The sequence below is a fragment of the Aurantimonas sp. NFXS3 genome (assembly GCF_049132005.1).
In the GTDB taxonomy this organism is placed as follows: Bacteria; Pseudomonadota; Alphaproteobacteria; order Rhizobiales; family Rhizobiaceae; genus Aurantimonas; species Aurantimonas coralicida.
Genome location: NZ_JAGDDZ010000006.1, coordinates 113,430 through 169,717, shown reverse-complemented (window position 1 = coordinate 169,717; position 56,288 = coordinate 113,430). Strand labels below are relative to the sequence as shown.

Here is a 56,288-nt window from a genome sequence, read left to right as displayed (position 1 = left end):
CCAGACGATCATTCTCGCAGACCGGCAGGTGACGAAAGCGGCCGGTGGTCATCATCTCCATGGCCTGGTTCACCGTGGTCGCCTCGGTGCAGGTGCTCACCTGCGATGTCATCACTTCGCCGATGCTCTGGGAGATGGCACCGACGCCCGCGGTGCCGAGGACGCGGACCACGTCGCGTTCCGACACGATGCCGGCGACGCCGCCATCCTCGTTGGTCAGGACGATCGCACCGATGCGCCGGTTCGCCAGCACCTGCATCGTCTCCTCCAGAGTCGCCTCCGGCTTGAGGGTGACGACGTCGCGTCCCTTGGCTTCCAGTATGTGCCGCACGTTCATGGCTGTTTCTCCCGCTGACATGCCCATTCGTGATGGTGTGCCACCACGACGCAGACGGCAAGAGGCGCCGGTTCAGCGACGCAGCGGCCGGGACAGCGGATCGAACAACCGGAACAGCAGGAAACCGAAGGCGAAGCCGCCCAGATGCGCCTCCCAGGCGACGGCGCCGCCGCCCATTTCGCCGCCGACGCCGCTTCCGATGAGGAGATTGGTGCCGAAGAACACGGCGATGAAGATCAGCACCGTCCGGTTGCTCAGCGATTCGCCGATCGACACCAGCGGCCCGTTCGACCGGCCCGGTGCCAGCGACACCCTTCCGCCGAAGGCGAAGCGGCAGGCGCCGCCCATCAACGCCGACACGATGCCGGACGCCCCGATCACCGGTACAATCAGCGTCGGGTTCAGGAGGTAGAAGGCGGCCGCCCCGGCAATGGCGCCGCAGGTGCAGAAGGCCAGGAACCACGTCACCCCCACGCGCCGGGCGACCGGCGTGCCGAACGCCAGCAGCCAGACCGCGTTGGCGCCGAAATGCGTCCAGTCGCCGTGCAGGAAGGCGTAGCTCAGCGGCGACCAGAGATCGGCGCCGGGCGTGCGAAAGCCGCAGACCGGGTCGACGTCGCCGTAGCAACCGGGAATGAAAGCGAGATCGAGAAGCGCCTGGGCCGTGGCGACCGGACCGAGCAGATAGACCCGCACGCCGTGAACGAGCGCGAAGATCGCGATCAGGACGAGGATGATCCCCGGCACGTTGAAGGCCGGCGGATGGGAACGGCGGATATGGATATCGGCACCGGGCTCGCCGTGGTCTTCTGGTCTCATTGCTGTCGCTCCCCGTCGTCCGGTGTCGTTGCCGGTCTGGTGCCGCGCATCGGTCATGTCCTGCCGGCCGCACAGGGCCGCCCGCAGATGGTGCCGCCTCGCCTTATGCCAGTGCCCGCACCGGCGTCCCAGAACAAAAAAACCGCCCTGCGCGGCGCAGGGCGGTTTGAAATGCGGTTGCCGTGACTGGAGGGCCAGGAACCCGGTCGTACTGCTGTGTCAAAATCGGACTGGATATGTCCTGAACGTTGCTAGGCCGGTTCGCCGGCATCGGCAAACCGTTTCGTGCCGGACAGTTAATGGGGTGCAAATCCTCACGGTCGGTCTTACCGCTTGTTAAGCTTCCCGCGATAAGGTGGGTCTGCAGCGGAACTCCCCGCCGACGCCCCGAGAAATGGTCGTAGCGATGTCAGCCACAGCCCAGGCGCCCCGTTCGGAACCAGCCGAACGCAGCAGCTTCAGCCGCGTGCGGATCGATCTGCTCGGCCGCTTCATGCGCGAGGACCGGACGGAATTCCCGTGCCGGGCCGAGAACATGTCGCCGGGCGACGTCTCGGTCACCGCTTCCGTGGTGCCGGTCGAGAACGAGCGGATCATCGTCTATATCGACCATATCGGCCGGCTCGAAGGTGCGGTCTCGCGCGTCTTCGAAGGCGGATTCGACCTCGCCTTCCAGTCGACGCCGCGCAAGCGGGAGAAGCTGGCGGCCCAGCTCACCTGGTTTGCCAACCGCCACGAATTGTCGCTGCCCGAAGACCGCCGCCACGAGCGGAACGCGCCGGAAAACCCCTTCGTCGACATGGTTCTGGACGATGGCCGCCGCTACCCGGCGCAGATCATCGATCTGTCGCTCTCCGGCGCCGCAGTGACCAGCAGCATTCGCCCGGCGGTCGGTTCGCGCATCACCCTCGGCACCACGACCGGACGGATCGTGCGTCACATCGAGGACGGATTTGCGGTCGAGTTCAGCGCCGAGCGCGCCAGGCACGCCCCCAACATCGTCTAGCCCGACACCGCCAGGCCCAACCTAGCTTGGCACGGGGCCGTAGCCCGTGCTGTCGTGACAGCTGCCCCATCGGCGGCTGACCACGCTGAGTGCGACCCCGCGTTTCGGCGCGTCCGCGTAAACACGTCGGGCTCCGGCGCCGCTCTGATCCATCCGCATCCCCGACAACGCGCCCTCTTAATGGAACGCACCGCGCTCTCGGCCATTGGGTGCATGACCGCGCTCACGCGGCCGTGAGGCAGCTGTCCCGGCGTCGGTCCGACCGCAGACCACAGATGCGACAGGAGACAGGATGGCCGGGTCCGCCACCACCCCTACCCCCCATTCGGACGACGAAGGGGCGGCACGTGCCGAACGTGTCTCGAAGGTCTCGCGCCTCCCCTGGCAAACCATCGCCATCGGCCTGCTGTCGGTCATCACCTTGATCCTGGTGGGCTGGGCGCTGCAGGCGATGAGCTCGGTCGTTGTGCCCTTCATCTTCTCGATCCTGATCGCCCTCGTCGTGGCGCCGGTGGACAGCATGGTCAAGCGGCGCATGCCCCGCAGGTTCGGCTGGCTCGGCCATGTGGCCGCGATGGGGCTGATCATCGTCATCCTGTTCGTCTTCCTCGGGGGCATCTGGCTGTCGGCGCAGCGGATCTCGGACGCCTTTCCGCAGGTCTCCCAGAAGATCGAGGAGCTGGCGCCGATGATCGCGTCCGGCTCGTCGGGGAATGCCGAGGGGGCGCAAGGCGCCTCGGCGGGCGGCGGCGAGAACGCCGCCGGCGCGACCGGATCGGACGGAACCTCCGGCTCGTCGGACGTCTATGCCAGCGTGACGGACCAGTTTCGCGGCGCCGGCGGCCAGCTCGGCAGCAGGATCGCCGAATATGCGTCGAGCTACGCCAGTTCGGTCCTGAGCTCCGCCGGTTCGGCGCTGGCGGCCATGGTGCTGATCTTCTTCTTCACCCTCCTGATGCTGATCGAAGCGCCCAACTGGCGCGCCAAGGTGTGTGCGGTCGTCGATCCCGACCAGCGCAGCGGCGTGTTCGAATCGCTGGACGTCATCGCGCGCCAGCTCCGCCGCTATCTCCTCATCCGCGTCGTGCTGGGACTGCTGACCGCCGGGCTCTACGCCGCATGGCTCTGGTTCTTCGGCGTCGAGCTTCTGCTGGTCTGGGCGATCCTGGCGTTCCTTTTGAACTTCGTGCCGACCCTCGGCTCGCTCGTCGCCGGCGCGCTGCCGGTCGTCCATGTCTATGTGCAGCAGGATTTCCGCACCGCGGTGATCGTCGGCATCGGCATTCTCGTGATCGAGCAGATCATGGGCAATTACGTCGACCCGCGGGTGCAGGGGAAGCAATTGTCGGTGTCGCCGCTGGTCATCCTGCTGGTTCTGCTGGTCTGGGGCTGGGTCTGGGGTGTCGCCGGGGCGCTTCTGGCGGTGCCGGTCACGATCGGCATCATCGTGACCTGCGCCCATCTTCCGCGCCTGCGCCCCGTCGCGCTGTTCCTCAGCGACGAAACCAGCATGGACGATCTCGACGACATCGTGAGCGCGAAATGAGACCGGGTCCCGGCTGACATATCCCTGTCAGCGAATGCTGGCATTTGTCCCCCGATGACACATATCAATTCGTGGCAGCGTGGTTCGTCTATGCTGCCTTCGACGTTTCGTGAAAAAGGACTTTCGCGATGAGCAGGCATCGACAGTTTCAGGACGTTTCCGCCAACCGCGCCGTGCCGGGCACCGACACCGTAACGGGCCGCAATCGCTGGCTCGACGGCTGGAAAGGCGAACCGATGCTGGCGGAGATGCTCGACGACCCGATCGTCCAGATCCTGATGTCGCACGACCGTGTCAGCCGCGAGGAGATCGAGACGATCGCGTCGCGCCACGCGGCGTAGGACCGCCGATCCGTCACGAATCCACGACGCAGAAGAGGTCGGCAGCAGACCCCTCCGACAGACCAAAGCCGTCGCCCTGATCCTCAGGACGACGGCTTTGCTTTAACTGGCAATGGCGGGCTTTCGCTGTCCGGACTGCCTGCTGCCGGTCCGAAGTCCGTCGCGCTATTCCGCTGGATCGTCCGAACGGATCCATGCGGTGACCAGCGGTTCGGAAACCTCGTCCACCAGGCTCGCCTCCAGACGCGGAAGGCTCGTCTCCATCTGCGCATAGTCGGCTGCGGCCGCGGCCAGCCAGTCGTGCTGGATCCGCAGGGCATCGTCCGGTCCCTTACATGCGGACAGAGCGCGCATCGCCCGGCCGTCGGCAAGACAGCGCCGGCCGGCGATCTCCAGCATCTCTGCCGACAGCCGCGCGGCCGCCTGCGCGGCATGCACGCCGACCATCATCGCGGTCTGCCAGCCCTGCATCTGCAGGAACATGAGCTCGGACGGCGTCAGCCAGGCCATCGTGTCGGGTGTCGTGTTCGGGACGGTCATCGCATCGCTCCATGCGGTCGAGGGGCCAGGACGCGGCAGGACCGCTCAGATCGGCCCGACCTTCACGACCTGATAGGTATGGGTCTCGGCGCCACGCCGGATCGAGACGTATTCCCCCGGCACGAAGCGTTCCTGATCGAAGTGAAAACCGATCTCGTCATCGGCCGGCCCGGCCTCGTAGTCGAAATACCAGGTGCCGCCGGGCTTGCGCCGCAGCCGCCCGATCCGGTCGGTCTCGCCGTCCTGGAAGTGGCGCACGCGGCAGGCTGCCTGATTCGGCTTCCATTCCGCCGGATCGATCCGGCTCTCGGTGTCGAGCGGCACCAGAAGGTCATAGCCGTAGCGGCTGTCGCCGCCGGGATGGTCCTTCTCGCGGGCAAGTTCCAGCCGGACGTGGCGGAACGAGGCGGGAAAGTCTTGCGGCGTGGTCGTCATCGGGGATCTCCTTCGATCCGTCCAGCCTAGCCGCGATCGCGGACCCGACATTGATCGGCGTCAAGCGCGGGACCGATCGGCATAGATCACCGCACCGCTTCAACGATCGGCGACCCGCCGGTCGGTGCCGAGGCTAATCCGGCAATATGTCACGCGCGTCTCGCCCCGGTCGGCTGCGCTCCATCCGTTGCGCCCGCACGTCGACGGCGCGGCGGGCAGCCTCCGCAACCGGCTCCGGTTCGCCGTCCCCATCGATCCGCTCCCAGTCGATGTCGCCGGGATCGCGGGCGAGTTGCTGCCTCACGACCGCGGTCGTGGCGTCGGAAGGATCGTTCCGGCGCGCCGCCACCCGGCGCAGCATCTCGGCCGGATCGACATCGAGCCATAGGCCCTGGAAATCGGCGCCCGCGTCGCGTGCGGTTGCGGCGATGCGGCTGCGGTCGGCGGCGCGCTCGAAGGTCGCGTCCGCGACGACGCCGTGACCCAGCCTCAGGATCCGCTTGGCCTCTGCCGCCTTGGCCGCATAGACCCGCTCGGTCATGGCCGCTGTATAGGCGTCGGCCTCCAGCCGGGTTTCGGCCGACACGCCGCTGAGGCGCTTGCGAATGCGATCGCTGGACAGCGTGCGCGCGCCCGGCGCCGGGCCGATGCGCGGCGCCAGAGCGGCGGCGACGGTCGACTTGCCGGAGCCGGACAGGCCGCCGACGGCGATCAGCCGGGCCGGCCTGGGTTCGAGAAGGTCGAGCGCCAGGGCGAAATAGCGCTGGGCCTCGGCGCGGATATCGCTGGCCTGCGGCCCGGCATCCGTAAGCTGGGCGGCCCCGACATGGGCCCTGACCGCAGCGCGAACCGCCATGAAGAAGGGCAGCGCCGGCAGACCGCCCTCGTCCGCGGTCACGTCGAGATAGCGGTTGAGAACGCGATTGGCGAACTCCTCCAGCCCGCGATGCCAGAGATCCATCAACAGGAACGCCAGATCGTACAGGGTGTCGGTGGTCCCCAGTGCCTCGTCGAATTCCAGGCAGTCGAACAGCACCGGTTCGTCGTCGACGGTGCAGATGTTGCGCAGATGCAGATCGCCGTGGCACCGGCGCACCCGGCCGGCCCTCGCGCGCTCGTCCAGAAGCGGCCCGAGCCGCGCCAGCGCCTGGCGAAACCGATGATTAAAGCTTGCGGTCTCCTCGGCGCCGAACAGATCGGTCGCGGCGAACGCTGCCTCGTTGATGTCGAGGACCGCTGCCATCCGCGTGGCGCCGTGCGGCGCGGGGTCGGGCGGGATCGTCTCGTGGAACGCCGCGATGGTCCGGGCGAGGCGATCCATCAGCGGACCGGTCAGCGTGCCTTCCATGGCGCGCCGGTCGAAAAGTCCGTCCGCGTCGAAGCGGCGCATATCGACGACCGCGTCGACGAGCTCGCCGCCGCCATCGAGGACGAGACCGCCGCCGGGCTCCCGCGTGATCCTGCAAACGGCGCAGTAGAGCTGCGGTGCCGTGCGTCGGTTGAGGTCCAGTTCGCGTTCGCAGGCTGCGAGTCGCAGGGCGGGCGTGGAAAAGTCCACATAGGGTCGCCTGACCGGACGCTTGAGCTTCACGGCCGTCTCACCACCCAGCAGCACGATGGAGATATGGGTGGTGACGGTCTCGATCCGTTCGGCCGGAACGCCGGCGAAGAGCTTAGAGCGGATGCATTCGAGAATCGCGTCGTCGGCTTCGTGCATGACGCCCCGCCTTTCCGGCAGCCGATCCGGCTGCGTGCGCCGTTGCCTCGCCCGGATCAGATCGCCCCGCATTGATCGGCGTCAAGGCGGGGCGGCCCGCGCGGTGGTGGGATGCCGCGACAGGTACACACCGGGAGACGACGATGACGCGATCGACATCCATGCGGGGACGGCTGGCACTGATGGCCATGGCGGTGGCGGGCCTTGCCCTGCTGCCATCCGCAGCCAAGGCACAGGACCTCGCACAGATCGCCAACGGCCAGCGTTTCCTCGAAACCAACTGCGCCCGTTGCCACGCCATCGCGCGGACCGGCACCAGCCCGCATCCGCAGGCACCGGCGTTCCGCACGCTCTCGCAGAGCTATCCCATCGCCAGCCTCGAGGAGGCGCTGGTGGAAGGCCTGTGGACCGGGCATCCCGACATGCCGGAGTTCATCTTCGGCCCCGGACAGGCCCGGGCGATCATCGCCTATATCGAGAGCATCCAGGACTAGCCATAAAACGGGCGGCGGCCGGCGCCCCCGGCAGCGCTCGCCTCAAGCGTCGGCGCTCCTGTCGAATTCGATGGTGACATGCGCGGTCTCGGAGAAGTCCTCCGTCCGGTCGGCGCGGAAACCGAGATCGCGGGCCATCTGCAACATGGTGACGTTCTCGCGCAGCACCTCGCCATAGACGCGGTGCAGGCCGCGCTTGCGGCCATAGGCGAGGATCTCCGACAGGAGCCGGTAGCCGAGCCCCCGCCCCTTCATGTCCGAGCGCACCAAAACGGCGAATTCGGCCGCCTCGTTCTCCGGGTCGGAGACGAGGCGTGCGACACCGTAGATCGGCCCCTGCCCGTAGGCACTGCCCGGCTCGACCGCGACCAGCGCCATCTCGCGGTGGTAGTCGATCTGCGAGAACCGTGCGGCGGTCTGGTGCGGCAGCGCCTTCATCGGGGCCATGAAGCGCAGCCGCAGATCCTCCTGCGTACAGCGCGCCACCATCTCGACCAGCGGTTCCTCGTCCTCCGGCCGGATGGGCCGCAGCACGAAGCGTTCGCCATTGCGCAGTTCGACGGCGCGTTCCAGCTCGCGCGGATAGGGCCGGATCGATGGCGCCACCCGCGCTGTGCCCGCCGCATGCAGCGAGATGCGGGCGTCGAGTGCCAGGACACCCTCGGCGTCGGCGAGCAGCGGATTGATGTCGAGTTCGGCGACATCCGGTAGATGCACCGCCAGTTCGGACAGGCGCACCAGAACATCGGCCAGGGCATCGAAGGCGACCGGCGCCACATCGCGATACCCTGCCAGCAGCTTGGAGATCCGCGTGGCGCGGATCATCTCACGCGCCAGGACGGAATTGAGCGGCGGCAGGCCGATGGCGCGATCGCCGATCACCTCCGCCGCCTTGCCGCCTCGGCCGAACAGGATCACCGGGCCGAAGGTCGGGTCCGGCGCGATGCCGGCGATCAGCTCGTAGGCGCCGTCGCGCACGATCATCGGCTGAACGGTGAAGCCGTCGATACGCGCACGCGGGGCGTATGCTCGCACCGCCACCAGCATCGCCTCGGCGCTCTCGCGCATCTCCTCAGCCGAGCCGATATTCAGACGCACCCCGCCGGCATCGGATTTGTGGGAGATCTCGGCCGAAACGATCTTCAGGACGGCTGGGGCCCCGACCGCCTCGAAACAGGCGACGGCGCCGTCCACATCGCTCGCCATGCGAGTGGTCACGGTCGGGATTCCGAAGGTCGCCAGCAGCCGCTTGGCTTCGTACTCGCTCAGGATCGTCCGGCCATCCTGGCGGACGGTCTCGATCAGCGCCTGCGCGCTCGCGATATCCTCGTGGCCGATGGCAACGCCGGCCGACGGCGTTTCGAGAAGAAGCTCCTGATTGCGTTTGTATTCGACAAGATGGGTGAAGGCGCGGATCGCCTTTTCGGGGCTGTCGAAGGTCGCAACCTTCTCGGCAGCGAAGAGGTCGCGCACCGGGGCCGCGGAGGTGCCGCCGAGCCAGTTGGTGAGTACGGGAAACCGCGGACGCCGCTTGGCGATCGCGGCGACCCGGCGGCCGGCCTCCATACCGTCGGCAACGGCGGTCGGGCAATTGATGACGAGGATCGCGTCGCTCTCGCGCTCCTTCATCAGGATGTCGAGCGCGGCGCCGTAGCGCTCGGGCGTGGCGTCGCCGATGATGTCCACCGGGTTGGCGCGCGACCAGGTCGACGGCAGCACGCCGTCGAGTGCGGCGATGCCGGCGTCGCTGAGTCTGGCCAGCCGCCCACCGTCGGATTCCAGCGCATCGACGGCCAGGACGCCGGCGCCGCCGCCATTGGTGAGGATGGTCAGCCGGTCGCCGGAGATGCGGACCCCGCTGGCCAGCGTCGCCGCGGCTTCGAACAATTCCTCGATCTCGCGCACCCGCAGGATGCCGGCGCGTCGGAACGCGGCGTCGTAGACGACGTCCGAACCGGCCAGTGCGCCGGTGTGGGATTGCGCGGCCCGCGCGCCCGCCGCGCTGCGCCCGGCCTTGATCACCAGCACCGGCATGGAGCGGGCCGCCAGCCGCGCCGCCGACAGGAATTTCTGCGCCTCGGTGACGTTCTCGACATAGAGCAGGATCGAGCGGGTCGTCCGGTCGGTCGCCAGATAGTCCAGCATGTCGCCGAAATCGACGTCGGACATGTCGCCGACGGACAGGAGATGGGAGAAGCCGATGCGGCGCTCGTCGGCCCAGTCGATGACTGAGGTCAGCATGGCACCGGACTGGCTGACCAGCGCGATGTCGCCGGCCCGCGGCATGAGATGGGCGAAGCTGGCGTTGATACCCGCGGCCGGCGAGATCAGGCCAAGGCAGTTCGGCCCGACGATCCGCATGAGATGGGGGCGCGCGGCGTCCAGCACCTGCTGGCGCAGGGTGGCGCCATCCACCGTCTCGCCGAGGCCGGCCGAAATGACGATGGCGGCGCAGCAACCGCGCTTGCCCAGCGCCGCGATGATGCCGGGCACCGTGCGCGCCGGCGTGGCGATCACGGCGAGGTCCGGCACCTCGGGCAGCGTCTCCACCGAGCGATGGCATTGCCGGCCGTGGATCTCGCGCGCATGCGGATTGACCAGCATGATACGGCCGGCAAAGCCGCCGGAGACCAGATTGTCGACCAGCACCGAGCCGACCGATCCCGGCTCGTTGCTGGCGCCGATCAGCGCGATCGAACGCGGCGCGAACAGCGCGTCGAAATTGCGGATGCTCATGCGGCGCCGGCCGTTCGCGCGCCTCGGGTCTGGGTCATGATCGTCCGTCCCTGTGCCGCCAAACTCGCGTCAACGGCGAGGAACATACCATGCCGGAGCCACCGCTTCTAAGGCTGGATGGCGACCTTCAGGACACCGTCGCGCTGATGCGAGAAGAGATCGTAGGCTTCCTCGATCTCGTCGAGCTTGTAACGATGGGTCACCAGGGGCGTCGTGTCGAGGCGCTGCGACGCGATGACATCCATCAGCCGGCGCATGCGCTCCTTGCCGCCCGGGCATAGGGTGGTGACGATCTTGTTGTCGCCGATGCCGGCGCTGAAGGCGTCGAGCGGGATGGTGAGATCGTTGGAATAGACGCCGAGCGAAGACAAGGTGCCACCCGGGCGCAGAACCCGCAGGGCGGCCTCGAAGGTCTCCTGCCGGCCAAGCGCCTCGATCGACACGTCGACGCCGCGGCCATCGGTCAGGCGCATGATCTCGGCGACAACATCTCCCTTGGTGAAGTCGACGACGTGGTCGGCGCCCATCTTGCGGGCGATCTCCATGCGCTCGGGCACGGAGTCTACCCCGATGATCGTGGTGGCGCCCATCAGCCGCGCGCCGGCCGTGGCGCAGAGGCCGATCGGTCCCTGGGCGAACACCGCGACGGTGTCGCCGATCCGCACGGTCCCGCTTTCGGCGCCGGAAAAACCCGTCGACATGATGTCGGGACACATCAGGACCTGCTCGTCGGTGAGCCCGTCCGGGATCGGCGCCAGATTGACCATGGCGTCGGGCACCAGCAGATATTCGGCCTGGGCCCCGTCGATGGTGTTGCCGAAGCGCCAGCCGCCCATCGGCTGGAAACCGTGCCTGGTGCCGGGACCATCCTGCGAATGGCAGCCGCACAGGCAGGCATTGCTGTAGCCACTGGGCGAGATCGCCCCGGCGATGACCCGCTGGCCCTCGCGGTAGCCCTGCACGGCGGAACCGAGCTTCTCGATCACCCCCACCGGCTCGTGGCCGATCGTCAGCCCGCGCTCGACCGGATATTCGCCCTTGAGGATATGCACGTCGGTGCCGCAGATCGTCGTCGTGGTGATCCGCACCAGCGCGTCGAGGGGGCCGACGTCGGGAATCGGCTTCTCATCCAGCACGATCCGGTTCGGTTCGACGAAGATCGCCGCTTTCATCATGGCCATCGGTCTCAACCTTGCATTCGTTACGGGAACTGCGTGTGTCGGACGAAACCGCCTGCCGGGCGGTCAGCCCATGGCGCGACCGGGGCCGGCCGCAGCCGGCGACGGGGTCACGATCCGGGCGGGCAGACCTGCCGCGTGGCGCGGCCGCTCGACCTTCAGCCTCACAGCCTGTCCGAGCCGCGTCACGCGCTCGGCGTCGGCGAAGGCCGAGCGCAGGGCATCCAGCCGACGGTGGAACCGGCCGTGGGGCGAATGGCAGAAACTGACCTGCCAGCCCTCGCCGCACGGCTCGATGCTGTATTCCAGATGACCGTAATGCATCGCGCGTCTCCGGAAGGATCGTCAGCGTGACAGGAGCAGCGGGACGTCGCAGCGGCTCAGGAGCTCGCGCGTCACGCCGCCCAGCAGCATCTCGCGCAGGCGGGAATGGCCATAGGCGCCGACGACGATCAGGTCTGCGGCGAGGCTCTCCGCCTCCTTCATCAGGGCATCGGCGGGATGGCGCCAGTTCGGCAGTTCGCGGGTCTCCACCGTCACGCCGTGGCGATCGAGATGGCGGGCCATGTCGGCCATCGGCTCCAGATGCCGCTGCTCGGTCGCGCCATCCTCGACGACACTCGCCAGAACGACGAGCTTGGCCTGCTTGAGGAAGGGCAGCGCCGCTGCCACCGCATGGGCGCATTCGGGCGAATCCCGCCAGCCGACGACGACCGTCTCCGGTGCGGCGAAGCTGCGCTTGGGCGCGGGCGGCACGACCAGCGCCGCCGCACGGGCATTGAAGAGGATCGCCTCGACCACCTGGCCGCTCAGGGCATGCTTGCCGCTCTGCTGGACCAGCACGAACAGATCCGTCGTGCCGGCAAGCCGTTCGGCAGCGGCCGACAGATGACCGAAGCTGCCGTCCGAGCGCCGCAGGCCATAGGGGACTGCGACACGATCCAGTCGCTGGCGCAGCTTCTGCTCGGCGGCATCGCCAGTGTCCTTGCCGACCTTGAAGAGCTCGGCCACCAGCATGTCGGAGCCCGGCCCCGCCGGCACGCCGGTGATGTGGATATGGTTGGCGAGCATGCATTCGAGATGGGCGCCGAATGCGCTGGCGATCGTTTCGGCATAGTCGATGGCGACTTCGTCCGACGGCGACCCGTCGAGATAGACCGCCAGGTCCGCGATGGGGGATTTGTGCATGGGATGACCCTTTGCCCGAGTTGCGATCGCGACGGCGTTCGACATGCCGTCAGAGTGCCGGCCGGACGCAGTCCCCGCCTTGATCGAGGTCAAGGCCCTGAACACGTCCGCGCCCGCTCGCAATTCGGCGCCTCATGCCTCTCGAAATCAAGCGGCATGACGCCAGGTCTGGCGGATGAAGATCGCCAGTTTCAACATCAACGGGGTCAATGGCCGCCTGCCCGTGCTGCTGCGCTGGCTCGCCGAGGCCGAACCCGACGCGGTCTGCCTGCAGGAGCTGAAGGCGCCGGACGAGAAGTTTCCGATCGACGCCATCCGCGAGGCCGGCTACGGCGCGATCTGGCATGGGCAGAAGAGCTGGAACGGCGTCGCGATCCTCGCCCGCGGCACCGACCCGCTCGAGACGCGGCGCGGCCTGCCCGGCGACGACGACGACCATCAGAGCCGCTATCTGGAAGCGGCGGTGAAAGGCGTTCTGATCGGCTGCCTGTATCTGCCCAACGGCAACCCGGCGCCGGGCCCGAAATTCGACTACAAGCTGCGCTGGCTGGAACGCTTCGCAGGCCATGCCGCCGAGCTCGTGGCGACCGGCGCACCGGTGGTGCTGGCCGGTGACTACAACGTCATCCCGACCGAGCTGGACGTCTACAAGCCGGAGCGCTGGGTGGACGACGCGCTGTTCCGGCCGGAGGTGCGCGAAGCGTTCCACCGCCTTCTCGACGCCGGCTGGACCGACGCGATCCGCAGCCTGCAGCCGGAGGCCACCATCTATACCTTCTGGGACTATCTGCGGAACGCCTGGGGCCGCGATGCCGGGCTGCGGCTGGACCATCTGCTGCTGAGCCCCAACCTCGCCCCACGATTGCTGGCCGCCGGCGTCGACCGCGATGTGCGCGGCTGGGAGAAGGCCAGCGACCACGCGCCGGTCTGGATCGAGATCACCGACGCGGAGGCGGGCACCAAACGGCGTGCAACGCGTTCTTCGAAACGCCGGCCGAAGGAGTGACGATGTGACGGAAGACGACCCTTACGATCTGGAGCGCTTCGTGGCCGCGCAGGCACCGGTCTACGCGCAAGCGCTCGGCGAATTGCAGGCAGGGCGCAAACGCAGTCACTGGATGTGGTTCGTGTTTCCGCAATTGCAGGGTCTCGGCCATTCCGACATGGCCCGGCATTTCGGCATCGCGTCGCTCGAGCAGGCCCGCGCCTATCTCCACCATCCCGTGCTGGGGCCCCGGCTCGTCGACTGCACCAAGGCGGTTCTGGCGCATGGCGACCGGTCACTCGGCGCGATCTTCGGCGCGCCCGACGACATGAAGTTCGGCTCGTCGATGACCCTGTTCGCCCATGCGGCGGGCGACGACCCGTCCGTCTTCCGGGACGCCCTCGCTTTGTTCTGCAACGGCCGCGAGGACCAGGCGACGCTGCGGCTGCTCGGGATCGCCGGCTGACGATCCCCTTGCCGGCCTTCAGCGTTCGCCGCGCCGATAGGGCTGCATCAGCGCCTGTGGCACCCGAGCGCGCCGCGCCATCACCACCAGCGCGACGATCGACAGCAGGTACGGCATCATCAGGAACATCTGATACGGGATCGCCTTGCCGAACTCGGTCTGCAGCCGCAGCTGGTAGGCGTCGAACAGGGCGAAGAGGATGGCGCCCAGCAGGGCCCGTCCCGGCCTCCAGGTGGCGAAGACGACAAGCGCGATGCAGATCCAGCCGCGTCCCTGGATCATGGTCGGGAAGAAGCTGTTGAAGGCCGACAGGGTGAGGAATGCGCCGCCGACGCCCATCAGGGCGCTGCCGGCCACCACCGCGCCGATGCGGATTGCGATCGGGTCGACGCCCTGCGCTTCGGCCGCATGGGGATTCTCGCCGGTCATGCGGATTGCCAAACCCAGCGGGGTCCGGGCCAGCACATAGGCCATCACCGCCGCCACCAGCAGCGCCAGATAGGTGGGCGCGGTCTGGGTGAAGAGCGCGTCGCCGACGATCGGCAGGTCGGACAGCACCGGCACGTGCAGCGGCTGGAACGGCTCGATGGTCGGAGGCGTGCCCTGCAGCGGCACGACCAGCCGGAAGATGAAATAGCTCAGGCTCGACGCCAGCAGCGTGATCCCGAGCCCGGTGACGTGCTGCGACAGGCCCAGCGGCACCGTCATCAGCGCGTGCAGCAGGCCGAAGGCCGCGCCGCCCAGCGCCGCCGCGAACAGGCCCATCCACAGATTGCCGCCCTCGAAGACCGTCAGCCAGCCGATCATGGCGCCGAAGCTCATGATGCCCTCGATGCCGAGATTGAGCACGCCGGCGCGCTCGCACAGGAGCGCGCCGAGCGTGCCGAAGATCAGCGGCGTCGCGATGCGCAGCACCGCTTCCCACATGCCAGCGGAGGCGAAGATGTCGAGCGCGGCACTCATCGGCGGATCCGGTAGGCAGTGAAGAGCAGCGCAACCAGCATGGTCAGCAGCGACAGGGCGACGGTCACGTCGGCAATGAAGCTGGGCACGCCGAGCGCCCGGCTCATGGAGTCGGAGCCGACGAACATCATCGCCGCAAAGAGCGCAGCGGCGACCACGGCCAGCGGCTGAAGATTGGCGAGCATCGCCACGATGATGCCGGCATAGCCGTAGCCGGGCGACAGGTCCGTCGTGACGTAGCCCTTCACGCCGATCACCTCTATCGCCCCGGCGAGCCCGGCGAGCCCGCCCGACCAGCAGGCGACCTTGACCAGCGTGCGGCCCAGCGGCACGCCGGCAAAGCGTGCGGCGGCTGGGTTCAGCCCGGCCGCCCGCGATTCCAGCCCGTAGGCGGTGCGCGACTGGACGACATGGACGACGATGGCGACCACGACGGCGATCAACAGGCCGACATGCAGCCGCGACCGCTCCAGCAGTTTTGGCAATTGGGCGTCAGTGACCACCGGGACGGATTGCGGCCAGCCGAAGGCCAGCGGGTCCTTCATCGGCCCCTCGATCATCATCGACACGAAGAGCAGGACGACGAAGTTGAGGAGCAGCGTCGTCACCACTTCATCGACGCCGAAGCGCAGCCGGAGCGCGAGCGGCACGAGGAGCAGCATCATGCCCGCCAGCGCCCCGGCGATCATCACCGCCGGGATCAGGGCGATACCGGGGAGGCCGGCCAGACCCAGCTGCGAGCCGAGGAAGGCCGCGGTCAGCGCGCCGACATAGAGCTGGCCCTCAGCGCCGATGTTCCAGACCTTGGCCCGGAAGGCGACCGCCACGGCAAGGCCGGTGAGGATCAGCGGTGTCGTGCGCGTCAGCGTTTCGGTCAGCGCGAGGCGCGAGCCGAAGGCCCCCTGCACGATCCGGGCATAGGCTTCCAGCACCGGCGCTCCGGCCAGCGCGATCAACACGCCGGACAGCGCGAGCGCGACCAGTACGGCGAGGATCGGCGCGACCACCATCAGTGTCGCGGGACGGCTGTCCCGACGTTCCAGACGCATCAGGCGGCCTCATGGGGGGCGACGGCCCATTCGCCGGCCATCATCAGGCCAAGACGGCGGGCGTCGAGGGATTCGATCGGCACCGGCTCCGACAGGCGCCCGCCGACAATGGCCTGCACCCGGTCGGCCAGCGCCAGGACTTCGTCGAGATCTTCAGAGATCAGCAGAACACCCGCTCCTGCGTCCCGGGCGGCGAGGATCTCGCCATGGACGGCCGCGATGGCGCCCTCGTCGAGACCGCGGGTGGGCTGGGCCGCGACGAGAACCTTGGGGGACCCAGCCAGGTTGCGACCGAAGATCAGCTTCTGCATGTTGCCGCCGGACAGAAGCCGCGTGCGACTGTCGGCCGATCCGCCGCGAATGTCGAAACGGTCGATGACGTCGGCGGCAAAGGCGCGCGCCGTCGATTGCCGGACGAAGCCGCCCTTCGAGAAGGGAGCGTCGCGCACACGTTCGAGAATGGCGTTCTCCCAGATCGCCAGTTCGCCGATGGCGCCTTCGGTGTTGCGGTCCTCGGGAATGCGGCCGACACCGCGGCGCACGAGGTCGCGCGGCGACAGCGTGGACGTCTCCTCGCCCAGCACCGACAGACCGCCGGCATCCGGCGCGACGAGCCCGGACACCAGATGGGCGAGCGTCGCCTGGCCGTTGCCGGAGACGCCGATGATGCCCAGCGTCTCGCGCTCGCGCAGGTAAAAGCTGACATTGGAGAGGCGTTTCGCGCCACCCACCGTAACGCTGACGTCCCAGGCCGCCAGCACCGTGTCGCCCGGTACCGAAGCGGCGCGGACCGGGCGCGTCACGCGGCGGCCGACCATCAGCTCGGCCAGTTCCTCCTTGGAGGTCGCCGCGGTGACCCGCTCGGCGACCATCCGCCCGGCGCGCAGCACCAGCACGCGGTCGGCGGCTGCCATGACCTCGTGCAGCTTGTGGGAGATGAAGATCAGCGACAGCCCTTCGGCCGCCATCACCCTGAGCGTCTTGAAGAGGGTCTCCGCCTCCGGCCGGGTCAGCACCGCCGTCGGCTCGTCGAGGATCAGGATCTTCGCGTCGTTGTAGAGCGCCTTCAGGATCTCCACCCGCTGCTGCTCGCCGACGGACAGATCGCCGACACGCTTGTCCGGGTCGACGACAAGGCCGAAACGCTCGGCGAGGCTTGCCAGCTTGCGCCGCGCGGCGGCCTTGCCCGAGCGCCAGCGCAGCAACGGCTCGGTGCCGGTCATGACGTTTTCAAGGACGGTGAGATTCGGCGCCAGGGTGAAATGCTGATGCACCATGCCGACGCCGGCCGCGATGGCGGCGCGCGGCCGGCCAAGCGGCAGTTCCTCGCCGGCCACGAGAACCCGCCCGGCATCCGGCACATAGTGGCCGAACAGGATGTTCATCAGCGTCGTCTTGCCGGCGCCGTTTTCGCCGAGCAGCGCGACGAGTTCGCCGCGGCGAAGGGTCAGGCTGACGTCGTCATTGGCCGCGAAGTCGCCGAAGCGCTTGGTGATGTGTTCGAGGGACAGGACGGCGGTCATACGGTCTCACTCCCGCCGTTCCGCAATGACCGGCCGCCTGACGGATGCCGGCCGGCCGCGCGGACAACACCGCGGGGACCGGCCGGATCGTCGGGGCCGTCGCAGTTCGGCGAACGGGCTGGCATGCGTTTTCGCAGATCAGGTCGGTTCGGCGAAGTCGATGACCACTTCGAACTCGCCGGCCTTGATCGCGGCGCGGCGCTCTTCCATCGCCGCGACCGCCTCGGCCGGGACCATGGACTCGGCGAAGACGATGTCGTTCCCGCCTTTCTGCATCATGCTGTAGGGCGTGTAGTTCTTGCCAGTGCCGTTCTTGGCCTCGGTGTCGGCGATGGCCGCGTCGAGGATCGGCCGGAAGTACCACATGGCGTTCGCGAAGACAGTCTCGGGGTAGCGCTCGGTATAGTCGGTCAACGACCCGATCGCCTTGATGCCGCGCTCCTTGGCGGCGTCGGCCGTGCCGATGCGCTCGCCGAACAGGATGTCGGCGCCGGCGTCGATCTGGGCGAGGCCCGCCTCGCGCGCCTTCGGCGGATCGAAGAAGGTGCCGATGAAGCCGATCAGGTGCTTGGCATCCGGACGCACCGAATCAACGCCGGCCCGGAAGCCATTGATCAGCATGTTGACTTCGGGGATCGGGATCGCCCCAACCGCGCCGAAGATGCCGCTCTCGCTCATCTTGCCGGCGAGCATGCCGGCGAGATAGGCGCCCTCGTGATTCCAGGTGCCGAAGGTGCCGAAATTGTCGCCGGTCGGCTCGCCGCTGGAGCCCATCAGGAACATGGTGTCGGGATAGTCCGCCGCGACCTGCCGTGCCTCGGTCTCCACCGCATAGGCCTCGCCGACGATTAGCTGGGCGCCCTGCTCGGCATATTCGCGCATGGCGCGGGCGTAGTCGGTGCCGCTGACGCCTTCGGAGAACACATACTCGATGGCGCCGTCCTCGGCGGCCTGGACCATCGCCGCATGCAGGCGCGAGTTCCAAGCATTCTCCACCGGCGAGGCATGAATGCCCGCCACCTTCAGCGGCGTCTGCGCGAAGGCGCGCGGCATGCTCAGTGCGAGGCCGACACCGGCGCTGCCCAACAGAAAACCGCGCCGACCGATCCGACCTGACTTCAGCATGAAATTCCCCAACGATCCCGAATGAAACAGGCCGCGATTTGACGACCTGCACAATTCCTTGTCAACCGCGCAGCCCGCACAGCAAACAATCAGCCAACAGATGAATCGCTCTGCGGCGCATAAGCCGCCGGGTCGACCGTCACGGCACGGCCCGGCAGCGTGAGCTGGCTCAGGCGCGGCTCTGCCCGTGCGATCACCTTGCCGCCGCGCACCACGGCAAGCCGGGTTGCCTTCAGCCGGATCGCCTCGATCGGGTCGGCCGCCTGCAGCAGCACGCAATCGGCCCGGTTGCCGACCGCCAGCCCGTAGCCCTCCAGCCCCATGATCTTCGCAGAATTGACCGTGACCGCGTCGAAGCAGGCACGGATGGCGTCGCGCGAGGTCATCTGGCCGACATGGACCGCCATATGCGCCACCTCCAGCATGTCGCCCGAGCCGAGCGAGTACCAGGGGTCCATCACGCAGTCATGGCCGAAGCCGACATTGATTCCCGCCGCCATCAGCTCGGGCACCCGGGTCATGCCCCGGCGCTTCGGATAAGTGTCGTGGCGGCCCTGCAGCGTGATGTTGATCAGCGGATTGGGGATCACGTGCAGCCCGGATTCGGCGATCAGCGCGATCAGCTTGGACACGTAGTAATTGTCCATCGAATGCATCGAGGTCAGATGCGAGCCGGCGACACGCCCCTCAAGGCCATGGCGCACCGTCTCGGCCGCCAGCGTCTCGACATGGCGCGACAGCGGGTCGTCGGATTCGTCGCAATGCATGTCGACCCGCAGGCCGCGCTCGGCGGCGATGCGGCAGAGCGCGCCGACCGATTCCGTGCCGTCGGCCATGGTGCGTTCGAAATGCGGAATGCCGCCGACGATGTCGACGCCCATGTCCAGTGCCCGTTCGAGGGACGCGGCACCGCCCGGCGTGCGCAGATAGCCGTCCTGCGGAAAGGCGACGAGCTGCAGGTCGATATAGGGCTTCACCCGATCGCGCACCTCCAGAAGCGCCTCGGCGGTGACGAGCCGCGGATCGGAGGTGTCCACATGGCTGCGGATCGCCAGAAGGCCCTGCGAGACCGCGAGGTCGCAATAGCGCATCGCCCGTTCGACCAGTGCATCCTTGGTCAGCAGCGGCTTCAACTCGCCCCAGAGCGTGATGCCCTCCAGAAGCGTGCCCGAGCGGTTCATCCGCGGCAGGCCCAGCGACAGGGTCGCGTCCATGTGAAAATGCGGATCGACGAAGGGCGGCGACACCAGCCGTCCGCCGGCATCGATCACCTCGCCCGCCTCGCCGGCGATCGCCGGTTCGATGGCGGCAATCCGGTCGCCCGTCACGGCGATGTCGACGCCGGTGCGGCCGTCGGGCAGGTGGGCATTGCGGATGATCAGATCGAACATCGGGCGGCGGATCCTTTCGCTTCGTCCTGGCGCCCGTTTTGCTGCGAGCGCGCCGCGATGTCGATGGGGTCAGCGGCGGCTTGCTGTACGAAACCCACAGGCTAGGCTAACAATGCCGGACCGACGCCCGGCCGGAACCCGCGCGCCGGCAGCTTGCAGGCGCCGCTGCGCTCCGGAAGCCTTGCGGAGACCATGGCGGATGCGGAGTCATGATGTGCCGATGACGCCGCCATGAACATTCCCAACATCGTCGTCCTGATCGCCACGCTCGTCGCCTTCGGCGCCCTGGCGCGGCCGCTGGCCACGCGGCTGCGGCTGCCGGTCTCGATCCTCCTGGCGCTGGGCGGCGCCAGCCTCGGCTTTGCCAGTCTCTATTCCCTCGATCATCCCGGCACGCTGCTGCCGGTCGACCTTGCCGCGCTGATCACCGACCTGCCGGTGGGCTCCAGCCTGTTTCTCTATGTCCTCCTGCCGACGCTGATCTTCCAGAGCGCGCTGGTGGTCGACATGCAGCGGGTCCGCGAGGATCTGCTGCCGATCATCCTCCTCGCCCTCGTCGCGGTCCTGGCGGCGACCTTCGGTGTGGCGCTGGCCCTGTGGCCGATCGCCGGCATGCCGCTTCTCGCCTGCCTGCTGCTGGCCTCCTTGGTGGCGACGACCGATCCCGTGGCGGTCATCGCCATCTTCCGCGATGTCGGCGCGCCGGACCGGCTGACCCGCCTGGTCGAGGGCGAGAGCCTGTTCAACGACGCGCTGGCGATCTCGCTGTTCCTGATCTTTTCCGCCGCGATCGTCGCGCCCGGCTCGGTGACGGTGACCGGCGCCGCCCTGAACCTTCTGCTGCTGCCGATCGGTGGCGGGCTGTTCGGCTATCTGATGGCGCGTCTCTATCTCCAGCTGCTCCGGTTGATCGGCGACGATCAGGTGACGGCGGTCTCGCTCAGCCTCGCCCTGCCCTATCTGTCGTTCTGGATCGCCGAGCATGTGCTGCAGGTCTCGGGCATCATCGCCGTCGCCACCGCCGGCGTCGCGCTTGCCAGCCTGTCGCCGGCGCGGGTCACCCGCGAGCTCTGGCGCCATCTCGACGACACCTGGCAGCAGCTGGCCTCCTGGGCGGCGATTCTGGTCTTCGTGCTCACCTCGCTGCTTGTGCCGCAGATGATGATGGACCTGTCGCCCTTCGACTTCCTCCTGATGCTCGTCATCTTCGCCGCGACGCTGGCGACCCGGGCCCTGGTGCTGTTCGGTCTCATGCCGCTGCTCAGCCAATACGGGTTGTCGTCCAAGGTCTCCCGGCCCTATCGGCTGGTGGTGCTGTGGGGCGGCCTGCGCGGATCGATGACCCTGACCCTGGCGCTTGCGGTCAGCGAGAACGACGCCGTGCCCCGCCCGGTCGCCGCCTTCGTGGTGACGCTGGCCACCGGCTACACGCTGATGACACTGTTCGTGCAGGGCACCACGCTTCGCCCATTGATCCGGGGGCTGGGCCTCGACCGGCTGTCGGGCATCGACCGGGCGATCCGCGACCTTGCGCTCAGCGTCACCTCGGCACGGGTTGCGCGCTTTTCCGGCGAGATGGCGCAGCGCTTCGGCGGCACCGACGCACCGGGCGATGCCGAGAGCGTCAATACGGCCGTCGCCGCGGCCGAGCCTGCCGCGACGAGCCCGTCGGATACCCTGTCCCTCGACGGACGCACGGCCATCGCCCTCGTCTCGCTGACCGCGCGCGAGCGCGAAATGGTCCTCGATCATTTCGCCAACGGCATGCTGGCGCCGCGGATCGCCCGGCGCCTCACCTCCGACACGCGGCGGCGGCTGGAAATGGCGCGCCATGGCGGCGTCGAAGGCTATCGCGCGGCCAATGCCGAGGAGACACGCTTCCTGTGGTCGGACCGGGTGGCGTTCCTGATCCAGCGCCGGCTCGGTCGCAGCCGGATGTTGTCGAAACGCCTGGCCCTGCGCTTCGAGAAGCTGGTGGAAATCTCGCTGGTGCTGGGCAGGCTGCGCGCATTCGCCACCAGCGAGTTGCAGCCGGTCCTCGGCGAGGAGACGATTGCCGCCGTCATGGCAGTCCTCGACGAGCGGCAGGCGCAGATCGACCGGGAGATCGACGCGGTCCGGTTGCAATATCCCGCCTATGTCGCCGAACTCGAACGCTGCTTCGTCCTGCGGGCCGCCCGGGCCATCGAGATCGCCGAGATCCGACGACTGCGCCAGTCCGGCGTCATCAGCAAGGAGATCGAGCGCGACGTGTATCGCAGCGTCGCGCGGCGCCCCGACCTGACGACGCTCAGCCCGCCACTGGATCTCGGGCTGGACACACGCCTCCTGATCGACCGCACAGAGATCTTCGCAGCGCTTGCCGACCGCGAGCGCGACGACCTGGCACGGTTGATGACGCCGTTCCTGGCCGCGCCCGGCATGCGGATCGTCTCGCGCGGCGAAGTCGGCGACGCGGCCTATTTCATCTCGTCGGGTGCGGTGGAGGTCGATACCGGCACGCATATCGTCCGGCTCGGTCGCGGCGACATCTTCGGCGAGATGGCGCTGATCCTCGACATGCGGCGGCAGGCCGACGTGACGGCGATCGCCTACAGCACGATGCTGCGCCTGGCGCGCACCGATTTTACGCGCTTCGTGTCCCTGCACCCGAAACTGCGGGCCCGGATCGAGGCGATTGCCCGCAGCCGGCATGCCGACAATGCGAAAGGCTGACAGCCCCGCAGCGGAGCCATGCGTGGCGGAACCTTCGGCCCGCCGGACTCGATCGCTGCGAGCTTTTCTCGGTAGCCGGTTCCGTATCGGCGAACGATCGCGTTGGGGCCACGTTCATGTTTCCCGCCCGCGGCTCCCGCGGCGGCAACGATCTCAACAAGGAACCGAACCGTGAGCGAAGTCCTGTCGACGACCCTGCCCGACGATCTGGAAGAGCGGGTGAAGACCCTTCTGCAGCGCGCCTGCGACCGATCCCTGACGATCGCGACGGCCGAAAGCTGCACTGGCGGCCTTTTGGCCTCTGTCTTCACCGACGTGGAGGGCTGCTCGCGGGCCTTCGACAGCGGCTTCGTGACCTATACCGACGAGGCCAAGATCCGGATGCTGGGCCTGCCGCGCCAGCTTCTCGAGGAGAACAACGCCGTCTGCCGCCCGGTCGCTCTGGCCATGGCCGAGGGGGCACTGGACAAGTCCCTCGCCGACATCACTGTTTCCACCACGGGCTTTGCCGGCCCGGCCGGCGAGGATGACGAACCGGGGCTCGTGCATTTCGCCTGTGCCCGACGCGGGCGCGAGACGCGGCACCGCGAAGAGCATTTTGGCGATATTGGCCGTGGACCGACCCGCATCGCTTGCTTACGAACGGCACTGGATATGCTCGAGGAGATGATGGATTGAGTTTGCAAAGCCTTCGAGACCGTTCCTTCTATGCGCTGCACCGGCACGGCTTCGTCCGCGTCGGTGTCGCGACGCCCGGTGTCTTCATCGCCGATCCGGCCCGCAATGCCGCGGCGACGATCCGCGCGGCGGAAGACGCGGACAAGGAGGGCGTCGATCTCCTGGTGTTCCCGGAGCTCGGCCTCTCCGCCTATGCGATCGACGACCTACATCTGCAGGATGCCCTGCTCGACGGCGTCGAAGCCGCCATCGCCACCGTCTGCGAACGCAGCCGCGAGCTGCGCAGCGTATTGCTCGTTGGCGCGCCGCTGCGGCGCAACGGCCGGCTCTACAATTGTGCAGTCGCCATCGCCCGGGGGCGCATTCTGGGCGTCGTGCCGAAGCTGTTCCTGCCCAATTACCGGGAATATTACGAAAAGCGCTGGTTCGCCTCGGGCGCCGGCATGATCGGCCTCGACATCACCGTCGCGGGCCAGGAGGCGCCGTTCGGCATCGACCTTCTATTCGAAGCCTCGGACCTGCCCGGCTTCGTCTTCCATACGGAGATCTGCGAGGATTATTGGGCGCCAACGCCTCCCTCGACGGACGGAGCGCTGGCCGGCGCCCGCATCCTCTGCAATCTCTCGGCCTCCAACATCGTCGTCGGCAAGTCCGCCGACCGGCATCTTCTCTCGGCATCGCAGTCGATGCGCTGCGTCGCCGCCTATGTCTATTCGGCCGCCGGACGCGGCGAGAGCACCACCGATCTCGCCTGGGACGGCCAGGGCTCAATCTACGAACTGGGCGACCTCCTTGCCGAATCCGAACGCTTTGCCGATGCCGGACAGCTGATCGTCGCCGATGTCGATGTCGGGCGTATCGGCCAGGAACGGTTGCGCACCCCCACCTTCAACGACGCGGCGGCGCTCCGCGGCCATCCGGAGACGGCGTTCCGGACGGTGCGCTTCGCCCATGAGCCGGCCTTCGAGGATCTCGGCCTGCGCCGCCCGGTCCGGCGCTTCCCCTATGTGCCAAACAATCCCGAACGGCTGCACCAGGATTGCTACGAGGCCTTCAACATCCAGGTCGAGGGCCTGCGCCGGCGCTTCGAGGCGACGCCCGGCGACCACATGGTCATCGGCGTGTCCGGCGGGCTGGATTCCACCCATGCGCTGATCGTGGCGGCCAAGGCCTGCGACCAGATGGGCCTGCCGCGCTCGACCATTCTCGGCTTCACCATGCCGGGCTTTGCCACCGGCGACGCGACCAAGGCGAACGCGCTGGCGCTGATGAAGGCCCTCGGCACGGGCTGCGAGGAGATCGACATCCGTCCCGCCGCGCGGCAGATGCTCGGCGACATGGGCCATCCCTTCGCGGGCGGCGAGCCGGTCTATGACGTCACCTTCGAGAACGTGCAGGCGGGCCTGCGCACCGACTATCTCTTCCGCCTCGCCAACCAGCGCAGCGGCTTTGTCATCGGCACGGGCGACCTGTCCGAGCTGGCGCTCGGCTGGTGCACCTATGGCGTCGGCGACCAGATGAGCCACTATTCGGTCAATCCGGGCGTGCCGAAGACGCTGATCCAGTATCTGATCCGCTGGGTCGTGCGCACCGAGCAGTTCGATGCCGAGACCGGCAAGCTCCTGACCGCGATCCTCGACACCGAGATCTCGCCCGAGCTGGTGCCGGCGGATGCCGAGGGCGGCATGCAGAGCACGCAGGACAAGATCGGCCCCTACGAGCTGCACGATTTCTTCCTGTTCCACACCATGCGCTACGGGCGGGCACCGTCAAAGACGGCGTTCCTTGCCTGGCATGCCTGGAAACAGGCCGATGCGGGCCTCTGGCCGATCGAGTTTCCCGAAGAAGCGCGCAACCAGTACGACCTCAAGACGATCGCAAGATGGCTGGAGAGCTTCCTATTCCGCTTCTTCCAGACGTCGCAGTTCAAGCGGTCGGCCATGCCGAACGGGCCGAAGGTCTCGGCCGGCGGCAGCCTGTCGCCGCGCGGCGACTGGCGCGCACCCTCCGACGGAACGGCGGATGCCTGGATCGCCGAACTGAAGGCCTCCTTGCCGCAGGACCTGGGCTGAGCGGCACAGGCGGCAGCGTGCCGATCCGGACACAGAAACGGCCGCATCCCGGGATGCGGCCGTTCTGTCATCGGTCGAAGGCGGTGCGTCAGGCCTCGGGGGTGACGTCGACGCCCTCGCCCGCGCTGATGTTGTTCAGATGCGCATGACCCTCGCCGCGCTCCGGATGGGGCGAGACATTGATGTCGGCGCCTTCCAGCCACCGGCCGGAGACATCGCCCTGGCCCGGCACGATGCGCCAGCGGGTTCCGTCACTGAGTTCGATGATCCCGTCGGTGCTGGCGAGTTTGAGCAGAGCCATGGTCGGACCTTTCACGTTCGTTCGGCTGCTTAGCCTTGGTGTCAGGCAATGCCGCGCGTGCGAGAGGGTTCCAGTCCGCGTTACCGCGCTTCACCGTCCTCGGGCAGATCCAGCATGAAGCGGACCTCGTCCTCCGTGAAACCGGCCGACAAAGCGAGATCGACGTCCGGCCTGTACCGGATCGATTTGCGCCGCTTCTCGGCCGCCGGGCCCGTGTCGTCCGGGGTCTGGGTCTCGGAACGTTCGTTGCTCATGCCCCAATGTTGCATCCGCAACGATCGGCGTCATTAAAGCACTATAAGTTGTCTGCCCGGCTGAAATTCAGTGGGCGTGCTTTTCTTCGAGGAAGGCCCGCTGCTCCGGCGTCAGGCCACGCGGATCGAGACCACGGGTCAGGATCGCCAGGCGCGCCGTCTCCTCCAGCTCTTCCATGGCGAAGACCGTGGCCGCCAGCTCGGTTCCGGCAACGACCGGACCATGGTTGGCGAGAAGCACTGCGGAACGCTTGCCGGCAAGGCCGCGCACCGCCTCGCCCATCGCCGGATCGCCCGGCATGAAATACGGCAGCAGCTTCACCCGCCCGAGCTTCATCACCGAATAGGCGGTCAGCGGCGGCAGGACGTCGTCGGGGTCGGTATCGGGCAGGATCGACAGCGCCACCGAATGGGTGCTGTGGAGATGCACCACCGCCCCGGTCGTCGCGCGCCGGGTCTCGTAGAAGGCGCTGTGGAGCGGGATTTCCTTGGTCGGCTTGTCGCCGGACAGGTGCCGGAACTCCTCGTCCAGCCGGGAGATCCGGGCCGGGTCGAGAAAGCCGAAGGAGGCATTGGTCGGGGTGACCAGGATCGTGCCGTCGCCGAGCCGCGCCGAGATGTTGCCGCTGGAGCCGCAGGTCAGGCCGCGGTCGAACATCGACTTGGCAAAGCGGCAGATGTCCTCGCGGAGCCGCGCCTCCTCGCTCATGCCTCGCCTCCCAGACGAGCCGCGGCCTTGGCGAAGAAATCGTCGGCGCCGAAATTGCCGGACTTCAGCGCCAGCGCCAGTTCGCGGCCTTCGACGCGCACCGCGGGAACGCCGGGATCGATCTCCGGGCCGATCTCCAGCGACTGGACGTCGAGCCCGGTGACGACCGCCCCCGAGGTCTCGCCGCCGGCGGAGACCAGCCGGGTGATGCCGGCCTCGACCAGCGCCGCCGCGGTGGCGGCAAACAGCCGTTCGATCGCGGTGGCGACCGCTTCCTTGCCATGCCGCTGCTGGGCCGCGGCGACCGTCTCCGGGTCGGCCGAGGAATAGATCAGCGGCACGCCGGACTGCGCAAGAACCCATTCGGTGAGCGAGGCGGCCGTCACCTCGCCTGCCATCACGGCATCGGCACCCAGCTCGAAGGTCGGGTGACCCGCATCACGATGGACGCCGACCTGGCGGCGGGTGGCGGTCGAGACCGAGCCGGCAAGTGCTGCCGCGCGGCCGACGACGCCGGTCCAGGCAGAGCTTGAGGAGCCGATCAGCCCCTGCGCGCGGAAATTCTCCGGCAGGCCGAGGGCGATGCCGGAGCCGCCGGTGATCAGCGGCAGGTCGCGCGCCGCGTGTCCGGTGGCGTGGAGATCGGCGTCGAGCACGGCATCGGTGATGACGAAGCAGAGGCCGTCGGCGCCAGCCTGGCGAAGCGCATCGGCGATCGCGTCCTCGCCCTTTGCGACGACGCCGTAGGGCACGTGCGACACCGGCGCATCGGTCTGACGCGCCAGCACCCGGCGCAAATCGGCGTCGCGCATCGGCGTCAGCGGATGATTCTCCATGCCCGATTCCGACAGCAGCCGGTCGTTCACGAAGAGATGGCCCTGATAGACCGTGCGGCCGGTCGCCGGAAATGCCGGGCAGACGATGACCGCACCGGCACCCAGTTCCCTGGCGATCGCTTCGCCGACCGGGCCGATATTGCCCTCGTCGGTCGAATCGAAGGTCGAGCAATATTTGAAGAAGAATTGCCGGCAGCCCTGGCTGCGCAGCCATGCCAGAGCCTCAAGCGACTGGCGCACGGCCTCGGCGACCGGGATCGTGCGCGACTTGAGCGCCACCACGCCGGCTTCCACGTCCGGCGCGGCATCGCCTGTCGGGACACCGCTGTACTGGACCGTGCGCATGCCGCCCTTGGCCAGCGTGTTGGCAAGGTCGGAGGAGCCTGTGAAGTCGTCGCCGATACAGCCGAGGATCATGGAATAACTGCCCGCTTGATGTCTGACGGGTTCCTGCATGCAGATGCACGAACCGGGGAATGGCCGCTCCATAGCATTCCGACGCCGAAACGACACCTCCCGCCGGGCCGGATCATGAACGGCCGCCTTCCGGCCTCGCATCCGGATCGCGGAGGTGTCGACCGTTGCCGGCAAAGCTGCGTGCGCGGATCATCTCCCCGCGGCACATTCACCGAGAAACCGGAATCATTCCCTGGCCTTGGACCGGCATGTTGCAGCGCACTTTGAACCGTAGGACGCTGGGAAAACAGTGAACGACCGATGTCGGTCGTCAGCCGAGGTCCGGCAGCCGCCCCTCGATCTCTTCACGTCTTGATTCAAGAAACGGCGGCAAGCGCAGGGCTTGTCCGAGGTCTCCCGGCGCTTCGTCGACCGCGAATCCCGGCGCGTCGGTGGCGATCTCGAAGAGGACATGCCCCGGCTCGCGGAAATAGACCGAACGGAAATAATTGCGGTCCTTCTGCTCGGTCGCGGCGATGCCGTGGTTCTCGGCCAGCTTGCGCACCATCTCGGCCTGCTGCGCATCATCGGCCGCGCGGAAGGCAACGTGATGGACCGATCCGGCGCCGACACGCGGCTTCAGAAAACCGCCGACCGCACGCAGATCGATGATCCGGCCGAAATTCGCATCGCAGACGAAGCGAATGAGCGTCTCCTCGCGGCCGACCTCGCGGAACCCGAGAATGTCTGTGAGGATCGCCGCGGTCGCCTCGGCTTCTTCCAGGAGCAGGCTGACGCTGTGAAAGCCGCGGATCGCATGTTCGGCCGGAATGTCGGAGGTCGCGCGGCTGGGCAGCAGGTCATCGCCGGCGCGGGCGACGAAGGCGAGGCGCAGGCCATCGGGATCGCGGAAGGCCAGGACGGTCTCGCCGAAGCGCTTGACCAGCGAATCGTGCGGCACGCCCTTCTCGATCAGCCGATGGCTCCAGAAGCCGATTGCTCCTTCCGGCACGCAGAAGACGATCTCCTGGGTCTCGCCGACACCGAGTCGTCCCGGCGCCGCATGGTCCCACGGAAAGAACGTCAAGATCGCCCCCGGCTGCCCGGTCTCGTCGCCGTAATAGAGGTGATAGGTGCCGGGGTCGTCGAAATTGACGGTCTTCTTGACCAGCCGAAGCCCGAGGGTGCGGGTGTAGAAGTCGAGATTGCGGGCCGCGCGTCCCGCAATCGCCGTCACGTGATGAATGCCGTTCACGACCATGCCCCTTCTCCGCTCTTTGCCGGATCAACGGGGCACAGGTTAGGGCTGGCGCCGATCCGGCGCACGCGGAATCGCGCGCACCGGAGCTTTGACGCCTCGGGCGGAGTGTCAGCCGAGCTGGAGCGGAACGATCTTGCCGTTTTCGAGCGTGATCGCCCGGTCCATGCGGGCTGCCAGCTCGTGATTGTGAGTGGCGATCAGCGCCGCGACGCCCGACTGGCGCACCAGCGCCGTCAGCGCGTCGAAGACATAGCCCGACGTGGTGGGGTCGAGATTGCCGGTTGGCTCGTCGGCCAGGAGGACATGCGGCGCGTTGGCCACGGCCCGCGCGATGGCGACGCGCTGCTGCTCGCCGCCAGACAATTCGGCAGGCCGATGCGCCGCGCGCTTGCCGATCCGCATGTATTCGAGCAGTTCCCGCGCCCGCTCGGCAGCCGCAGACCGCGACTGTCCGAGGATCATCTGCGGCATCATGACGTTCTCGAGGGCCGAGAACTCCGGCAGCAAATGATGGAACTGATAGACGAAGCCGATCGCCCGGCGCCGCATCTCGGTGCGCCGGTCGTCGCCGAGCGTGCCGCAGGGCTGGCCGCCGACAAGCACCTCGCCGGTGTCCGGCCGTTCCAGGAGCCCGGCAATGTGGAGCAGCGTCGACTTGCCGGCACCCGACGGGGCGACGAGCGCCACCATCTCGCCGGCGGCGACGCCGACGGCCGCGTCGTCGAGGATCGTCAGACGGTCCTCGCCCTGGTCGAAGTGCCGTCCGACCCCGGTGAGCTGAAGTGCGTAAGTCTCTGTCATCATTCGTACCGCAGCGCCTCGACCGGATCGAGTCGCGAGGCCTGCCAGGACGGCAGGATCGTCGCGAGGAAAGACAGGCCGATGGCCATGAGGACGACCAGCACGACCTCGCCGGAATCGATCTCGGCCGGCAACTGGCTGAGGAAATAGAATTCCGGATTGAACAGGATCGTGCCCGACAGCCAGGAGAAGAACTGCCGGATGTTCTCGATGTTGAGGCAGAAGACGACGCCCAGGATCAGCCCGGCCAGCGTGCCGGCGAAGCCGATCGACGCGCCGGTGATCAGGAAGACGCGCATCACCGCGCCCCGGGTCGCACCCATGGTGCGCAGGATGGCGATGTCGCGGCCCTTGTCCTTCACCAGCATGAACAGGCCGGAGATGATGTTGAGGGCGGCCACCAGCACGATCAGCGTCAGGATGATGAACATGACGTTGCGCTCGACTTCCAGCGCCGAGAAGAAGGACTGGTTCTGGGTCTGCCAGGTCACCGTGTAGTTCGGACGCCCCGCCGCGGTCTCGATCGTGCGCTGCAGGTCCTGCACCCGGTCGGGATCGTCGACGAAGATCTCCACCGACTGGGCCAGCCCCTCGTGGTTGAAGAAGAGCTGGGCTTCGGCGAGCGGCATGTAGACGTAGGACGCGTCGTATTCCGACAGGCCGATCTCGAAGATCGCCGCCACCGGATAGGCCTTCACCCGCGGCGTCGTGCCGAGCGGCGTCACGTCGCCGTCGGGCGAGACTAGGGTAATGTTGTCGCCGAGCCGCAGGCCCAGCGCTTCCGCCAGCCGGCTGCCGATGGCCAGCCCGCCGCCCTCGCTGAAGCCGTCGAGCGTGCCCTGCTTGATATTCTCGGAGACCGGCTTCAGATCGGCGAGGTCCTCGCCGCGCACGCCCTTGACCAGCGCGCCCGTGCTGCTGCTGGCCAGGCCCGAGGCCAGGACCTGCCCCTGCACCAGCGGCATCGCGAAGGCGACGCCCGGCACGGTTTCGACCGCGGCTGTCACATCGGAGAAATCGTCGAGCGGCCGGTCGATCGGATACATGACGACATGGCCGTTGACGCCGAGAATGCGGGTCAGCAGCTCGCCGCGAAAGCCGTTCATCACCGACATGACGATGATCAGCGCGGCGACGCCGAGCATGATGCCAAGAAAGGAGAAGCCGGCGATGACCGACACGCCGGCATCGCGGCGCCGCGAGCGCAGATAGCGACCGGCGAGCATCCATTCGAACCGAGCGAAGGGCCGCGTCGAATGGCGGGCCCCGGCCGGCGGTGCGGCAGCCGCGTTGGCTTCGCTCATGCCTGCACCCGGGCGAGGACCGACGACAGCGGCAGCGATTCCCGCTCGCCGGTGGCGCGGAGCTTGATCTCGGCCTCACCGGCCTTGGCGCCGCGCGGCCCGACGATGACCTGCATGGGCAGGCCGATCAGGTCCATGGAGGCGAACTTGGCGCCGGCCCGGGTGTCCTGGTCGTCGTAGAGCACGTCAATGCCCGCCGCCTGCATCTGGCGGTAGAGATCCTCGCAGGCCGCGTCGCAATCGGCGTCGCCGGGCTTCATGTTGATCAGGCCGACATCGAAAGGCGCGACGGATTTCGGCCAGATGATGCCGTTCTCGTCGTGGGAGGCCTCGATGATCGCGGCCAGAAGCCGGCTCGGGCCGATGCCGTAGGAGCCCATGTGCACCGGCACGTCCTTGCCGTCGGGGCCGGTGACGACCGCCTTCATCGGCTCGGAATATTTCGTGCCGAAATGGAAGATGTGGCCGACCTCGATGCCGCGGGCGGCGACCTTGTCGTCATCCGCAAGCTGGTCCCAGGTCGCGGTCTCGTGCATCTCGTCGGTCGCCGCATAGGGCGTGGTCCACGCCTTGACGATTTCGGCGAGGCTCGCGGCATCGTCGAAATCGACGCCCTCGCCCGGCACGGCCAGATCGAGATAGTCGCGATGGCAGAAGACCTCGCTCTCGCCGGTGGAGGCGAGGACGATGAATTCGTGGCTGAGCTCGCCGCCGATCGGGCCGGTGTCGGCGCGCATGGGAATGGCCTTCAGGCCGCAGCGCTCGAAGGTCCGCAGATAGGCGACGAACATCCGGTCATAGGCGATCTTGGAGTTGTCGTAGTCGAGATCGAAGGAATAGGCGTCCTTCATCAGGAACTCGCGCGAGCGCATGACGCCGAAGCGCGGCCGGACCTCGTCGCGGAACTTCCACTGCAGATGGTACAGATTGAGCGGCAGGTCCTTGTAGGTGCGCACATAGGACCGGAAGATGTCGGTGATCATCTCCTCGTTGGTCGGACCGTAGAGCAGATCGCGGCCGTGGCGGTCCTCGATGCGCAGCATCTCCTTGCCGTAATCCTCGTAGCGTCCGCTCTCGCGCCACAGATCGGCCGACTGGATGGTCGGCATCAGGAGCTCGATGGCGCCGGAGCGGTTCTGCTCCTCGCGGATGATCGCGCAGACCTTGTCGAGCACCCGCTTGCCGAGCGGCAGGAACGAGTAGAGCCCGGCCGCCTGCTGGCGGATCATGCCGGCACGCAGCATCAGCCGATGGGAAACGATCTCCGCTTCCTTCGGGGTCTCTTTGAGAATGGGCAGGAAATATCGCGACAGGCGCATGGGACGTCCGATGAATGCGGGGTTCGACTGGCGCAGGGGCGCTTTTGCGCGTCTTAACCGCTCCCCGGGCGATTGGAAAGTCGGCGGCGCGCGCGTTAGCAAGCTCCGCGCCAATTTGCGCCTGCGGACCTCGCCGGGGGCGGCGTGGCAGAATAATGACACGAGCCCGGAAAAACGCGTGACATTGCGAATTCGGCTGGATACGCTCGCGACCATAACAAAAGGCGCCGGCAGGTGCGATTTCTGCGGTCTAGTCTTGGGAGGACGCGATTTCCGGCGCGGCAGTTGCCGCAGCCCCGATCAACGTCATCGGAGCGAAATCCAGACACGCGACTTTGGATGCAAGGCGAAAGCCTTGCATTTTTTTTGCCTTGCGACCGCATGTCCGATTTCTCGTCGCATATTCGCCGGCACGTCAGGTCGCGATACCCGCCTGCCCCTCAGCCCGCCGGAACGAGCGAGGCGGCCAGTCGCTTCGCGCTCACGACGGCAGCATCGCCGTGCAGCGGCCAGCTCTGCATCAGACCATCCAGGATGAGCGTCACGTCGACCTCGCGGCCGGCGAGACCCGCTCCTGCGACCGCCTCTTTCGCCACTTCCCGCTTGTGATGGGCGAGCAGAGCGCGCAGCTTTTCGTCATGCGGGGCGGCGGCCACCGCCGCATGGAACAGGCAGCCATGGCTCGCCTCGCGATCCATCCACTCGGCGACTCGATCGATGACCGTGGCCAGGGCCCCCTCGCCGCTCCCCGGCAGATCGGTGAAAACCAGCGCCATGTAGCGTTCGTGACGATGGTCGAGAGCCGCCAGCACCATGGCTTCCCGCGACGGCGCGTATTTGTAGAGCGTGCGCAGGCTGACTCCCGCAGCGTCGCGCAGGTCCTCGACGCTCGGTTCGGCGAAGCCGTTTGCCGCAAAAGCCCGCTCCAGCCCGCCGGCAATCCTTCTCATCGTATTGGTCATGCTTGACGGTGTAGAATGGTCCCTCTACCTGTGCAAGTAGAGCAACCATTCTACCCACTCAGGAGAGACGATGATGGCGATACCCGCGACGATGCAGGCGATGGTGCTGACCGGCCATGGCGGTCTCGACCGGCTGGAATGGCGGGAGGATGTCCCGGTTCCCTCGCCGGCCCGCGACGAGGTTCTGATCCGGGTGGGCGCCTCGGCGGTCAACAACACCGACATCAACACCCGCACCGGGTGGTATTCGAAGAGCGTGCGCGGCGACACGGCATCGGGCGCATCCGGCGGCTACGGGGCTGCTTCAGAGGCCGATGGCGGCTGGTCGGGCAGCCTGTCCTTTCCCCGTATCCAGGGCGCCGATTGCTGCGGCGAGATCGTCTCGGTCGGCGAAGGGGTCGATGCCGCGCGGATCGGCGAACGTGTGATGGTGCGCACCATGCAGTCGCGCGGTCCCTTGGGGTCCAAAGATTCGATCGTGACGCTCGGATCGGAAAGCGACGGCGCCTTCGCGCAATATCTGACCGTGACGGCCGGCGATGCGATCCGCGTGGAATCGCCGCTCTCGGACCTCGAACTGGCGTCGTTCCCCTGCGCTTTCTCCACCGCGGAGGGCATGATCCAGCGCGCCACCCTCGGCACCGAGCGTGTGCTGATCACCGGTGCGTCCGGCGGCGTTGGATCGGCGGCAATCCAGCTCGCCAAACGCCGGGGTGCGCATGTGACGGCGATGACCAGCCCGGCAAAGGCCGATGCGCTTCTCGACCTTGGCGCCGACGCAATTCTTGCCCGCGATGCCGATCTTCCGGATCGCGCGTTCGACGTCGTTCTCGACCTGGTTGGCGGGCCGCGCTGGCCGCAGCTTCTGGAAACCCTGTGCGATGGGGGGCGCTACGTGACGTCGGGTGCCATTGCGGGCCCGATCGTCGAGCTCGATCTGCGGACACTCTATCTGCGCGATCTGACGCTGTTCGGCAGCACCTATCAGCCGCCGGAGATCTTCACGGATCTCATTGGCTATATCGCGGCCGGCGAGATCCGCCCGGTCATCGCCGAGACGTTCGCCTTGCGCGATCTCAGGGCAGCGCAGGAGGCGTTTCTGACCAAATCCCATATCGGCAAGATCGCCATCCGAATCGGCGATTGACCGCACGGCAAGCGAAGCCTTCCGGCCATCTGCGTCCGGCCGCAAGGCCGGGTGGTCCGGCCGGCGCCTGTTAGGTGCCGGGGATCATCTTCGGGAAGTCGTCCGGGCTCAGCCCGTAGACCTGGGTGACCACGTAGAAGGCGGCGAAGACGACGCAGGCGAGGATCGTCGTCTGCAAGAGCTTCCAGCCCATGCGGTGCTGCGCCGGTGCGCTGTGGGTCGTGCCAAGGGTGATATCGTCGGCATCCGCCTGGCTGCGCTGGCCGAGCGGCAGGATGACGAAGAGCGATGTCCACCAGATGATGAAATAGATCGCCAGTCCCGAGACCCAGCCCATCCTATACCTCTTCGAGTTCGGTCAGCGTCCCGAACATGTCGCCCGGATGGATGAACACCACCGGGCGGCCATGGGCGCCGATCTTCGGTTCGCCGTCGCCGAGCACCCGCGCGCCCGCAGCCACCAGCCGGTCGCGGGCGGTGACGATGTCGGCCACCTCGTAGCAGACATGGTGCATGCCGCCCTTCGGGTTCTTGGCCAGAAAGGCGGCGATCGGCGAGCCTTCGCCCAGCGGTTCGAGGAGCTCGATCTTGGTGTTGTCGAGCTCAACGAAGACGACGGTGACGCCGTGCTCGGGAAGCGCCTGCGGCTCGGACACCGTCGCGCCCAGCATGTCGCGATAGCGCGCGACGGCGTCGGCAAGCGCCGGCACCGCCAGGGCCACATGGTTCAACCTGCCAAGCACCGGCGCCTCCCCCGTTCGATCAGGACCGCGTCACGAAGACGGTCGCAATGGGCTTCTTGCCCCAGGCCTCGAAGGCCGCTCCGCGCACGGCACGCCGCACCGCTTCGCTGACCTTGTCGAGATCCTTGCGGCGCTTCAGCGGAATGCTCTCCACCGCGCCGGCGGCCGCGTCGATCAGGATCTCCTCCATCTCGTCGCCCGCCGCGTCGTCCTCCGGCAGGCCGAGGGCCACGACGTCTGGATCTTCGCGCAGTTCCAGCTTGGCGTCCAACTCGACCAGCACCGACACATGGCCGACGAAGGACAGGCGGCGACGCTCGTTGACGCCCATCGCCTCGGCGGTGCCGATCAGGCGGCCGTCCTTGAAGAGGCGACCGACCGGAACGTCGGCGATGACGCTCGCGGCGCCCGGCGACAACTGCACCACCTTGCCGTTGCGGGCGGGCACGACCTGCTTGACGCCAAGTTCGCGCGCCAGCTTGGCATGAGCGCTCAGATGCGCGGCCTCGCCATGGGCCGGCACGGCGATCGTCGGACGAACCCATTCATACATCTGGCGCATCTCGCTGCGACGCGGATGGCCCGACACATGGACGAGCTTCTCGCCGTCCTCGAGGATCTGCACGCCGCGCTCGATGAGCGCGTTCTTGATGTCGATGATCAGCTTCTCGTTGCCGGGGATCGCCCGCGACGAGAAGATGACGAGATCGCCCTGGGACAGCGCCACGGTCGGGTGCTCATCGCGCGACAGCCGCGCCAGCGCCGCACGGGTCTCGCCCTGGCTGCCGGTCAGGATGATGACGGCCTTCTCCGGCGGGATGTAGCCGAAATCCTGCTCGCCGAGGAACGGCGGGATGCCGTCCATGTAGCCGAGCTCGGTCGACACATCGACGACGCGCCGCATGGAGCGGCCCATCAGCAGCACCTGGCGTCCGGCGTCGCGCGCCGCGGCAGCGATCGAGCGGATGCGGCCGACATTCGACGAGAAGGTGGTGACGGCGACGCGCCCCTTGGCCCCGCGGATGATCTCGCCCAGCGAGGCCGAGACCTCGCTCTCGCTCGGGCTGACGCCTTCGCGCAGCGCATTGGTCGAATCGCAGATCATGGCGAGGACGCCTTCGTCGCCGATTTCGCGCAGACGCTTCTCGTCCGTCGGCGCGCCCAGCGCCGGGGTCGGGTCGATCTTCCAGTCGCCGGTGTGCAGGACGGTGCCTGCCGGGCTGCGGATCGCCAGCGCGACCGGCTCGGGGATCGAGTGGGTGACGTTGATCGCCTCGATCTCGAAGGGACCGACCTTGAAGCGGTCACCGGCCGAGAACTGCGTCACCGGAATCTTGGGTGCGCCGGGTTCGCCCTCGCGCTTGGCCGCGAGCATGGCCGCAGTAAACGCAGTGGCATAGACCGGGACCTTCATCTTCGGCCAAAGGTCGAGCAAGGCGCCGTAATGGTCCTCATGGGCATGGGTGATGACAATGCCCTTCAGCTTGTCGCCCAGTTCCTCGATGAAGCGGATGTCCGGGAAGACGAGATCGACGCCGGGAAAATCGGCGCCAGCGAAGGAGATGCCGACATCGACGGCGATCCATTCGCGTGCATGTTCCGGGCCATAGCCGTAGAGGGCGAGATTCATACCGATCTCACCGATGCCGCCGAGCGGCACGAACAACAATTGGTTCAAGTTCAGACTTCTTTCCTGGGTGGGCCACCCGCGCATTGGCGGGGCGGCATCGTTTCGTTCTTCAGTTCACATTCGTCGTCGGGTGCGCCGCTTTACGCAGCGCCGGAGCCGGACGGCGCCACGCGCTCGTCCCGCTCCAGAAAAAACAGATCGCCAGCCGAAACCGCGGTCACGCGTCCGGCCGCGTCCCGCAGCAACAGGAGGCCGTGTTCGTCGAGGGCCTCGAACCGTCCCGTCAGGACCGCGTCGGCGAGATTGACCCGGCAGGGCTGACCGACGCCAACGGCATGGGCCAGCCATTCGTTGCGTATCGCAGAGAAACCGCGTCCGCCGGCGAAGATCGCCAGCACCCGCTCCATCTCGGCCGCCACGGCGCCGAACACTGCCTCCAGATCGTGCGTCGCGCCTTCCAGCGCAAGGCTCGTCACCGGATAGGGCGTGTCGTCGGGCACATGGGCGACGTTGATGCCGCAGCCGACGACCACCGCCATGCGGCCATCCGGCAGACGTTCACTCTCCAAGAGGATGCCGACCGTCTTGCGACCCTTGATGAGGACGTCGTTCGGCCATTTGACCGCAACGGTGTCGCTTTCGGCCACGAGCCGCGCCAGACCGTTGCGGACACCGAGCGACGCCACCAGAGGCAGGTTCGACAGATGCGTCAGCGGCGCCGGGTCGATCAGCAGCCAGCTCGCATAGAGATTGCCGCGTTCCGACACCCAGTTGCGACCGCGGCGACCGCGCCCGGTCGACTGCCGCTCGGCCGTCACCCAGAGGGGTCCGGGATCACCGGCGCGCGCAGCCTCGAGCGCGACGGTATTGGTCGACGAGACCTCGCCCAGTGTCAGCCGTCGCCGGCGTGCCGAGGCGCCGAAGGCCACCGTCAGAAGAAGGTCCGGGCCGCCGCCTCCGCCGCCGCGAAGATCGGGCCGCCGACAAGGAGATAGACCGGGAAGATGAACAACGCGGCAGCGCCCAGCACCACCCGCAGCTCGGTGGCCATGGGCACGAACTCGCTGGACGGCTGGTCGTCGAACCACATCACCTTGACGATGCGCAGGTAGTAGAACAGGCCGACGACACTGGCGAGAACGCCGATCACCGCGAGGCCGTAGAGCCCGGCCTGCACCGCCGCCATGAACACGAAGTACTTGGCGAAGAAGCCCGCCAGCGGCGGCAGGCCCGCCAGCGACAGCATCAGCATGGTCAGCATCAGCGCCATGATCGGGTTGGTCTTCGACAGGCCGGCGAGATCGTCGATCTCCTCGACCACCCCATCCTTGCGGCGCATGGCGAGGATGACGGCGAAGGTGCCGAGGGTCATGGCGAGATAGATCGCCATGTAGAGGAGGACGCCGCGCACGCCGGAGAAATTGGCGGCGGCGAGGCCGACAAGCGCGAAGCCCATATGGCCGATCGAGGAATAGGCCATCAGCCGCTTGATGTTGCGCTGGCCGATGGCGGCGAAGGCACCGAGCGCCATCGAGGCGATCGAGATGAAGATGATGACCTGCTGCCAGTCGACCGCCAGCGGCTCGAAGCCCTGCACCGTGAAGCGGGTAATCAGCGCGATCGCCGCGACCTTCGGCGCGCCGGCCAGGAAGGCCGTGATCGGCGTCGGCGCGCCCTCGTAGACGTCCGGCGTCCACATGTGGAACGGCACGGCGGAGATCTTGAAGGCGAGGCCGCACAGGACGAAGACGAGGCCGACGACGATGCCGATCGAACGTTCGCTGGTGGCGACCACCTCGGCGATGGCGGTGTATTCGATCTGGCCGGTGAAGCCGTAGACCAGCGACGCGCCGTAGAGCAGCATGCCCGAAGACAGCGCGCCGAGGACGAAGTATTTCAGGCCGGCTTCGGTCGAGCGGACCGAATCACGGTTGATGGCGGCGAGGACGTAGATCGACAGCGACTGCAGCTCGAGACCGAGATACAGCGCGATCATGTCGCCTGAGGAGACCATGACCATCATGCCGGTGGTCGACAGCAGCACGAGAACCGGGAACTCGAAGCGGTTGAAGCGCTCGCTCTCGGCGTAGCCGACCGACATGATGACGGCCGCCGCCGCACCGATCAGCACCAGCACCTTCATGAAGCCGGCGAACGGGTCGAGGACGAAGGAACCGCCGAAGGCCACGCCATAGGGCGTGACGAACACCATCCACAGCCCGGCAATGATGATCAGCGCCACCGACAGGCCGGTGACCGTCTGCGCGCTCTTCTCGCCCAGAAAGACGCCGATCATCAGGAGGATCATCGAGCCGACCGCAAGGATCAACTCGGGACCGATGATCGGAAGGCTCGATGCGAGCATGTTCGAATACATTGGCGTGCGATCCCGAGCTTATTGTGCCAGAGCGACCGAGGAGGCCGCCTCGATGGCTGCGGTGTAGCGGTTGACCATGGATTCCACGGAGGCGGCGGTCACGTCGAAGACCGGCATCGGATAGACGCCGAAGAAGATGACCAGCACGATCAGTGGGTAGAGCAGGATCTTCTCGCGGCCCGACAGGTCGAGGATCGACCGCAGGCTCTCCTTCTCCAGCGCGCCGAAGACGACGCGGCGATAAAGCCACAGCGCATAGGCTGCCGACAGGATGACGCCCGTCGCGGCGAAGATCGCCACCCAGCTGTTGACCTGGAAGACGCCGATGAGAGTCAGGAACTCGCCGACGAAGCCCGACGTGCCCGGCAGGCCGACATTGGCCATGGTGAAGATCAGCATCGCGGCGGCGTAATGCGGCATGCGGTTCACCAGACCGCCATAGGCGGCGATTTCGCGGGTGTGCATGCGGTCGTAGACGACGCCGACGCACAGGAACAGCGCGCCCGACACGAGGCCGTGGGACAGCATCTGGAAGATCGCGCCTTCGACGCCCTGCTGGTTGGCGGCGAAGATGCCCATGGTCACGAAGCCCATATGGGCGACGGAGGAATAGGCAATCAGCTTCTTGATGTCCTGCTGCATCAGCGCGACCAGCGAGGTGTAGATGATCGCCACGACCGACAGGGTGAAGACCAGCGGCGCGAACTCGGCCGAGGCCAGCGGGAACATCGGCAAGGAGAAGCGCAGGAAGCCGTAGCCGCCGAGCTTCAGGAGGATGCCCGCCAGGATGACGGAGCCGGCGGTCGGCGCCTCGACATGGGCGTCGGGCAGCCAGGTGTGCACCGGCCACATCGGCATCTTCACCGCGAAGCTGGCGAAGAAGGCGAACCACAGCCAGGTCTGCATCGAAGCCGGGAAATCGTAGGCCAGAAGCTCGGGGATCGAGCTCGTTCCCGCGGTCCAGAACATCGCCATGATGGCGACGAGCATCAGCACCGAGCCGAGGAAGGTGTAGAGGAAGAACTTGTAGCTGGCGTAGATGCGCCGCTTGCCGCCCCACACGCCGATGATCAGGAACATCGGGATCAGGCCACCTTCGAAGAAGATGTAGAACAGCACGATATCCAGGGCGCAGAACACGCCGACGACCAGCGTTTCCAGCACCAGGAAGGCGATCATGTATTCCTTCACGCGGGTCTGCACGGACTCGAAGCTGGCGAGAATGCAGAAGGGCATGAGGAAGGTCGTCAGGATGACGAACAGCATGGAGATGCCGTCGACACCCATGTGATAGGTGATGCCGCCGCCAAGCCAGTCGAGGCGCTCGACCATCTGGAAGCCGGCGTCGCTGTTGTCGAAATCGATCCAGATCCACAGCGAGACGACGAAGGTGAACAGCGTCGTCAGCAGCGCGACATTACGAATGTTGCGGCGCGCGAGCTCGCTGTCGTCCCGGATGAACAGGATGAGCAGAGCCCCGACCAGCGGCAGGAAGGTGACGGTCGAGAGGATCGGCCATTCGGTCATCAGTTCACGCCCCCGAGCATCATCCAGGTGACCAGCGCCGCGACGCCGATCAGCATCGCAAAGGCATAGTGATAGAGGTAACCGGTCTGCAGCCGGACAACGCGGTTGGTGACGTCCACGACGCGGGCGGAGATGCCGTCCGGGCCGAGCCCGTCGATCACCCTGCCGTCACCGGTCTTCCAGAGGAAGGTGCCGATCGCCTTGGCCGGGCGGACGAAGAGGAAGTCGTACAGCTCGTCGAAGTACCACTTGTTCAGGAAGAACTGGTACAGGCCGCGATGGCGGGCAGCCACCTGCCCCGGCAGCGCCGGGTTGCGGATGTAGAAGGCCCAGGCGATGGCAAAGCCCAGCGCCATCATCACCGTCGGGATGATCGCGATCCCGAAGGCCACCTCGTGCAGATCGTGCAGCACGTGGTTGTCCGGGCCGGTGAACAGCGAGGCGCCCCAGAACTCGGCATATTCGTGACCGACGAAGAAGCCTTCGAAGACGATACCCGCGAACAGCGCGCCCACCGACAGGATCAGCAGCGGCACCAGCATGACCATCGGCGATTCATGCACATGGTGCATGACGTCGGCCGAGGCGCGCGGCTTGCCGTGGAAGGTCAGGAAGATCAGGCGCCAGGAATAGAAGCTGGTCAGCAGCGCCGAGATCACCGTCAGGCCCCAGCCATACATGGCGAAGGAATTGTGCCCGACGAACGCCGCCTCGATGACCGCGTCCTTGGAGAAATAGCCGGCGGTGAACGGGAAACCGGTCAGGGCCAGCGTGCCGATGACCATGGTCCAATAGGTGACCGGGATGTGCTTGCGCAGCCCGCCCATGCGCCGCATGTCCTGCTCGTCCGAGACCGAGTGGATCACCGAGCCAGCGCCCAGGAACAGCAGTGCCTTGAAGAAGGCGTGGGTGAACAGGTGGAAGATCGCCACGCCATAGGCGCCGACGCCGAGTGCGACGAACATGTAGCCGAGCTGCGAACAGGTCGAATAGGCGATGACGCGCTTGATGTCGTTCTGGACGAGACCGACGGTCGCCGCGAACAGCGCGGTGGTGGCGCCGACGAAGGTCACGACGGTCAGAGCGGTGTGGCTGAGCTCGAAGATCGGCGACATGCGGGCCAGCATGAAGACGCCGGCGGTGACCATGGTCGCCGCGTGAATGAGCGCCGAGACCGGGGTCGGGCCTTCCATGGCGTCCGGCAGCCAGGTGTGGAGGCCGAGCTGGGCCGACTTGCCCATCGCGCCTAGGAACAGGAGCAGGCAGACGGCGGTCAGCGCGCCCGCCATGGGCAGCGCATATCCGGCGAAGTTCAGGACCGGCGCACCGGCACCGGCAGCGGCCTCTGCGCCCTCCCCGCCCATCTGGCCGGCGAGATCGGCGGCGCCGGCGAAGATGGTGTCGAAATTGACCGAGCCGAACAGCACGAAGACGCCGAAGATGCCGAGGATGAAGCCGAAGTCACCGACGCGGTTGACGATGAAAGCCTTCATGGCGGCGGCGTTGGCCGACGGCTTCTTGTACCAGAAACCGATCAGCAGATAGGACGCCAGGCCGACGCCCTCCCAGCCGAAGAACATCTGGACGAGGTTGTTCGAGGTCACCAGCATCAGCATGGCGAAGGTGAACAGCGACAGATAGGCGAAGAAGCGCGGCCGATGCGGGTCGTGGTGCATGTAGCCGATCGAATAGATGTGGACCAGCGACGAGACCGTGTTCACGACGACCAGCATGACCAGCGTCAGCCGGTCGATGCGCAGCGACCACGAGACGTCCAGTCCGCCCGACTGCATCCACTGGAACAGCGTGATGCGCAGGGTCTCGGACTCGCCGAAGCCGAAGCTGATGAAGGCGATCCACGACAGGACCGCGGCAGCCACCAGGAAGGCCGAAGTCGTATATTCGGACGCCTTGGCGCCGATCGCATTGCCGAACAGGCCGGCGATCAGGAAGCCGGCGAGCGGCAGGAGAACGATGGTCTGATACACGCCCGATCAGCCTTTCATCGTGTTGACGTCGTCGACGGCGATGGAGCCGCGATTGCGGAAGAAGACCACCAGGATGGCCAGGCCGATCGCCGCCTCGGCAGCCGCGACCGTCAGCACGAAGAGCGCGAAGATCTGGCCGACAAGGTCGTTCAGGAAGGCCGAGAAGGCCACGAAATTGATGTTCACGGCCAGAAGGATCAGCTCGACCGACATGAGGATCGTGATGATGTTCTTCCGGTTCATGAAGATGCCGAAGACGCCCGTGACGAACAGGATCGCCCCGACGGTAAGGTAGTGTCCGAGACCGACTTCCATCGTATCCGTTCCTTTCGCTCTCAGATGCCCTTGCCGCTCTCGACCTTGCGGATCTCCACCGCGGTCGCGGGCGTGCGCCCCACCTGCTGCGGGATCGACTGGCGCTTCAGGCCTTCCTTGTGGCGCAGCGTCAGGACGATCGCTCCGACCATGGCGACGAAGAGGATCAGGCCGGCCAGCTGGAAGAACAGGATGTAGCGGGTGTAGAGGACGCTGCCGAGCGCCTCGATGTTGGAAACTTCCTCAAGCGGCGGGATCGGCATGGACGTCGCCAGCGCCATCTGTGGGTCGTAGTAATTGCCGGTGGCGGCGATGACCAGTTCGGCCAGAAGCACGACGCCGATGATCACGCCGATCGGGGCGTATTTCAGCGTGTCCCGCTTCACCCGTCCGAAGTCGATGTCGAGCATCATGACGACGAAGAGGAAGAGGATCGCCACGGCGCCGACATAGACGACGATCAGGATCAGCGCGAGGAACTCGGCGCCGGCCAGAAGGAAGAGCCCCGCCGCCGCCACGAAGGTGAGGATCAGGAACAGCACCGAATGCACGGGGTTGCGCGCCAGCACGACCATCAGGCCCGAGCCGACGGCGACCAGCGCAAACAGATAGAAGAAGACTGCCTGAAGGCCCAGCATCCTCGGGCTCCTTTTGCTGGCGGACACGGCGGCCGAAGGTGCCGCGTGCCTGCCCTGAACGTCATGTCGAAGACCGGTCCGGCGCTCTTACGAAGCAGCGGAACCGGCGATTCTCAGCCGCCGAAAACTCTGCGCCCGATTACCGGTAAGGCGCGTCGAGCGCAATGTTGCGCGCGATCTCGCGCTCCCAGCGATCGCCGTTATCGAGCAGTTTCTGCTTGTCGTAGTAGAGTTCCTCGCGGGTCTCCGTGGAGAACTCGAAATTCGGCCCCTCGACGATGGCGTCGACCGGGCAGGCTTCCTGGCAGAAGCCGCAATAGATGCACTTCACCATGTCGAGGTCGTAACGCACCGTGCGGCGGGTGCCGTCGTTGCGGCGCGGGCCGGCCTCGATGGTGATCGCCTGGGCCGGACAGATCGCCTCGCACAGCTTGCAGGCGATGCAGCGCTCCTGGCCGTTGGGATAACGGCGAAGGGCATGCTCGCCGCGGAAGCGCGGGCTCTGCGGATTCTTCTCGAAGGGGTAGTTCACCGTCGCCTTCGGCGCGAAGAAGTACCGCATCGACAGGCCCATGGCCTTGACGAATTCGATGAGGAACAGCGACCGGACGGTCTGTGCAATGGCACTCATAAGGCTCTAGCCTCCCAGATTCGAGGCGATGATCGGCGCGGCGAACCAGCCGACGACCGGAAACAGAACAAGCTGCGAATAGCGCGCGACGTTGAGGGCGAGACCCGCGGGGTCCCCCTCCCCGCCATGCGGGCGGTCCCGGCGGTTGCGGACATAGCCGAGGATCATGAAATCGACGATCCCCAGCACCAGTCCGGCCAGCGCACCGATGAGCGCGGGCTCCATCATACGGCCGCCGCGCCCCAGCCCATCACCTGCAGCACGAAGGCGACCAGCACCACCATGCCCAGCGAGATCGGCAGGAAGACCTTCCAGCCCAGACGCATGAGCTGATCGTAGCGGTAGCGCGGCACGAAGGCCTTGACCATGGCGAACATGAAGAAGGCCAGCGCGACCTTGGCGAGGAACCAGACGACGCCCGGCACCCAGGTAAAGGGCGCGAAGTTTGCCGGCGGCAGCCAGCCACCCATGAACAGGATGGTCATCAGGCAGCACATCAGGGTGATGGCCGCATATTCGCCGAGCATGAACATCATGTACGGGGTGGAGCCGTACTCGACCATGAAGCCGGCGACGAGTTCGGATTCGGCTTCCGGCAGATCGAAGGGCGGCCGGTTCGTCTCGGCCAAGGCCGAGATGAAGAAGATCACGAACATCGGGAACAGCCCGAGCCAGTGCCAGTCGAGGAAGGTGTTGGGCAGGCCGATCATGGTGCCGAGGCCGGTCTGCTGGGCCAGCACGATGTCGGTGAGGTTCAGCGAGCCGACGCACAGCAGCACGGTGACGATGACGAAGCCGATGGAGACCTCGTAGGAGACCATCTGCGCCGCCGAGCGGAGCGCGCCGAGGAAGGCGTATTTCGAGTTCGACGCCCATCCGCCCATGATCACGCCATAGACCTCGAGCGAGGAGATCGCGAAGACGTAGAGGATGCCGATATTGATGTCGGCGATCACCCAGCCGTCGGCGACCGGCACCACCGCGAAGGTCGCTAGGGCCAGCGTCACCGCGACCAGCGGCGCGAGCAGGAAGACGATCTTGTCGGAGCTGGCCGGAACGACCGGCTCCTTGAGGACGAACTTCAGGAGATCGGCGAAGGACTGGAACAGACCCCAGGGACCGACGACGTTGGGTCCGCGGCGCATCTGCACCGCCGCCCAGATCTTGCGGTCGGCCAGGAGGATGTAGGCCACCAGCACCAGCAGAACGACCAGGAACAGGAGGCTCTGCCCGAGAATGATCAGGCCCGGCCAGAGATAGAGGGAGGTGAAATCAGCCACTGCCAGCCGTCCTTATTCCGCTGCTTCCAGATGCTCGGCCTTGGCGAGCTGCGAGCACTCGGCCATGACCTTCGACGCACGGGCGATGGGGTTCGTCAGGTAGAAGTCGCCGATATTGGAGGCGAAGCTGCCACCGTTCAGCGTTCCGGCACGGTCGGCCAGACGGGTGATGGCCGCCGCATCCGCCGGCTCGACCCGGTCGGTCCGCATCCAGGGATGCGACTGGTAGATCTCGCTGCGCAATGCGCCGAGGGAATCGAAGCCGAGCGTATGGCCGAGAACCGCCGACAGCGCGCGGATGATCGCCCAGTCCTCGCGGGCGTCGCCCGGCGGGAAGCCGGGGCGGCTGCCGGTCTGGGCACGGCCCTCGACATTGACCCAGGTGCCCGACTTCTCCGTATAGGCGGCGCCCGGCAGGATGACGTCGGCACGATGGGCGCCGCGGTCGCCATGGGTGCCGATATAGACGACGAAGGCGCCCGGCGCGATCTCGACCTCGTCGGCACCGAGATTGAACAGGACGTCGACCGCTCCGTTCGTCATCTCGGCGACGTTGCGACCGCCCTCCCCCGGCACGAAGCCGATGTCGAGGCCGCCGACGCGCGAGGCTGCCGAGTGCAGCACGTTGAAGCCGTTCCAGCCATCGGTGACCGCACCGATTTCGCGCGACAGGGCCGCGAGCGAGGCCAGCAGCTCGGCGCCGTTGTCGCCGGCAAGCGCGCCCTGACCCACGATGATCATCGGACGTTCGGCATTCTTCAGCGCGTCGAAGAAGCCCTGGCTGGCGCCTTCGAGGTTCGACAGCGTCTCGGCGCCGGCGCCCAGATAGGTGTAGTCATAGCGCAGATCGACATTCTCGCCGACAACGCCGATCGGGAAACCGCCCATGCGCCAGCGCTTGCGGATGCGGGCATTCAGCACCGACGCCTCGAAGCGCGGATTGGAGCCGACGATCAGCAGCGCGTCGGCATCCTCGATGCCGGCGATGGTGGTGTTGAAGAGATAGGAGGCCCGACCGTCCGCCGGATCGAGCTTGGCCCCGTCCTGGCGGCAATCGACGCTGGTCGAGCCGAGCTCAGACATCAGGCGCTTGAGCGCCCACATCTCTTCCACCGCGGCCAGATCGCCGGCGATGGCGCCGATGCGGTCAGCGGCAGCACCGTCGACCTTCGTCTTGATCGCGGCGAAGGCTTCCTGCCAGCTGGCGGGGCGCAGACGACCGTTCTCGCGGACATAGGGCTTGTCGAGGCGCTGGGTGCGCAGGCCATCCCAGATGAAGCGGGTCTTGTCGGAGATCCACTCCTCGTTGATCTCCTCGTTGATGCGCGGAAGAATACGCATCACTTCGCGGCCGCGGGTGTCGACTCGGATGTTGGAACCGACGGCGTCCATGACGTCGATGGTCTCGGTCTTGGACAGCTCCCACGGGCGCGCCTGGAAGGCGTAGGGCCGCGAGGTCAGCGCGCCGACCGGGCAAAGGTCGATGACGTTGCCCTGCAGCTCGGAGGTCATCGCCTGCTCGAGGAAGGTGGTGATCTCGGCGTCTTCGCCGCGGCCAACCAGGCCAAGCTCAGAGATTCCAGCGACTTCCGTCGTGAAGCGGACGCAGCGCGTGCAGTGGATGCAGCGCGTCATGATCGTCTTGACCAGGGGGCCGATGTACTTGTCCTCGACGGCGCGCTTGTTCTCCTGGTAGCGCGAACTGTCGACGCCATAGGCCATGGCCTGGTCCTGCAGGTCGCACTCGCCGCCCTGGTCGCAGATCGGGCAATCCAGCGGGTGGTTGATCAGCAGGAATTCCATCACGCCTTCGCGGGCCTTCTTGACCATCGGCGTGGTCGTGAAGACTTCCGGAAGCTGGCCTTCGGGTCCGGGGCGCAGATCGCGCACGCCCATGGCGCAGGACGCCGCCGGCTTGGGCGGTCCGCCCTTCACCTCGACGAGGCACATGCGGCAGTTGCCGGCGATCGACAGCCGCTCGTGGAAACAGAAACGCGGAATCTCGGCGCCGGCCTCCTCGCACGCCTGCAACAGCGTGTAGTGATCCGGAACCTCGACTTCCCTGCCGTCGACTTTGAGCTTGGTCATAGACTTGTCCTGCTTATTCCGCTGCCTCGAGCACCGGACGGCGGTCAGTGTCGGCATTGCGCGAGTAGTCGTCGATGCGGCGCTCGATCTCGGCGCGGAAATGGCGCACCAGACCCTGGATCGGCCATGCGGCGGCATCGCCGAGCGCACAGATGGTGTGGCCCTCGACCTGCTTGGTCACGTCGAGCAGCATGTCGATCTCGCGCTTCTGCGCGTTGCCGGTCGCCATGCGCTCCATGACCCGCCACATCCAGCCCGTGCCCTCGCGGCACGGGGTGCACTGGCCGCAGCTCTCGTGCTTGTAGAAATACGAGATGCGGGCGATCGCCTTCACGATGTCGGTGGACTTGTCCATGACGATCACGGCGGCGGTGCCGAGCGAGGTCTTGATCTCGCGCAGGCCGTCGAAATCCATCGGCGCGTCGATGATGTCGGCCGCCGGCACAAGCGGAACCGAGGAACCGCCCGGGATGACCGCCAGAAGATTGTCCCAGCCGCCCCGGACGCCGCCGCAATGCTTCTCGATCAGCTCGCGGAAGGGAATTCCCATCTCTTCCTCGACCGTGCAGGGCTGCTCGACATGGCCGGAGATGCAGTACAGCTTGGTGCCGGTGTTGTTCGGACGACCGAGGCCGGCGAACCAGCCGCCGCCACGGCGCAGGATGGTCGGCGCAACGGCGATCGACTCGACGTTGTTGACCGTGGTCGGGCAGCCATAGAGGCCGACATTGGCCGGGAACGGCGGCTTCAGCCGCGGCTGGCCCTTCTTGCCCTCGAGGCTTTCCAGGAGCGCCGTCTCTTCGCCGCAGATATAGGCGCCGGCACCGTGGTGGACGATGATGTCGTAGTCCCAGCCGCACTTGTTGTCGCGTCCGAGAAGCCCGGCCTCGTAGCACTCGTCGATGGCCCGCTGCAGCGCCTGGCGCTCGCGGATATATTCACCGCGCACATAGATGTAGCAGGTGTTCGCGCCCATCGCGAAACCGGCGATGACGCAGCCCTCGATCAGCGTGAACGGGTCGTTCCGCATGATCTCCCGGTCCTTGCAGGTGCCGGGCTCGGACTCGTCGGCATTGATGACGAGGTAGTGCGGGCGGCCATCGGACTGCTTGGGCATGAAGGACCATTTCAGGCCCGTCGGGAAGCCGGCGCCGCCGCGCCCGCGCAGACCCGACGCCTTCATCTCGTTGATGATCCAGTCGCGGCCCTTGCCGATGATGTCGGCGATGCCGTCGAAATGGCCACGCTTCATCGCGGCCTTCAGGCTCTTGTCCCGCAGGCCGTAGATGTTGGTGAAGATGCGATCCTGATCGTTCAGCATCTAGATTCTCCTCGCACGCATCAGCGCTCGCCCGAACCGGAAGACGACGTGGTCGCGAGGACCTTCGCCTGTTCGATCCAGCCTTCGCGCACCGCACGGCCGCGGAAGTTCAGATAGTCGTCGATCCAGATCAGCTCTGTCTCGCGCCATTTGGCGACCTGCCAGAAATGGAAGACGCCGAGGCCGTTCAGCTTGGCCTCGATGACCGGTCCGACGCCCTTGATCTTCTTCAGATCGTCCTTGTCGCCCTGCGGCGCGTCCAGGAGATCGGAGGGCTTGTCGCCGACCTGTGCGGGTGCCGCCTCGGGCTCGGCCTTGCTGGCGAAATGATCGGCATTGCCGGGGCCGGGGCTCGTATCGGACGTATGCGCGCGCAGGCCTTCCGGCTCGCCCGGCGACACCTGATCGCGGCCGGTCAGGTCGGCGGATTCCGCGTCCCGCTCCTGCACGGCCGGCACGTCGTCGGGACGCCGCGCATCCTGCACCACGGCAGCCTCGGCGGCGCCTTCCTTGGCGGCCAGATTGCCCTTGGTAGAGGCATCGGCGGCCGGCGTGTCGGCGGACACCTGGTTCGCCTCGACCGCATCGCGATCGGCTTCGCCGGTGGCGCCTTCCCGCGCACCGCCGGTCTGGCCCGCACCCGGGCCGGCCTCGGCGACCAGCGTGTCGCTCTCTTCCTTCTCGGCCCCCTGCGCAACACTGGCATCGCCAGCCTTGCCGGGGGCGGCGATGGTCGGATTGGTCTCGGCGGCCGCCGTATCCGGACGCCCGGCCTTGGACGGCGGGGTGGAGATCGCCTGCCCTGCCCCGGAGCCCTGCGACGGTGCGCCATTGGCCGGGCCGCCCTGAGACTTCTGGTCGGCGATCAGGTCGTCGTAATCGCCCTTGAGCGTCGTCAAACCACCGATCGGCACCGATTCATGGCGGCCGTTCTGCGGTCCCGTCTTCACATCGCCGCCGCGACCGGCCTCGAACTCGTCGATGATCTCTTCGAGCCGCTCGGGGGTCAGATCCTCGTAGGCGTCATGGAAGATCATCACCATTGGCGCGTTGACGCAGGCGCCAAGGCACTCGACCTCTTCCCAGGAGAGCGTGCCGGCCTCGTTGCGATGGAACGGCTCGGCGTGGATCTTCGAACGGCAGACCGCCTTCAGATCCTCGGCGCCGCGCAGCATGCAGGGCGTGGTGCCGCAGACCTGGATATGGGCGCGCGTACCGACCGGCTTGAGCTGGAACTGGGTATAGAAGGTCGCGACCTCGAGGACGCGGATGAGCGGCATCTCCAGCATGTCGGCGACATGCTCGATTGCTGCCTTGGTGACCCACCCCTCCTGATCCTGCGCGCGCATCAGCAGCGGGATCACGGCCGATTGCTGGCGCTCCGACGGATATTTACGGATCGTCGCCTGCGCCCAGGCCGCATTTTCATCGGTGAAGGCGAAGCCGTGAGGCTGGAAGGCATCGTCCGCGAGACGTCTGACAGACATCGGACCTCGACTTTAGAACCAGTTCAACATGCTATGTTGCGGCGCGTTCTATCACACGATCCGCAAAAGGCCAGTGGCCAGAAGCCGCATCAAAGCCCGACAAAGGCGCGGTTTCCCCAAGTGTTGGCATCGCGGGCGGGAAACCCGCGACGGGTCGAACAAAGCGGCGCCGAAGCGCCGAGGTCACGGCCGTCCGCGCGAGCGCGCGGCGCCGTGCCAAATCAACGGTCGACTTCGCCGAAGACGATATCCAGCGTGCCGAGGATCGCCGAGACGTCGGCCAGCATGTGGCCGCGGCACAGCATGTCCATCGCCTGCAGATGCGCGAAGCCCGGCGCCTTGATCTTGCAGCGATACGGCTTGTTGGTGCCGTCGGCGACCAGGTAGACGCCGAACTCGCCCTTCGGCGCCTCGACCGCCGCATAGACCTCGCCCTCGGGGACGTGGAAGCCCTCGGTGTAGAGCTTGAAGTGATGGATGAGCGCTTCCATCGAGCGCTTCATCTGGCCGCGCTTCGGCGGCACGATCTTGCCTTCGGTCGCCGAGACCGGGCCGGTGCTGTGCTCGCCCGTGAGCTGGGCAATGCACTGCTTCATGATCTTCACCGATTCGCGCATCTCGATCATGCGGATCAGGTAGCGATCGTAGCAGTCGCCGTTCTTGCCGACCGGGATGTCGAAATCCATCTCGTCGTAGCATTCGTAGGGCTGCGACTTGCGCAGGTCCCAGGCGACGCCGGAGCCGCGGATCATCACGCCCGAAAAGCCCATCGCCCAGGCATCCTCGATGCCGACGACGCCGATGTCGACATTGCGCTGCTTGAAGATGCGGTTGTCGGTCAGAAGGCCTTCGATGTCGTCGCAGACCTTGAGGAACGGATCGCACCAGGCGCCGATATCCTCGATGAGCTGCTGCGGCAGGTCGGCGTGGACGCCGCCGGGACGGAAATAGGCCGCATGCAGGCGCGAGCCCGAGGCACGCTCGTAGAAGACCATCAGCTTCTCGCGCTCCTCGAAGCCCCACAATGGCGGGGTCAGCGCGCCGACGTCCATGGCCTGGGTCGTCACGTTGAGGAGATGCGAGAGGATGCGGCCGATCTCGGAATACAGGACGCGGATCAGCTGCCCGCGCTTGGGCACCTCGACGCCGGTCAGACGCTCGACCGCCAGGCAGAAGGCATGCTCCTGGTTCATCGGGGCGACGTAGTCGAGACGGTCGAAATACGGGATCGACTGGAGATAGGTCTTGTGCTCGATCAGCTTCTCGGTGCCGCGATGCAGAAGCCCGATATGCGGATCGACGCGCTCGACGATCTCGCCGTCGAGCTCGACCACCAGACGCAGCACGCCGTGCGCGGCCGGATGCTGGGGGCCGAAATTGATGTTGAAGTTGCGGACGTCGATCTCAGCCATGCGGCGTTTCCTGCTGCGGCGCGACCTTCGCGAAGAATTCGGCGCCCGTCATCTGTTCGGTCTCGTTGGCGAAGGCGTACCAGGACGGCTTCGAGTCGATGAAGATTTCCTGCGTCAGCTGCGTGTTGCTCAGCCCGTCGAACAAAGTCGCCGACATGGCGTAATGCTCACCATCGAGGCTGCGCCAGAAAAGCGAGGTGCCGCAGACCTTGCAGAAGCCGCGTTCGCCCCAGCCGGAGGAGCTGTAGGTGGCGATGAGGTCGGTCCCGGCGGCCACCACGTTGCTGGCGCCGTCGAGCGCCATAAACGGGCCGGCGGTCCAGCGGCGACAGGTGTCGCAGTGACAGACGCCGACGTCCAGCGTCTCGAAATCGGCATCGATCCGCACGCCGCCGCAAAGGCACTTTGCCTGAAGCCGCTTCGTCCCCATCACACGCTCCCTGCGCTACTGCTTGGCCTTCTCGTCTCCCGGCAGAACATACTCGGTTCCTTCCCAGGGGGACAGGAAGTCGAAATTGCGGAATTCCTGCCGCAGCTCGACCGGCTCGTACACGACCTGCTTCTTGGCCTCGTCGTAATGAACCTCGACGAAGCCGGTCAGCGGGAAGTCCTTGCGCAGCGGATAGCCCTCGAAGCCGTAGTCGGTGAGGATGCGGCGCAAATCCGGATGGCCGGTGAACAGGATGCCGTAGAAATCATAGGCCTCGCGCTCGAACCAGTCGGCGCCGGCGAAGACGCCGGTCACGGACGGCACGGGCGCATCCACGCCGGTGCGGACCTTGATGCGGATGCGCTGGTTCTGGCGCGGCGACAGCAGGTGATAGACCACCTCGAAACGCTCTGCGCGCTCGGGGTAGTCGACGCCGCAGATGTCGACCAGGTTGATGAACTGGGTCTGCGGATCGTCCCGCAGGAAGGTCAGCACCCGGACGATGTCGGCCGGCGCAACGATCAGCGTCAGCTCGCCGAACGCCGTGATCGTCTCGATCAGCGTGTCGCCGAGCGTCTCGACGACATAGTCGGTCAGATCCTTCGTGGCGTGTTCGCGAATCATCTCAAACCTCAGCGCTCGATCGTGCCGGTCCGGCGGATCTTCTTCTGCAGAAGCAGCACGCCGTAGAGCAGAGCCTCGGCCGTCGGCGGGCAGCCGGGAACGTAGATGTCGACCGGGACCACCCGGTCGCAGCCGCGCACGACCGAATAGGAATAGTGATAATAGCCGCCGCCATTGGCGCAGGAGCCCATCGAGATGACGTAGCGCGGCTCCGGCATCTGGTCGTAGACCTTGCGCAGCGCCGGGGCCATCTTGTTGGTCAGCGTGCCGGCGACAATCATCACGTCGGACTGGCGCGGCGAGGCGCGCGGCGCGAAGCCGAAGCGCTCGGCGTCATAGCGCGGCATCGACATCTGCATCATCTCGACGGCGCAGCAGGCCAGGCCGAAGGTCATCCACATCAGCGAGCCGGTGCGGGCCCACTGGATGAGATCCTCGGTCGAGGTGACGAGGAAGCCCTTGTCGGCCAGCTCGTTGTTGACGTCGGTGACGAAGGGATCGGCCGTCGGCGCAACCATCTTCGGCCCGGCGACGCCGGCATCCGTCGATGGTGCATGTGCGACGAGCGGGCGGGACGTATCGATCAATCCCATTCCAGTGCTCCCTTCTTCCACTCGTAGATGAAGCCGACCGTCAGGACACCGAGAAACACCATCATCGACCAGAAGCCGAACCAGCCGAGGGTTCCGAAGGTGGCGGCCCACGGGAACAGGAAGGCGACCTCGAGGTCGAAGATGATGAACAGGATCGAGACGAGATAGAACCGCACGTCGAACTTCATGCGGGAATCGTCGAAGGCGTCAAAGCCGCACTCGTAGGCGGACAGCTTCTCGTCGTCCGGCGCCTTGAACGCCAGAAGGAACGGAGAGACCAGAAGGGCCAGTCCGATGAGAAGCGCGACGCCGACGAAAATGACGATCGGCAGATAGGATGCGAGAAGTTCGGGCATCTCGATGTCCCCAGAATCAATGGCGACCGATCGGACGGCCGCAAACTCGCGATCATCCCTTCCGCAGGCCGCCGGAGAGCCGATCGGACCGGAGGCACCGGGGATCGGCGGATCGTGACGGCGAAAACAAGGGCCTTTCGCGCTGCGGCGAGAACTATCGCCTTCTCCCTGGCGAAGCAAGGCGGGAAGCGCCGGTATCGGGACCTGCGATCCGGGGCCGCAGGGCGCCGGCGAAAGCGCCGGATCGGCACCCTGCGGGCGGAGCCGACGCGTGGCCGTTGCGTTCCGACCCCAGGCGTCCGACGATCATGCCGGGCGCGGAAGCGTCCGCGAGTGGAGGAGCAGCCATGAACATGCGTGAGGACAAGGTCACGGACTGGCGCGCGATGCGCGAGGCGCCGCGCGACGGCAGCCGCATCCTGGCAACCGTGCGGGCCAGCGAGCAGGGACCGGCCGAGGTGGACGTGGTGCGCTGGACCGCGCCGCGTGGCGCCTTCGAGCCGGAGTGGATCGCCACCGATTCCGACCCGGCCTGCCTGGTCACCTATGGCGACGACGAACTGGTCGCCTGGATGCCGATCCCCTCCCCGACCCTGCCATCGGCGGCAGCGGAGACATCCTGGCCGCAGCCGGCCAACGAACGGGATTTCGAGGAGGAATCGGGATCGGGCATCTGAGCCGGACGCCCAACGCAGATCGGCTGTCGCGATCGGGCCCGCGAGACGCGCCATGGGGCGTCCGGACGCGCGATGCGCCGACGCTGCCTTGCGGCAGCCATCGGGGCTCGTCGGCTCGGAACTGATTGTTCTGAAAGAAAAAGTGGCGCGAGTGACGGGGCTCGAACCCGCGACCTCCGGCGTGACAGGCCGGCACTCTAACCGACTGAGCTACACCCGCGCTCCACCGCTCGGAAGCGGCTGATGAGCGGTCGTTTACGGCCAAGACCGGGGAGTGTCAAGCGACAAGCCGGGACAAAAATCATCGCAGTGCAAGATGATCCGGCTGCGCCGCACGGAAGCCCGGTTTACCGCGGTTTTGCGACGACGGGACGACACGCGGATTGCCGGGACGAACCGCTGCCCAATCCCCTCGCAGGCAGAATCAGGACGAATCGAACCGGCATCTTTTTCGCGATTCACGGATGGATTCGCATCGAGGGGACGAGACCGAAACGCCCGCGCCGTCTTCTTTGGGTCTGGCGCCGGATCCGTCGGCGGCGATTAGGCCCTGGGGCATCCGATTCCTGGGCATCGCCGAGTCTGACAGCGCCGGCGACCGGATCGGCTTCGCCTTGAGGTCAACGAGCTTGGTCCGACAAGTCAGCCGGAATGACGAGACTGCGCGCGACATGGCGGAGCGCGAGGGTCGACGACGCCAGCGCGCCCTTCCCGCGTGCTGGCCGTCGGCCGCCAGACTGCAGTCGTCCAATGGTTCGGCTGCGGAACGTCGCGGTCGGCTCCCACAGGCCGGAGCACCCGACAGGCGCATGGCGGGCTTGCGGCGCGGTGCGGAAAACCCTAGAGATTTGCGCGCGGGCGATTAGCTCAGTTGGTAGAGCGCCTCGTTTACACCGAGGATGTCGGCAGTTCGAGCCTGTCATCGCCCACCATTCCCGCCGCGGACGTCGCCGTCTCTCCGGCCCTATCGCGTCTGCCATGCCCCGCCTCTTCAGATCACGTGACATGCGGAAACCCGGTTCATGAGTGATACGGACTGCGTCGTTGCCGGCGCCGGGGTCGTTGGCCTTGCGATTGCGCGGCGCCTGGCGCTTGCCGGACGCGAGGTGCTGGTGCTGGAAGCGGCCGACCATTTCGGGTCCGAGACGAGTTCGCGCAATTCCGAAGTCATCCACGCGGGCATCTACTATCCGGTCGGCAGCCTGAAGGCGCAGTTGTGCGTTGCCGGACGCAAGGCGCTTTATGCCTATGCCGCCGAACGCCACGTGCCGCATGCGCGCACCGGCAAGCTGATCGTCGCCACCTCCGAGGCGCAGGTCGCCCGGCTCGGCGAGATCAGGGAGAAGGCGGCGCGCTGCGGCGTCGACGATCTCGTCCTTCTGTCCGGCCCGGCGGCGATGGAGATGGAGCCGGCGCTGACCTGCGTTGCCGCCCTGCACTCGCCCGCGACCGGCATCATCGACAGCCACGCCCTGATGCAGAGCTATCTCGGCGATCTCGAAGCGGCCGGCGGCCAGGTGGTGTTCAACACCACGATTGCCTCGGGCCGGCTGGAAGATCGCGGCGTCCGGCTCGTT

General features: G+C 66.8%; 55 protein-coding genes and 2 tRNA genes (2 of these 57 cut by a window edge). 13 read left to right on the top strand and 44 right to left on the bottom strand.

The window, feature by feature from the left end; translation table 11 throughout:
* Together J3367_RS17105 and J3367_RS17100 are read right to left on the bottom strand one after the other, a co-directional pair.
* Positions 1-337, bottom strand: the 5' portion of a protein-coding gene (locus tag J3367_RS17105; protein ID WP_024351195.1) for a CBS domain-containing protein. 95 nt of this gene lie to the left of the window's left edge; 337 of the gene's 432 nt are visible here — the first part of the coding sequence; it begins with the start codon at positions 335-337; the stop codon falls past the left edge of the window.
* A 72-nt stretch (positions 338-409) separates the two neighbouring features.
* Positions 410-1,156: a rhomboid family intramembrane serine protease gene (locus J3367_RS17100; protein WP_024351194.1), complete on the bottom strand. Its 747-nt coding sequence runs from the start codon at positions 1,154-1,156 to the stop codon at positions 410-412.
* Between the two features lie 406 nt (positions 1,157-1,562).
* On the opposite strand from J3367_RS17100, the gene J3367_RS17095 reads away from it, so the two are divergent.
* The 3 genes from J3367_RS17095 (at position 1,563) to J3367_RS17085 (ending at position 4,049) form a co-directional block, all read left to right on the top strand.
* Positions 1,563-2,162, top strand: coding sequence for a PilZ domain-containing protein (locus J3367_RS17095; RefSeq protein WP_051141604.1), 600 nt, complete (start codon positions 1,563-1,565; stop codon positions 2,160-2,162).
* A gap of 292 nt (positions 2,163-2,454) precedes the next feature.
* Positions 2,455-3,708 (top strand): AI-2E family transporter, encoded by a 1,254-nt coding sequence (locus J3367_RS17090; protein ID WP_421461835.1) that lies wholly within the window; start codon positions 2,455-2,457, stop codon positions 3,706-3,708.
* Positions 3,709-3,836: 128 nt separating this feature from the next.
* A complete protein-coding gene (locus tag J3367_RS17085) occupies positions 3,837-4,049 on the top strand; it encodes a hypothetical protein (protein WP_024351191.1) in 213 nt (70 codons plus the stop codon).
* 165 nt (positions 4,050-4,214) lie between these two features.
* Here the strand turns inward: J3367_RS17085 and J3367_RS17080 are convergent, their stop codons facing one another.
* The 3 genes from J3367_RS17080 to J3367_RS17070 all read right to left on the bottom strand — a co-directional run bounded on the left by J3367_RS17080 (position 4,215) and on the right by J3367_RS17070 (position 6,741).
* Positions 4,215-4,589: a hypothetical protein gene (locus J3367_RS17080; protein WP_024351190.1), complete on the bottom strand. Its 375-nt coding sequence runs from the start codon at positions 4,587-4,589 to the stop codon at positions 4,215-4,217.
* Between the two features lie 45 nt (positions 4,590-4,634).
* Entirely contained in the window at positions 4,635-5,024 is a 390-nt protein-coding gene (locus tag J3367_RS17075) for a hypothetical protein (protein ID WP_024351189.1), read from the bottom strand.
* A gap of 133 nt (positions 5,025-5,157) precedes the next feature.
* Positions 5,158-6,741 (bottom strand): AAA family ATPase, encoded by a 1,584-nt coding sequence (locus J3367_RS17070; RefSeq protein ID WP_024351188.1) that lies wholly within the window; start codon positions 6,739-6,741, stop codon positions 5,158-5,160.
* Between the two features lie 143 nt (positions 6,742-6,884).
* On the opposite strand from J3367_RS17070, the gene J3367_RS17065 reads away from it, so the two are divergent.
* Positions 6,885-7,235 carry a c-type cytochrome gene (locus J3367_RS17065; RefSeq protein ID WP_081651935.1) on the top strand — a complete coding sequence of 117 codons (351 nt, stop codon included), beginning with the start codon at positions 6,885-6,887 and terminating at the stop codon, positions 7,233-7,235.
* A gap of 42 nt (positions 7,236-7,277) precedes the next feature.
* On the opposite strand, the gene J3367_RS17060 is transcribed toward J3367_RS17065, so the two are convergent.
* From J3367_RS17060 to J3367_RS17045, 4 genes are all read right to left on the bottom strand, one after another.
* Positions 7,278-9,971: a bifunctional acetate--CoA ligase family protein/GNAT family N-acetyltransferase gene (locus tag J3367_RS17060; protein ID WP_024351186.1), complete on the bottom strand. Its 2,694-nt coding sequence runs from the start codon at positions 9,969-9,971 to the stop codon at positions 7,278-7,280.
* A gap of 107 nt (positions 9,972-10,078) precedes the next feature.
* Positions 10,079-11,152 (bottom strand): NAD(P)-dependent alcohol dehydrogenase, encoded by a 1,074-nt coding sequence (locus J3367_RS17055; RefSeq protein WP_024351185.1) that lies wholly within the window; start codon positions 11,150-11,152, stop codon positions 10,079-10,081.
* Between the two features lie 63 nt (positions 11,153-11,215).
* Positions 11,216-11,473, bottom strand: a complete 258-nt coding sequence (locus J3367_RS17050; RefSeq protein ID WP_024351184.1) for a hypothetical protein — start codon at positions 11,471-11,473, stop codon at positions 11,216-11,218.
* A 21-nt stretch (positions 11,474-11,494) separates the two neighbouring features.
* Complete coding sequence (locus J3367_RS17045) at positions 11,495-12,337, bottom strand: universal stress protein (RefSeq protein ID WP_024351183.1); 843 nt, start codon at positions 12,335-12,337, stop codon at positions 11,495-11,497.
* 175 nt (positions 12,338-12,512) lie between these two features.
* Here J3367_RS17045 and xth point away from each other — a divergent pair, with 175 nt between their 5' ends.
* Together xth and J3367_RS17035 are read left to right on the top strand one after the other, a co-directional pair.
* Entirely contained in the window at positions 12,513-13,343 is an 831-nt protein-coding gene (gene xth, locus J3367_RS17040; RefSeq protein ID WP_024351182.1) for an exodeoxyribonuclease III, read from the top strand.
* Positions 13,344-13,347: 4 nt separating this feature from the next.
* Positions 13,348-13,788, top strand: a complete 441-nt coding sequence (locus J3367_RS17035; protein WP_024351181.1) for a DUF1810 domain-containing protein — start codon at positions 13,348-13,350, stop codon at positions 13,786-13,788.
* A gap of 18 nt (positions 13,789-13,806) precedes the next feature.
* On the opposite strand, the gene J3367_RS17030 is transcribed toward J3367_RS17035, so the two are convergent.
* The 5 genes from J3367_RS17030 to J3367_RS17010 all read right to left on the bottom strand — a co-directional run bounded on the left by J3367_RS17030 (position 13,807) and on the right by J3367_RS17010 (position 19,839).
* A complete protein-coding gene (locus tag J3367_RS17030; protein ID WP_024351180.1) occupies positions 13,807-14,751 on the bottom strand; it encodes an ABC transporter permease in 945 nt (314 codons plus the stop codon).
* Entirely contained in the window at positions 14,748-15,800 is a 1,053-nt protein-coding gene (locus tag J3367_RS17025) for an ABC transporter permease (RefSeq protein WP_024351179.1), read from the bottom strand. Before J3367_RS17025 ends, J3367_RS17030 begins: the two co-directional genes overlap by 4 nt.
* A complete protein-coding gene (locus J3367_RS17020) occupies positions 15,800-17,323 on the bottom strand; it encodes an ABC transporter ATP-binding protein (RefSeq protein ID WP_024351178.1) in 1,524 nt (507 codons plus the stop codon). Before J3367_RS17020 ends, J3367_RS17025 begins: the two co-directional genes overlap by 1 nt.
* A 138-nt stretch (positions 17,324-17,461) precedes the next feature.
* The gene (locus J3367_RS17015; protein WP_024351177.1) at positions 17,462-18,448 is read right to left on the bottom strand and encodes a BMP family protein; all 987 of its coding nucleotides are present in this window, start codon (positions 18,446-18,448) and stop codon (positions 17,462-17,464) included.
* A gap of 89 nt (positions 18,449-18,537) precedes the next feature.
* Positions 18,538-19,839, bottom strand: coding sequence for an amidohydrolase family protein (locus tag J3367_RS17010; RefSeq protein WP_024351176.1), 1,302 nt, complete (start codon positions 19,837-19,839; stop codon positions 18,538-18,540).
* 231 nt (positions 19,840-20,070) lie between these two features.
* Here J3367_RS17010 and J3367_RS17005 point away from each other — a divergent pair, with 231 nt between their 5' ends.
* The 3 genes from J3367_RS17005 (at position 20,071) to J3367_RS16995 (ending at position 25,304) form a co-directional block, all read left to right on the top strand.
* A complete protein-coding gene (locus tag J3367_RS17005; protein WP_421461828.1) occupies positions 20,071-22,554 on the top strand; it encodes a cation:proton antiporter in 2,484 nt (827 codons plus the stop codon).
* Between the two features lie 171 nt (positions 22,555-22,725).
* A complete protein-coding gene (locus tag J3367_RS17000) occupies positions 22,726-23,232 on the top strand; it encodes a CinA family protein (protein WP_024351174.1) in 507 nt (168 codons plus the stop codon).
* Positions 23,229-25,304, top strand: coding sequence for an NAD(+) synthase (locus tag J3367_RS16995; RefSeq protein WP_024351173.1), 2,076 nt, complete (start codon positions 23,229-23,231; stop codon positions 25,302-25,304). The genes J3367_RS17000 and J3367_RS16995 overlap by 4 nt, the downstream gene beginning before the upstream one ends.
* Positions 25,305-25,392: 88 nt before the next feature.
* On the opposite strand, the gene J3367_RS16990 is transcribed toward J3367_RS16995, so the two are convergent.
* The 9 genes from J3367_RS16990 to J3367_RS16950 all read right to left on the bottom strand — a co-directional run bounded on the left by J3367_RS16990 (position 25,393) and on the right by J3367_RS16950 (position 33,435).
* Positions 25,393-25,605 (bottom strand): hypothetical protein, encoded by a 213-nt coding sequence (locus J3367_RS16990; protein ID WP_024351172.1) that lies wholly within the window; start codon positions 25,603-25,605, stop codon positions 25,393-25,395.
* Positions 25,606-25,685: 80 nt separating this feature from the next.
* Complete coding sequence (locus J3367_RS16985) at positions 25,686-25,859, bottom strand: hypothetical protein (protein WP_155898502.1); 174 nt, start codon at positions 25,857-25,859, stop codon at positions 25,686-25,688.
* Between the two features lie 67 nt (positions 25,860-25,926).
* The gene (otnC, locus tag J3367_RS16980; RefSeq protein ID WP_024351171.1) at positions 25,927-26,568 is read right to left on the bottom strand and encodes a 3-oxo-tetronate 4-phosphate decarboxylase; all 642 of its coding nucleotides are present in this window, start codon (positions 26,566-26,568) and stop codon (positions 25,927-25,929) included.
* A complete protein-coding gene (gene otnK / locus J3367_RS16975) occupies positions 26,565-27,821 on the bottom strand; it encodes a 3-oxo-tetronate kinase (RefSeq protein WP_024351170.1) in 1,257 nt (418 codons plus the stop codon). The genes otnC and otnK overlap by 4 nt, the downstream gene beginning before the upstream one ends.
* A gap of 310 nt (positions 27,822-28,131) precedes the next feature.
* Positions 28,132-29,061: a ring-cleaving dioxygenase gene (locus tag J3367_RS16970; RefSeq protein ID WP_024351169.1), complete on the bottom strand. Its 930-nt coding sequence runs from the start codon at positions 29,059-29,061 to the stop codon at positions 28,132-28,134.
* A 108-nt stretch (positions 29,062-29,169) separates the two neighbouring features.
* The gene (locus tag J3367_RS16965) at positions 29,170-29,862 is read right to left on the bottom strand and encodes an ABC transporter ATP-binding protein (protein ID WP_024351168.1); all 693 of its coding nucleotides are present in this window, start codon (positions 29,860-29,862) and stop codon (positions 29,170-29,172) included.
* A complete protein-coding gene (locus tag J3367_RS16960; protein ID WP_024351167.1) occupies positions 29,862-31,166 on the bottom strand; it encodes a lipoprotein-releasing ABC transporter permease subunit in 1,305 nt (434 codons plus the stop codon). The genes J3367_RS16965 and J3367_RS16960 overlap by 1 nt, the downstream gene beginning before the upstream one ends.
* Positions 31,163-32,485: a proline--tRNA ligase gene (gene proS / locus J3367_RS16955; protein WP_024351166.1), complete on the bottom strand. Its 1,323-nt coding sequence runs from the start codon at positions 32,483-32,485 to the stop codon at positions 31,163-31,165. Before proS ends, J3367_RS16960 begins: the two co-directional genes overlap by 4 nt.
* Before the next feature lie 440 nt (positions 32,486-32,925).
* The gene (locus J3367_RS16950) at positions 32,926-33,435 is read right to left on the bottom strand and encodes a TetR/AcrR family transcriptional regulator (RefSeq protein ID WP_244495439.1); all 510 of its coding nucleotides are present in this window, start codon (positions 33,433-33,435) and stop codon (positions 32,926-32,928) included.
* Between the two features lie 85 nt (positions 33,436-33,520).
* Between J3367_RS16950 and J3367_RS16945 the strand changes: the two genes are divergently transcribed.
* Entirely contained in the window at positions 33,521-34,594 is a 1,074-nt protein-coding gene (locus J3367_RS16945) for an alcohol dehydrogenase family protein (protein ID WP_024351164.1), read from the top strand.
* A 70-nt stretch (positions 34,595-34,664) separates the two neighbouring features.
* Here J3367_RS16945 and J3367_RS16940 read toward each other — a convergent pair whose 3' ends face one another.
* The 20 genes from J3367_RS16940 to J3367_RS16845 all read right to left on the bottom strand — a co-directional run bounded on the left by J3367_RS16940 (position 34,665) and on the right by J3367_RS16845 (position 54,034).
* Positions 34,665-34,931 (bottom strand): DUF1467 family protein, encoded by a 267-nt coding sequence (locus J3367_RS16940; RefSeq protein ID WP_024351163.1) that lies wholly within the window; start codon positions 34,929-34,931, stop codon positions 34,665-34,667.
* A gap of 1 nt (position 34,932) precedes the next feature.
* The gene (gene mce, locus J3367_RS16935; RefSeq protein ID WP_024351162.1) at positions 34,933-35,337 is read right to left on the bottom strand and encodes a methylmalonyl-CoA epimerase; all 405 of its coding nucleotides are present in this window, start codon (positions 35,335-35,337) and stop codon (positions 34,933-34,935) included.
* A gap of 19 nt (positions 35,338-35,356) precedes the next feature.
* Positions 35,357-37,051 carry a ribonuclease J gene (locus J3367_RS16930; protein WP_029703303.1) on the bottom strand — a complete coding sequence of 565 codons (1,695 nt, stop codon included), beginning with the start codon at positions 37,049-37,051 and terminating at the stop codon, positions 35,357-35,359.
* 56 nt (positions 37,052-37,107) lie between these two features.
* On the bottom strand, positions 37,108-37,896 hold the full coding sequence (locus J3367_RS16925; protein WP_024351160.1) for a biotin--[acetyl-CoA-carboxylase] ligase: 789 nt from the start codon (positions 37,894-37,896) through the stop codon (positions 37,108-37,110).
* Positions 37,897-37,898: 2 nt separating this feature from the next.
* On the bottom strand, positions 37,899-39,344 hold the full coding sequence (gene nuoN, locus J3367_RS16920) for an NADH-quinone oxidoreductase subunit NuoN (RefSeq protein WP_024351159.1): 1,446 nt from the start codon (positions 39,342-39,344) through the stop codon (positions 37,899-37,901).
* An 18-nt stretch (positions 39,345-39,362) separates the two neighbouring features.
* The gene (locus J3367_RS16915; RefSeq protein ID WP_024351158.1) at positions 39,363-40,871 is read right to left on the bottom strand and encodes an NADH-quinone oxidoreductase subunit M; all 1,509 of its coding nucleotides are present in this window, start codon (positions 40,869-40,871) and stop codon (positions 39,363-39,365) included.
* Positions 40,871-42,859 (bottom strand): NADH-quinone oxidoreductase subunit L, encoded by a 1,989-nt coding sequence (gene nuoL / locus J3367_RS16910; RefSeq protein WP_024351157.1) that lies wholly within the window; start codon positions 42,857-42,859, stop codon positions 40,871-40,873. The genes J3367_RS16915 and nuoL overlap by 1 nt, the downstream gene beginning before the upstream one ends.
* Before the next feature lie 6 nt (positions 42,860-42,865).
* A complete protein-coding gene (gene nuoK / locus J3367_RS16905; protein ID WP_009209798.1) occupies positions 42,866-43,174 on the bottom strand; it encodes an NADH-quinone oxidoreductase subunit NuoK in 309 nt (102 codons plus the stop codon).
* Positions 43,175-43,194: 20 nt separating this feature from the next.
* A complete protein-coding gene (locus J3367_RS16900; RefSeq protein ID WP_024351156.1) occupies positions 43,195-43,809 on the bottom strand; it encodes an NADH-quinone oxidoreductase subunit J in 615 nt (204 codons plus the stop codon).
* A gap of 142 nt (positions 43,810-43,951) precedes the next feature.
* Positions 43,952-44,443, bottom strand: a complete 492-nt coding sequence (nuoI, locus tag J3367_RS16895) for an NADH-quinone oxidoreductase subunit NuoI (RefSeq protein WP_024351155.1) — start codon at positions 44,441-44,443, stop codon at positions 43,952-43,954.
* 6 nt (positions 44,444-44,449) lie between these two features.
* A complete protein-coding gene (locus tag J3367_RS16890; protein ID WP_024351154.1) occupies positions 44,450-44,668 on the bottom strand; it encodes a hypothetical protein in 219 nt (72 codons plus the stop codon).
* Positions 44,668-45,723 carry an NADH-quinone oxidoreductase subunit NuoH gene (gene nuoH, locus J3367_RS16885; protein WP_024351153.1) on the bottom strand — a complete coding sequence of 352 codons (1,056 nt, stop codon included), beginning with the start codon at positions 45,721-45,723 and terminating at the stop codon, positions 44,668-44,670. Before nuoH ends, J3367_RS16890 begins: the two co-directional genes overlap by 1 nt.
* A gap of 12 nt (positions 45,724-45,735) precedes the next feature.
* Complete coding sequence (gene nuoG / locus J3367_RS16880) at positions 45,736-47,811, bottom strand: NADH-quinone oxidoreductase subunit NuoG (RefSeq protein WP_024351152.1); 2,076 nt, start codon at positions 47,809-47,811, stop codon at positions 45,736-45,738.
* A 13-nt stretch (positions 47,812-47,824) separates the two neighbouring features.
* On the bottom strand, positions 47,825-49,132 hold the full coding sequence (gene nuoF / locus J3367_RS16875; protein ID WP_024351151.1) for an NADH-quinone oxidoreductase subunit NuoF: 1,308 nt from the start codon (positions 49,130-49,132) through the stop codon (positions 47,825-47,827).
* 20 nt (positions 49,133-49,152) lie between these two features.
* The gene (gene nuoE, locus J3367_RS16870) at positions 49,153-50,619 is read right to left on the bottom strand and encodes an NADH-quinone oxidoreductase subunit NuoE (RefSeq protein WP_024351150.1); all 1,467 of its coding nucleotides are present in this window, start codon (positions 50,617-50,619) and stop codon (positions 49,153-49,155) included.
* A gap of 221 nt (positions 50,620-50,840) precedes the next feature.
* Positions 50,841-52,031 carry an NADH-quinone oxidoreductase subunit D gene (locus J3367_RS16865; RefSeq protein WP_009209805.1) on the bottom strand — a complete coding sequence of 397 codons (1,191 nt, stop codon included), beginning with the start codon at positions 52,029-52,031 and terminating at the stop codon, positions 50,841-50,843.
* Positions 52,024-52,461 carry a GFA family protein gene (locus tag J3367_RS16860; RefSeq protein WP_024351149.1) on the bottom strand — a complete coding sequence of 146 codons (438 nt, stop codon included), beginning with the start codon at positions 52,459-52,461 and terminating at the stop codon, positions 52,024-52,026. Before J3367_RS16860 ends, J3367_RS16865 begins: the two co-directional genes overlap by 8 nt.
* Positions 52,462-52,476: 15 nt before the next feature.
* The gene (locus J3367_RS16855) at positions 52,477-53,085 is read right to left on the bottom strand and encodes an NADH-quinone oxidoreductase subunit C (RefSeq protein ID WP_024351148.1); all 609 of its coding nucleotides are present in this window, start codon (positions 53,083-53,085) and stop codon (positions 52,477-52,479) included.
* 8 nt (positions 53,086-53,093) lie between these two features.
* Positions 53,094-53,678 carry a NuoB/complex I 20 kDa subunit family protein gene (locus tag J3367_RS16850; protein ID WP_024351147.1) on the bottom strand — a complete coding sequence of 195 codons (585 nt, stop codon included), beginning with the start codon at positions 53,676-53,678 and terminating at the stop codon, positions 53,094-53,096.
* Positions 53,669-54,034, bottom strand: coding sequence for an NADH-quinone oxidoreductase subunit A (locus J3367_RS16845; RefSeq protein ID WP_024351146.1), 366 nt, complete (start codon positions 54,032-54,034; stop codon positions 53,669-53,671). The genes J3367_RS16850 and J3367_RS16845 overlap by 10 nt, the downstream gene beginning before the upstream one ends.
* Positions 54,035-54,381: 347 nt before the next feature.
* Between J3367_RS16845 and J3367_RS16840 the strand changes: the two genes are divergently transcribed.
* On the top strand, positions 54,382-54,711 hold the full coding sequence (locus J3367_RS16840; protein WP_155898499.1) for a hypothetical protein: 330 nt from the start codon (positions 54,382-54,384) through the stop codon (positions 54,709-54,711).
* Positions 54,712-54,854: 143 nt separating this feature from the next.
* Here J3367_RS16840 and J3367_RS16835 read toward each other — a convergent pair.
* Positions 54,855-54,931: transfer RNA gene (locus J3367_RS16835), tRNA-Asp, on the bottom strand.
* 636 nt (positions 54,932-55,567) lie between these two features.
* Between J3367_RS16835 and J3367_RS16830 the strand changes: the two genes are divergently transcribed.
* Positions 55,568-55,643: transfer RNA gene (locus J3367_RS16830), tRNA-Val, on the top strand.
* A gap of 90 nt (positions 55,644-55,733) precedes the next feature.
* Positions 55,734-56,288, top strand: the beginning of a protein-coding gene (locus J3367_RS16825) for an NAD(P)/FAD-dependent oxidoreductase (protein ID WP_024351144.1). It continues 567 nt past the right edge of the window; only the first 555 of its 1,122 coding nucleotides appear in the window; its start codon is at positions 55,734-55,736; its stop codon lies off the right edge, out of view.

Bases quoted from the DNA above. Each gene is read 5' to 3' on its own strand.
- J3367_RS17085 (WP_024351191.1), top strand. From the start codon at position 3,837: ATGAGCAGGCATCGACAGTTTCAGGACGTTTCCGCCAACCGCGCCGTG.
- J3367_RS16960 (WP_024351167.1), bottom strand. From the start codon at position 31,166: ATGAGCGAAGCCAACGCGGCTGCCGCACCGCCGGCCGGGGCCCGCCAT.
- J3367_RS17075 (WP_024351189.1), bottom strand. From the start codon at position 5,024: ATGACGACCACGCCGCAAGACTTTCCCGCCTCGTTCCGCCACGTCCGG.
- nuoN (WP_024351159.1), bottom strand. From the start codon at position 39,344: ATGTATTCGAACATGCTCGCATCGAGCCTTCCGATCATCGGTCCCGAG.
- J3367_RS16985 (WP_155898502.1), bottom strand. From the start codon at position 25,859: ATGAGCAACGAACGTTCCGAGACCCAGACCCCGGACGACACGGGCCCG.
- nuoG (WP_024351152.1), bottom strand. From the start codon at position 47,811: ATGACCAAGCTCAAAGTCGACGGCAGGGAAGTCGAGGTTCCGGATCAC.
- otnC (WP_024351171.1), bottom strand. From the start codon at position 26,568: ATGAGCGAGGAGGCGCGGCTCCGCGAGGACATCTGCCGCTTTGCCAAG.
- J3367_RS16940 (WP_024351163.1), bottom strand. From the start codon at position 34,931: ATGGGCTGGGTCTCGGGACTGGCGATCTATTTCATCATCTGGTGGACA.
- J3367_RS17045 (WP_024351183.1), bottom strand. From the start codon at position 12,337: ATGCACAAATCCCCCATCGCGGACCTGGCGGTCTATCTCGACGGGTCG.
- J3367_RS16840 (WP_155898499.1), top strand. From the start codon at position 54,382: ATGAACATGCGTGAGGACAAGGTCACGGACTGGCGCGCGATGCGCGAG.
- J3367_RS16965 (WP_024351168.1), bottom strand. From the start codon at position 29,862: ATGACAGAGACTTACGCACTTCAGCTCACCGGGGTCGGACGGCACTTC.
- J3367_RS17090 (WP_421461835.1), top strand. From the start codon at position 2,455: ATGGCCGGGTCCGCCACCACCCCTACCCCCCATTCGGACGACGAAGGG.
- J3367_RS17070 (WP_024351188.1), bottom strand. From the start codon at position 6,741: ATGCACGAAGCCGACGACGCGATTCTCGAATGCATCCGCTCTAAGCTC.
- J3367_RS16850 (WP_024351147.1), bottom strand. From the start codon at position 53,678: ATGGGATTGATCGATACGTCCCGCCCGCTCGTCGCACATGCACCATCG.
- nuoK (WP_009209798.1), bottom strand. From the start codon at position 43,174: ATGGAAGTCGGTCTCGGACACTACCTTACCGTCGGGGCGATCCTGTTC.
- J3367_RS17015 (WP_024351177.1), bottom strand. From the start codon at position 18,448: ATGCTGAAGTCAGGTCGGATCGGTCGGCGCGGTTTTCTGTTGGGCAGC.
- J3367_RS17095 (WP_051141604.1), top strand. From the start codon at position 1,563: ATGTCAGCCACAGCCCAGGCGCCCCGTTCGGAACCAGCCGAACGCAGC.
- xth (WP_024351182.1), top strand. From the start codon at position 12,513: ATGAAGATCGCCAGTTTCAACATCAACGGGGTCAATGGCCGCCTGCCC.
- J3367_RS16990 (WP_024351172.1), bottom strand. From the start codon at position 25,605: ATGGCTCTGCTCAAACTCGCCAGCACCGACGGGATCATCGAACTCAGT.
- J3367_RS17020 (WP_024351178.1), bottom strand. From the start codon at position 17,323: ATGACCGCCGTCCTGTCCCTCGAACACATCACCAAGCGCTTCGGCGAC.
- J3367_RS17065 (WP_081651935.1), top strand. From the start codon at position 6,885: ATGACGCGATCGACATCCATGCGGGGACGGCTGGCACTGATGGCCATG.
- J3367_RS16930 (WP_029703303.1), bottom strand. From the start codon at position 37,051: ATGCGCGGGTGGCCCACCCAGGAAAGAAGTCTGAACTTGAACCAATTG.
- J3367_RS17025 (WP_024351179.1), bottom strand. From the start codon at position 15,800: ATGCGTCTGGAACGTCGGGACAGCCGTCCCGCGACACTGATGGTGGTC.
- J3367_RS16950 (WP_244495439.1), bottom strand. From the start codon at position 33,435: ATGAGAAGGATTGCCGGCGGGCTGGAGCGGGCTTTTGCGGCAAACGGC.
- nuoE (WP_024351150.1), bottom strand. From the start codon at position 50,619: ATGTCTGTCAGACGTCTCGCGGACGATGCCTTCCAGCCTCACGGCTTC.
- J3367_RS17010 (WP_024351176.1), bottom strand. From the start codon at position 19,839: ATGTTCGATCTGATCATCCGCAATGCCCACCTGCCCGACGGCCGCACC.
- J3367_RS16855 (WP_024351148.1), bottom strand. From the start codon at position 53,085: ATGATTCGCGAACACGCCACGAAGGATCTGACCGACTATGTCGTCGAG.
- otnK (WP_024351170.1), bottom strand. From the start codon at position 27,821: ATGATCCTCGGCTGTATCGGCGACGACTTCACAGGCTCCTCCGACCTT.
- proS (WP_024351166.1), bottom strand. From the start codon at position 32,485: ATGCGCCTGTCGCGATATTTCCTGCCCATTCTCAAAGAGACCCCGAAG.
- J3367_RS17100 (WP_024351194.1), bottom strand. From the start codon at position 1,156: ATGAGACCAGAAGACCACGGCGAGCCCGGTGCCGATATCCATATCCGC.
- J3367_RS16865 (WP_009209805.1), bottom strand. From the start codon at position 52,031: ATGGCTGAGATCGACGTCCGCAACTTCAACATCAATTTCGGCCCCCAG.
- J3367_RS16890 (WP_024351154.1), bottom strand. From the start codon at position 44,668: ATGGAGCCCGCGCTCATCGGTGCGCTGGCCGGACTGGTGCTGGGGATC.
- J3367_RS17050 (WP_024351184.1), bottom strand. From the start codon at position 11,473: ATGCATTACGGTCATCTGGAATACAGCATCGAGCCGTGCGGCGAGGGC.
- nuoF (WP_024351151.1), bottom strand. From the start codon at position 49,132: ATGCTGAACGATCAGGATCGCATCTTCACCAACATCTACGGCCTGCGG.
- J3367_RS17060 (WP_024351186.1), bottom strand. From the start codon at position 9,971: ATGAGCATCCGCAATTTCGACGCGCTGTTCGCGCCGCGTTCGATCGCG.
- J3367_RS17080 (WP_024351190.1), bottom strand. From the start codon at position 4,589: ATGACCGTCCCGAACACGACACCCGACACGATGGCCTGGCTGACGCCG.
- J3367_RS17055 (WP_024351185.1), bottom strand. From the start codon at position 11,152: ATGGCCATGATGAAAGCGGCGATCTTCGTCGAACCGAACCGGATCGTG.
- J3367_RS16860 (WP_024351149.1), bottom strand. From the start codon at position 52,461: ATGGGGACGAAGCGGCTTCAGGCAAAGTGCCTTTGCGGCGGCGTGCGG.
- nuoI (WP_024351155.1), bottom strand. From the start codon at position 44,443: ATGAGTGCCATTGCACAGACCGTCCGGTCGCTGTTCCTCATCGAATTC.
- J3367_RS16945 (WP_024351164.1), top strand. From the start codon at position 33,521: ATGGCGATACCCGCGACGATGCAGGCGATGGTGCTGACCGGCCATGGC.
- J3367_RS17030 (WP_024351180.1), bottom strand. From the start codon at position 14,751: ATGAGTGCCGCGCTCGACATCTTCGCCTCCGCTGGCATGTGGGAAGCG.
- J3367_RS16970 (WP_024351169.1), bottom strand. From the start codon at position 29,061: ATGGTCGTGAACGGCATTCATCACGTGACGGCGATTGCGGGACGCGCG.
- J3367_RS16915 (WP_024351158.1), bottom strand. From the start codon at position 40,871: ATGACCGAATGGCCGATCCTCTCGACCGTCACCTTCCTGCCGCTGGTC.
- J3367_RS17005 (WP_421461828.1), top strand. From the start codon at position 20,071: ATGAACATTCCCAACATCGTCGTCCTGATCGCCACGCTCGTCGCCTTC.
- J3367_RS16845 (WP_024351146.1), bottom strand. From the start codon at position 54,034: ATGCCCGAACTTCTCGCATCCTATCTGCCGATCGTCATTTTCGTCGGC.